General features: G+C 68.0%; 55 protein-coding genes and 2 tRNA genes (2 of these 57 running past the window's edge). 41 read left to right on the top strand and 16 right to left on the bottom strand.

Features of this window, described 5'->3' with window-relative positions:
• The 5 genes from A5773_RS19710 to mnmA all read left to right on the top strand — a co-directional run.
• Positions 1 to 788, top strand: the 3' portion of a protein-coding gene (locus tag A5773_RS19710; RefSeq protein ID WP_066952435.1) for a GAF domain-containing protein. 919 nt of this gene lie to the left of the window's left edge; the window shows 788 of its 1,707 coding nt (coding positions 920–1,707); its start codon lies beyond the left edge, outside the window; the stop codon is at positions 786 to 788.
• A 160-nt stretch (positions 789 to 948) separates the two neighbouring features.
• The gene (locus A5773_RS19705) at positions 949 to 1,809 is read left to right on the top strand and encodes a GNAT family N-acetyltransferase (protein ID WP_066952436.1); all 861 of its coding nucleotides are present in this window, start codon (positions 949 to 951) and stop codon (positions 1,807 to 1,809) included.
• Positions 1,806 to 2,654: a 1-acyl-sn-glycerol-3-phosphate acyltransferase gene (locus A5773_RS19700; protein ID WP_066952438.1), complete on the top strand. Its 849-nt coding sequence runs from the start codon at positions 1,806 to 1,808 to the stop codon at positions 2,652 to 2,654. The genes A5773_RS19705 and A5773_RS19700 overlap by 4 nt, the downstream gene beginning before the upstream one ends.
• 53 nt (positions 2,655 to 2,707) lie before the next feature.
• Positions 2,708 to 3,886 carry a cysteine desulfurase family protein gene (locus A5773_RS19695; protein ID WP_067792245.1) on the top strand — a complete coding sequence of 393 codons (1,179 nt, stop codon included), beginning with the start codon at positions 2,708 to 2,710 and terminating at the stop codon, positions 3,884 to 3,886.
• Positions 3,887 to 4,963, top strand: coding sequence for a tRNA 2-thiouridine(34) synthase MnmA (mnmA, locus tag A5773_RS19690; protein WP_067266065.1), 1,077 nt, complete (start codon positions 3,887 to 3,889; stop codon positions 4,961 to 4,963).
• Here mnmA and A5773_RS19685 read toward each other — a convergent pair.
• Complete coding sequence (locus A5773_RS19685; RefSeq protein ID WP_067266069.1) at positions 4,960 to 5,595, bottom strand: sensor domain-containing protein; 636 nt, start codon at positions 5,593 to 5,595, stop codon at positions 4,960 to 4,962. The two genes, mnmA and A5773_RS19685, sit on opposite strands and share 4 nt — an antisense overlap.
• A gap of 106 nt (positions 5,596 to 5,701) precedes the next feature.
• On the opposite strand from A5773_RS19685, the gene A5773_RS19680 reads away from it, so the two are divergent.
• The 9 genes from A5773_RS19680 to A5773_RS19640 all read left to right on the top strand — a co-directional run bounded on the left by A5773_RS19680 (position 5,702) and on the right by A5773_RS19640 (position 16,405).
• Entirely contained in the window at positions 5,702 to 6,715 is a 1,014-nt protein-coding gene (locus A5773_RS19680; protein ID WP_067792242.1) for a methionine synthase, read from the top strand.
• Between the two features lie 67 nt (positions 6,716 to 6,782).
• Complete coding sequence (locus tag A5773_RS19675) at positions 6,783 to 7,265, top strand: SRPBCC family protein (protein ID WP_066952447.1); 483 nt, start codon at positions 6,783 to 6,785, stop codon at positions 7,263 to 7,265.
• A complete protein-coding gene (locus A5773_RS19670) occupies positions 7,262 to 7,585 on the top strand; it encodes a helix-turn-helix transcriptional regulator (RefSeq protein ID WP_066952449.1) in 324 nt (107 codons plus the stop codon). The genes A5773_RS19675 and A5773_RS19670 overlap by 4 nt, the downstream gene beginning before the upstream one ends.
• A 36-nt stretch (positions 7,586 to 7,621) precedes the next feature.
• Entirely contained in the window at positions 7,622 to 9,703 is a 2,082-nt protein-coding gene (gene ligA / locus A5773_RS19665) for an NAD-dependent DNA ligase LigA (protein ID WP_067266075.1), read from the top strand.
• 4 nt (positions 9,704 to 9,707) lie between these two features.
• Positions 9,708 to 10,823, top strand: a complete 1,116-nt coding sequence (locus A5773_RS19660) for a cystathionine gamma-lyase (RefSeq protein WP_067266079.1) — start codon at positions 9,708 to 9,710, stop codon at positions 10,821 to 10,823.
• A 39-nt stretch (positions 10,824 to 10,862) separates the two neighbouring features.
• Complete coding sequence (locus A5773_RS19655; RefSeq protein WP_066952455.1) at positions 10,863 to 11,459, top strand: TetR/AcrR family transcriptional regulator; 597 nt, start codon at positions 10,863 to 10,865, stop codon at positions 11,457 to 11,459.
• 158 nt (positions 11,460 to 11,617) lie between these two features.
• A complete protein-coding gene (locus A5773_RS19650) occupies positions 11,618 to 12,064 on the top strand; it encodes an MmpS family transport accessory protein (RefSeq protein WP_197505510.1) in 447 nt (148 codons plus the stop codon).
• Positions 12,065 to 12,071: 7 nt separating this feature from the next.
• Positions 12,072 to 14,981: an RND family transporter gene (locus tag A5773_RS19645; protein ID WP_066952457.1), complete on the top strand. Its 2,910-nt coding sequence runs from the start codon at positions 12,072 to 12,074 to the stop codon at positions 14,979 to 14,981.
• 179 nt (positions 14,982 to 15,160) lie between these two features.
• Positions 15,161 to 16,405 carry a glycosyltransferase gene (locus tag A5773_RS19640; RefSeq protein WP_067792239.1) on the top strand — a complete coding sequence of 415 codons (1,245 nt, stop codon included), beginning with the start codon at positions 15,161 to 15,163 and terminating at the stop codon, positions 16,403 to 16,405.
• 7 nt (positions 16,406 to 16,412) lie between these two features.
• On the opposite strand, the gene A5773_RS19635 is transcribed toward A5773_RS19640, so the two are convergent.
• A complete protein-coding gene (locus A5773_RS19635; RefSeq protein WP_156659460.1) occupies positions 16,413 to 17,069 on the bottom strand; it encodes an amino acid-binding protein in 657 nt (218 codons plus the stop codon).
• 96 nt (positions 17,070 to 17,165) lie between these two features.
• Here A5773_RS19635 and gatC point away from each other — a divergent pair, with 96 nt between their 5' ends.
• The 5 genes from gatC to gatB all read left to right on the top strand — a co-directional run bounded on the left by gatC (position 17,166) and on the right by gatB (position 23,052).
• A complete protein-coding gene (gene gatC / locus A5773_RS19630; protein WP_066952464.1) occupies positions 17,166 to 17,465 on the top strand; it encodes an Asp-tRNA(Asn)/Glu-tRNA(Gln) amidotransferase subunit GatC in 300 nt (99 codons plus the stop codon).
• Complete coding sequence (gene gatA / locus A5773_RS19625; protein ID WP_067266087.1) at positions 17,462 to 18,943, top strand: Asp-tRNA(Asn)/Glu-tRNA(Gln) amidotransferase subunit GatA; 1,482 nt, start codon at positions 17,462 to 17,464, stop codon at positions 18,941 to 18,943. Before gatC ends, gatA begins: the two co-directional genes overlap by 4 nt.
• Positions 18,944 to 18,986: 43 nt before the next feature.
• Positions 18,987 to 20,018 carry an ATP-dependent 6-phosphofructokinase gene (locus A5773_RS19620; protein ID WP_066952469.1) on the top strand — a complete coding sequence of 344 codons (1,032 nt, stop codon included), beginning with the start codon at positions 18,987 to 18,989 and terminating at the stop codon, positions 20,016 to 20,018.
• A gap of 135 nt (positions 20,019 to 20,153) precedes the next feature.
• Entirely contained in the window at positions 20,154 to 21,329 is a 1,176-nt protein-coding gene (locus tag A5773_RS19615) for a MinD/ParA family protein (RefSeq protein WP_232001901.1), read from the top strand.
• 211 nt (positions 21,330 to 21,540) lie between these two features.
• Positions 21,541 to 23,052: an Asp-tRNA(Asn)/Glu-tRNA(Gln) amidotransferase subunit GatB gene (gatB, locus tag A5773_RS19610; RefSeq protein WP_066952471.1), complete on the top strand. Its 1,512-nt coding sequence runs from the start codon at positions 21,541 to 21,543 to the stop codon at positions 23,050 to 23,052.
• A gap of 21 nt (positions 23,053 to 23,073) precedes the next feature.
• Here the strand turns inward: gatB and A5773_RS19605 are convergent, their stop codons facing one another.
• Positions 23,074 to 24,195 carry a sorbosone dehydrogenase family protein gene (locus A5773_RS19605; RefSeq protein WP_066952473.1) on the bottom strand — a complete coding sequence of 374 codons (1,122 nt, stop codon included), beginning with the start codon at positions 24,193 to 24,195 and terminating at the stop codon, positions 23,074 to 23,076.
• Between the two features lie 260 nt (positions 24,196 to 24,455).
• Here A5773_RS19605 and A5773_RS19600 point away from each other — a divergent pair, with 260 nt between their 5' ends.
• Complete coding sequence (locus A5773_RS19600) at positions 24,456 to 25,313, top strand: DoxX family protein (protein ID WP_066952475.1); 858 nt, start codon at positions 24,456 to 24,458, stop codon at positions 25,311 to 25,313.
• A 4-nt stretch (positions 25,314 to 25,317) separates the two neighbouring features.
• Here A5773_RS19600 and A5773_RS19595 read toward each other — a convergent pair whose 3' ends face one another.
• Complete coding sequence (locus A5773_RS19595) at positions 25,318 to 25,677, bottom strand: PH domain-containing protein (protein ID WP_197505523.1); 360 nt, start codon at positions 25,675 to 25,677, stop codon at positions 25,318 to 25,320.
• Positions 25,678 to 25,987: 310 nt separating this feature from the next.
• Here A5773_RS19595 and A5773_RS19590 point away from each other — a divergent pair, with 310 nt between their 5' ends.
• Genes A5773_RS19590 through ilvC form a run of 3 tightly spaced genes read left to right on the top strand, consistent with a single transcriptional unit; the run spans position 25,988 to position 29,391 of the window.
• Entirely contained in the window at positions 25,988 to 27,856 is a 1,869-nt protein-coding gene (locus A5773_RS19590) for an acetolactate synthase large subunit (RefSeq protein ID WP_067266095.1), read from the top strand.
• Positions 27,856 to 28,356, top strand: coding sequence for an acetolactate synthase small subunit (ilvN, locus tag A5773_RS19585; protein ID WP_066952481.1), 501 nt, complete (start codon positions 27,856 to 27,858; stop codon positions 28,354 to 28,356). The genes A5773_RS19590 and ilvN overlap by 1 nt, the downstream gene beginning before the upstream one ends.
• 33 nt (positions 28,357 to 28,389) lie before the next feature.
• A complete protein-coding gene (gene ilvC / locus A5773_RS19580) occupies positions 28,390 to 29,391 on the top strand; it encodes a ketol-acid reductoisomerase (RefSeq protein WP_082939807.1) in 1,002 nt (333 codons plus the stop codon).
• Between the two features lie 39 nt (positions 29,392 to 29,430).
• On the opposite strand, the gene wrbA is transcribed toward ilvC, so the two are convergent.
• Positions 29,431 to 30,048 carry an NAD(P)H:quinone oxidoreductase gene (wrbA, locus tag A5773_RS19575; protein WP_067792235.1) on the bottom strand — a complete coding sequence of 206 codons (618 nt, stop codon included), beginning with the start codon at positions 30,046 to 30,048 and terminating at the stop codon, positions 29,431 to 29,433.
• Positions 30,049 to 30,157: 109 nt separating this feature from the next.
• Here wrbA and serA point away from each other — a divergent pair, with 109 nt between their 5' ends.
• Together serA and A5773_RS19565 are read left to right on the top strand one after the other, a co-directional pair.
• The gene (gene serA, locus A5773_RS19570; protein WP_066952487.1) at positions 30,158 to 31,744 is read left to right on the top strand and encodes a phosphoglycerate dehydrogenase; all 1,587 of its coding nucleotides are present in this window, start codon (positions 30,158 to 30,160) and stop codon (positions 31,742 to 31,744) included.
• Complete coding sequence (locus A5773_RS19565) at positions 31,741 to 32,751, top strand: 3-isopropylmalate dehydrogenase (RefSeq protein WP_067792231.1); 1,011 nt, start codon at positions 31,741 to 31,743, stop codon at positions 32,749 to 32,751. Before serA ends, A5773_RS19565 begins: the two co-directional genes overlap by 4 nt.
• Here the strand turns inward: A5773_RS19565 and A5773_RS19560 are convergent.
• The gene (locus tag A5773_RS19560) at positions 32,651 to 33,955 is read right to left on the bottom strand and encodes an MFS transporter (protein ID WP_066952491.1); all 1,305 of its coding nucleotides are present in this window, start codon (positions 33,953 to 33,955) and stop codon (positions 32,651 to 32,653) included. The two genes, A5773_RS19565 and A5773_RS19560, sit on opposite strands and share 101 nt — an antisense overlap.
• A gap of 95 nt (positions 33,956 to 34,050) precedes the next feature.
• Between A5773_RS19560 and A5773_RS19555 the strand changes: the two genes are divergently transcribed.
• The 4 genes from A5773_RS19555 (at position 34,051) to A5773_RS19540 (ending at position 36,691) form a co-directional block, all read left to right on the top strand.
• Positions 34,051 to 34,848: a fumarylacetoacetate hydrolase family protein gene (locus A5773_RS19555; protein WP_066952493.1), complete on the top strand. Its 798-nt coding sequence runs from the start codon at positions 34,051 to 34,053 to the stop codon at positions 34,846 to 34,848.
• On the top strand, positions 34,845 to 36,326 hold the full coding sequence (gene gltX, locus A5773_RS19550) for a glutamate--tRNA ligase (protein WP_082948309.1): 1,482 nt from the start codon (positions 34,845 to 34,847) through the stop codon (positions 36,324 to 36,326). Before A5773_RS19555 ends, gltX begins: the two co-directional genes overlap by 4 nt.
• A gap of 147 nt (positions 36,327 to 36,473) precedes the next feature.
• A tRNA-Gln gene (locus tag A5773_RS19545) sits at positions 36,474 to 36,545 on the top strand.
• 73 nt (positions 36,546 to 36,618) lie between these two features.
• Positions 36,619 to 36,691 (top strand) — tRNA-Glu (locus A5773_RS19540).
• A 7-nt stretch (positions 36,692 to 36,698) separates the two neighbouring features.
• Here A5773_RS19540 and A5773_RS19535 read toward each other — a convergent pair.
• The gene (locus A5773_RS19535; RefSeq protein WP_067266114.1) at positions 36,699 to 37,211 is read right to left on the bottom strand and encodes a pyridoxamine 5'-phosphate oxidase family protein; all 513 of its coding nucleotides are present in this window, start codon (positions 37,209 to 37,211) and stop codon (positions 36,699 to 36,701) included.
• A 68-nt stretch (positions 37,212 to 37,279) separates the two neighbouring features.
• Positions 37,280 to 37,981: an IclR family transcriptional regulator gene (locus tag A5773_RS19530; protein ID WP_067266117.1), complete on the bottom strand. Its 702-nt coding sequence runs from the start codon at positions 37,979 to 37,981 to the stop codon at positions 37,280 to 37,282.
• A gap of 87 nt (positions 37,982 to 38,068) precedes the next feature.
• Here A5773_RS19530 and leuC point away from each other — a divergent pair, with 87 nt between their 5' ends.
• From leuC to A5773_RS19515, 3 genes are all read left to right on the top strand, one after another.
• On the top strand, positions 38,069 to 39,484 hold the full coding sequence (leuC, locus tag A5773_RS19525; protein WP_066952688.1) for a 3-isopropylmalate dehydratase large subunit: 1,416 nt from the start codon (positions 38,069 to 38,071) through the stop codon (positions 39,482 to 39,484).
• Between the two features lie 24 nt (positions 39,485 to 39,508).
• Complete coding sequence (leuD, locus tag A5773_RS19520; RefSeq protein ID WP_066952690.1) at positions 39,509 to 40,105, top strand: 3-isopropylmalate dehydratase small subunit; 597 nt, start codon at positions 39,509 to 39,511, stop codon at positions 40,103 to 40,105.
• Between the two features lie 212 nt (positions 40,106 to 40,317).
• Entirely contained in the window at positions 40,318 to 40,950 is a 633-nt protein-coding gene (locus A5773_RS19515) for an HU family DNA-binding protein (RefSeq protein WP_066952501.1), read from the top strand.
• Positions 40,951 to 41,019: 69 nt separating this feature from the next.
• On the opposite strand, the gene A5773_RS19510 is transcribed toward A5773_RS19515, so the two are convergent.
• From A5773_RS19510 to cofC, 3 genes are all read right to left on the bottom strand, one after another.
• Positions 41,020 to 41,961: a bifunctional NUDIX hydrolase/histidine phosphatase family protein gene (locus A5773_RS19510; protein WP_066952503.1), complete on the bottom strand. Its 942-nt coding sequence runs from the start codon at positions 41,959 to 41,961 to the stop codon at positions 41,020 to 41,022.
• An 85-nt stretch (positions 41,962 to 42,046) separates the two neighbouring features.
• The gene (locus A5773_RS19505; RefSeq protein ID WP_067792228.1) at positions 42,047 to 44,236 is read right to left on the bottom strand and encodes an RNA degradosome polyphosphate kinase; all 2,190 of its coding nucleotides are present in this window, start codon (positions 44,234 to 44,236) and stop codon (positions 42,047 to 42,049) included.
• Between the two features lie 89 nt (positions 44,237 to 44,325).
• Complete coding sequence (cofC, locus tag A5773_RS19500; protein ID WP_067266125.1) at positions 44,326 to 44,979, bottom strand: 2-phospho-L-lactate guanylyltransferase; 654 nt, start codon at positions 44,977 to 44,979, stop codon at positions 44,326 to 44,328.
• Between the two features lie 111 nt (positions 44,980 to 45,090).
• On the opposite strand from cofC, the gene A5773_RS19495 reads away from it, so the two are divergent.
• Positions 45,091 to 46,110, top strand: a complete 1,020-nt coding sequence (locus tag A5773_RS19495) for an NAD(P)H-dependent glycerol-3-phosphate dehydrogenase (RefSeq protein WP_066952508.1) — start codon at positions 45,091 to 45,093, stop codon at positions 46,108 to 46,110.
• A gap of 80 nt (positions 46,111 to 46,190) precedes the next feature.
• Positions 46,191 to 47,303: a D-alanine--D-alanine ligase family protein gene (locus tag A5773_RS19490; RefSeq protein WP_067266127.1), complete on the top strand. Its 1,113-nt coding sequence runs from the start codon at positions 46,191 to 46,193 to the stop codon at positions 47,301 to 47,303.
• 216 nt (positions 47,304 to 47,519) lie between these two features.
• Here the strand turns inward: A5773_RS19490 and A5773_RS19485 are convergent, their stop codons facing one another.
• Positions 47,520 to 48,095: a DUF3515 domain-containing protein gene (locus tag A5773_RS19485; RefSeq protein ID WP_067266129.1), complete on the bottom strand. Its 576-nt coding sequence runs from the start codon at positions 48,093 to 48,095 to the stop codon at positions 47,520 to 47,522.
• A gap of 143 nt (positions 48,096 to 48,238) precedes the next feature.
• Between A5773_RS19485 and A5773_RS19480 the strand changes: the two genes are divergently transcribed.
• The 4 genes from A5773_RS19480 to A5773_RS19465 all read left to right on the top strand — a co-directional run bounded on the left by A5773_RS19480 (position 48,239) and on the right by A5773_RS19465 (position 51,615).
• The gene (locus tag A5773_RS19480) at positions 48,239 to 49,201 is read left to right on the top strand and encodes a thiamine-phosphate kinase (RefSeq protein ID WP_067792225.1); all 963 of its coding nucleotides are present in this window, start codon (positions 48,239 to 48,241) and stop codon (positions 49,199 to 49,201) included.
• A 9-nt stretch (positions 49,202 to 49,210) separates the two neighbouring features.
• Positions 49,211 to 49,924: a uracil-DNA glycosylase gene (locus A5773_RS19475; RefSeq protein WP_066952516.1), complete on the top strand. Its 714-nt coding sequence runs from the start codon at positions 49,211 to 49,213 to the stop codon at positions 49,922 to 49,924.
• 5 nt (positions 49,925 to 49,929) lie between these two features.
• Positions 49,930 to 50,856 (top strand): NADP-dependent oxidoreductase, encoded by a 927-nt coding sequence (locus A5773_RS19470; protein WP_067792222.1) that lies wholly within the window; start codon positions 49,930 to 49,932, stop codon positions 50,854 to 50,856.
• Positions 50,857 to 50,964: 108 nt separating this feature from the next.
• Complete coding sequence (locus tag A5773_RS19465) at positions 50,965 to 51,615, top strand: nitroreductase (RefSeq protein ID WP_067792219.1); 651 nt, start codon at positions 50,965 to 50,967, stop codon at positions 51,613 to 51,615.
• 1 nt (position 51,616) lies between these two features.
• Here A5773_RS19465 and A5773_RS19460 read toward each other — a convergent pair whose 3' ends face one another.
• From A5773_RS19460 to A5773_RS19450, 3 genes are read right to left on the bottom strand one after another with little or no spacing between them, the layout of a single operon-like run.
• Positions 51,617 to 52,447, bottom strand: a complete 831-nt coding sequence (locus A5773_RS19460) for an oxidoreductase (RefSeq protein WP_067792216.1) — start codon at positions 52,445 to 52,447, stop codon at positions 51,617 to 51,619.
• A 2-nt stretch (positions 52,448 to 52,449) separates the two neighbouring features.
• Positions 52,450 to 53,694, bottom strand: coding sequence for a DUF1214 domain-containing protein (locus tag A5773_RS19455; protein WP_067792213.1), 1,245 nt, complete (start codon positions 53,692 to 53,694; stop codon positions 52,450 to 52,452).
• A 48-nt stretch (positions 53,695 to 53,742) separates the two neighbouring features.
• Positions 53,743 to 54,186 carry a nuclear transport factor 2 family protein gene (locus A5773_RS19450; protein ID WP_066952528.1) on the bottom strand — a complete coding sequence of 148 codons (444 nt, stop codon included), beginning with the start codon at positions 54,184 to 54,186 and terminating at the stop codon, positions 53,743 to 53,745.
• Between the two features lie 96 nt (positions 54,187 to 54,282).
• Between A5773_RS19450 and A5773_RS19445 the strand changes: the two genes are divergently transcribed.
• Both A5773_RS19445 and A5773_RS19440 read left to right on the top strand, forming a co-directional pair.
• A complete protein-coding gene (locus A5773_RS19445) occupies positions 54,283 to 55,173 on the top strand; it encodes an SDR family NAD(P)-dependent oxidoreductase (RefSeq protein ID WP_067792257.1) in 891 nt (296 codons plus the stop codon).
• Between the two features lie 2 nt (positions 55,174 to 55,175).
• A complete protein-coding gene (locus tag A5773_RS19440; RefSeq protein ID WP_066952530.1) occupies positions 55,176 to 55,997 on the top strand; it encodes a mycofactocin-coupled SDR family oxidoreductase in 822 nt (273 codons plus the stop codon).
• Positions 55,998 to 56,004: 7 nt separating this feature from the next.
• Here the strand turns inward: A5773_RS19440 and rpmB are convergent, their stop codons facing one another.
• Positions 56,005 to 56,199 carry a 50S ribosomal protein L28 gene (gene rpmB / locus A5773_RS19435; RefSeq protein WP_046185726.1) on the bottom strand — a complete coding sequence of 65 codons (195 nt, stop codon included), beginning with the start codon at positions 56,197 to 56,199 and terminating at the stop codon, positions 56,005 to 56,007.
• Positions 56,200 to 56,459: 260 nt separating this feature from the next.
• Here rpmB and A5773_RS19430 point away from each other — a divergent pair, with 260 nt between their 5' ends.
• Positions 56,460 to 56,950 carry the beginning of a DAK2 domain-containing protein gene (locus tag A5773_RS19430; RefSeq protein ID WP_066952693.1) on the top strand. Its footprint extends 1,195 nt past the window's final position, so 491 of the gene's 1,686 nt are visible here — the first part of the coding sequence; it begins with the start codon at positions 56,460 to 56,462; the stop codon falls past the right edge of the window.

Genomic DNA, 56,950 nt, shown 5'->3' with positions numbered 1-56,950 from the left:
ACGTCGGCGAGCGACCCGCGATCTTGGTGCCGCTTCGATCCGACCAGCAGACGCTGGGCGTGATCGTGGTGGCGCGCAACACCGACGCGGCTCCCTTCGACGAAGAGCATCTCGACCTCGTTCGCGACTTCGCCGATCACGCCGCGATCGTCCTCACGCTGGCCACCGAACGACGCAACGCGAGGGACTTGAGCGTGTTGGTCGACCGGGAACGCATCGCCCGAGATCTGCACGACCAGGTCATCAGTCGCGTCTTCGCCGTAGGCATGGAACTGCAGGGAGTCGTCGGCCGCCTCCGCTCACCGCAACTCGCGGCGCGGGTGGCCCAATCCGTCGACGAGTTGCAGGCCGTCATCGGCGACATCCGGTGCACGGTCTTCGATCTGCAGCACCCGCCGGCGCGACGGCGCAGTTTCGCCGAGCGCGTCCAGGACGCGTTCGGGCGCCTCACCGACGAAGTTAACGAGGGAACGACGCTGCGCATGGCGGGGACGATGACCGCGGTGAGCGACGAACTCGCCGAACACGCCGAAGCCGTCGTCAGCGAAGCGCTCAGCAATGCGGTGCGCCACTCGCGCGCCGCGACCATCGCCGTCGAGGTCACCGTCACCGATGAGTTGCTCATCGAGATCACCGACGACGGGCGCGGCGCCGCCTTGGATCACTCCTACGGTGGCCTGGACGAGATCGCCCGCCACGCCAAAGACCTTGGCGGCGATTGCGCGATCACCAGTCCTGCCGGGGGCGGCACCCGGGTGCGCTGGAGCGCGCCGCTGCAGAATCCCTGACCCCGGATGCGGTCGGTGACGGCCGGCTAGACATTGTTTTCCCAGCCGTTGACCAGCTGTTTCCTTGCCCCCGTTTCCGCCACAGTTCGTCATCTGACGTGCACCGACATGTCACAGCCCCGATGCCGACTAGCTCATCGGCTCGGCCACGTTGTGTGTCATGAGCATCGCTTCTGTCCTCATACCCAGTGACAAACCGGAACGCCCGGCGGCCGGCCCGCCCGCCGGGCCCCGCTACTCGCTCTTGCTGTCCACCGACGCCAGCATGATCGAGGCGGCGCAGCGGCTCCGGTACGACGTCTTTTCCAGCACCCCCGGCTTCGCGCTGCCGACGAACAACCACGACCGACGCGACGTCGACAGGTTCGACGAGCACTGCGACCACCTCCTGGTCCGCGACGACAGCACCGGCGAACTGGTGGGCTGCTACCGCATGCTGGCGCCCGCGGGCGCTATCGCGGCCGGGGGCCTCTACACCGCTACGGAGTTCGATATCCGTGCTTTCGACCCGCTCCGGCCGTCGCTGGTGGAGATGGGACGCGCGGTGGTGCGCGAGGGCCACCGCAACGGCGGCGTCGTGCTGCTGATGTGGGCGGGCATCCTGGCCTACCTGGACCGCTACGGCTACGACTACGTGACCGGCTGCGTGTCGGTGCCGGTCTGCGGTGATTCCGACGATCCGGAGAATCGGGCCCCGGGCCGTCAGCTGCGCGGCGTCCGCGACTTCATCCTGAGCCGGCACGCCGCACCGGCGCAGTACCGGGTGCGTCCGCACCGCCCGGTGATCGTCGACGGGACGGCCCTCGACGACATCCCGGCGCCCGCGCGCCCGTCGGTCCCGGCGCTGATGCGCGGTTACCTGCGGCTGGGTGCCCAGGTGTGTGGCGAGCCCGCGCACGACCCCGACTTCGGGGTGGGTGATTTCTGCGTCCTACTCGACAAGGGGCGCGCCGATACCCGATATCTGAAACGCCTCCGGTCCGTATCGGCGGCCTCGCAAATGGCCGGCGGCGACCGATGAACGCTTCCGCGGCCGGCGCGCACTCCTGGCTCCCGCGCGCAACGTGTGACGCCGGTTGTGTGCGTCTCGGCGAGGTGGCGGCCTCGCGGCCGCTGTTGGTCGCGCTGCGGGTGACGCTTCGCCTCATGCTGGCGCTAGTGCTGGCGCCGGGGGTGGCGCTGCTGGCGATGCCCCTGCCCGGGCGGACGCGGGTGCAGCGCATCTACTGCCGGATGGTGTTGCGCTGCTTCGGCATCCGGATCACGGTCACCGGCAGCCCGATTCGCAACCTGAGCGGGGTATTGGTGGTCAGCCCGCACATGTCCTGGCTCGACGTCTTCGCCATCGGCTCGGTGTTGCCCGGGTCGTTCGTCGCGCGGGCCGACATGTTCACCGGGCCCGCCACCGGGATCGTGGCCCGCATCCTGAAAATCATCCCGATCGAGCGGTCCAGTCTGCGCCGGCTGCCCGCGGTGGTGGACACCGTCGCCCGCCGGCTGAGCGGCGGCCAGACGGTCGTGTGCTTCCCGGAGGGCACCACCTGGTGTGGTCGGGACGGCGGGGCTTTCTATCCCGCGATGTTCCAGGCCGCGATCGACGCCGGCCGTCCGGTGCAGCCGCTTCGACTCACCTACCACCACGCCGACGGCAGCGTCTCGACCGTGCCGGCCTTCGTCGGCGACGAGACCCTCGTGGGGTCCATCCGCCGGCTGCTGACCGTGCGACGGACGCTGGCGCGGGTGCACGTCGAATCTCTGCAGCTCCCGGGGACCGATCGGCGAGCCCTGGCGCGCCGCTGCCAGTCGGTGGTGGGCGCGCGAGCGACCCGGCCCGCCGGGCACGGGCCCGTGCTGGTGGCCTCCTAACAGAGTAGTGGGCTCCGGAGGCCCTCGGACCTGCCGGTATCGTGGGTCGCGTCATGGTCTACCTGGATCACGCGGCCACCACGCCGATGCACCCCGCCGCCGTCGAGGCGATGACGGCGGTGCTCGGCACTGTCGGCAACGCCTCCTCGCTGCACACCAGCGGCCGGACGGCGCGGCGGCGCATCGAGGAATCCCGCGAGCTGATCGCCGACCGGCTGGGCGCGCGTCCGTCCGAGGTCATCTTCACCGCGGGCGGGACCGAAAGCGACAACCTGGCGGTCAAGGGCATCTACTGGGCCCGCCGCGACGCCGAACCAAGCCGTCGGCGCATCATCACCAGCGAGGTGGAACACCACGCCGTCCTGGACTCGGTGAACTGGCTCGTCGAACACGAAGGCGCCGAGGTGACCTGGCTGCCGACCGGTGCCGACGGATCGGTGTCGGCGACCGCGCTGCGTGAGGCGCTGCGCAGCCATGACGACGTCGCGCTGGTGTCGGTGATGTGGGCCAACAACGAGGTCGGCACCGTCATGCCGGCCGCCGAGCTCGCCGCGGCCGCGGCCGAATTCGGGGTTCCGATGCACAGCGACGCCGTACAGGCGGTGGGGCAGCTGCCGGTGGCCTTCGCCGCCAGCGGGCTCTCGGCGATGAGCGTGGCCGCGCATAAATTCGGCGGTCCTCCGGGCGTGGGTGCGCTGCTGCTGCGCCGCGACGTGGCATGTGTCCCGCTGGCGCACGGGGGCGGACAGGAGCGAGACATTCGCTCCGGCACCGCCGATGTCGCCGGCGCGGTCGGCATGGCGGCCGCGGCCCGCATCGCGGTGGACAGCCTCGAAACGAATAGCGCGCGGCTGCGGGCGTTGCGCGATCGCCTGATCGACGGGGTGCTGACCGGCATCGAGGACGTCGGCCTCAACGGTGCCCGCGACCCGCTGCGGTTGCCCGGCAACGCGCACTTCACCTTCCGCGGTTGTGAAGGCGACGCGCTGTTGATGCTGTTGGACGCCAACGGAATCGAGTGTTCGACCGGGTCTGCGTGCACCGCCGGCGTCGCGCAGCCGTCGCACGTGTTGCTCGCGATGGGGGCCGACCCGACAAGTGCCCGCGGGTCCCTGCGACTTTCGTTGGGGCACACCAGCGTTGATTCCGATGTCGATGCGGTGTTACAGGTGCTGCCCGCGGCGGTGGACCGCGCCCGCCGGGCCGCACTGGCCGCCGCGGGGGCTCCTTAAGTGAAGGTACTCGCCGCGATGAGCGGTGGCGTCGACTCGTCGGTCGCCGCCGCCCGCATGGTCGACGCCGGGCACGACGTGGTCGGCGTGCACCTGGCGCTGTCGACCGCGCCCGGCACGTTGCGCACCGGCTCGCGCGGGTGCTGCTCCAAAGAAGACGCCTCGGACGCGAGCCGCGTCGCTGATGTCCTCGGAATCCCTTTCTACGTCTGGGATTTCGCCGAGAGATTTCAGGCGGACGTGATCGACGACTTCGTCTCGTCGTACGCGCGCGGCGAAACGCCCAACCCGTGTGTGCGGTGCAACCAGCGGATCAAGTTCTCGGCGCTGTCGGCGAAAGCCCTCGCGCTCGGCTTCGACACGGTGGCCACCGGCCACTACGCCAGGCTGTCCGGCGGGCGGCTGCGCCGCGCGGTCGACAGCGACAAGGACCAGTCCTACGTGCTGGCCGTGCTGACCGCCGAGCAGCTGCGCCACGCCACGTTCCCGATCGGCGACACCCCCAAGGCGCAGATCCGTGCCGAGGCCGCCCGTCGCGGCCTCGCGGTCGCGGAAAAGCCGGACAGCCACGACATCTGCTTCATCCCGTCCGGGAACACCCGGGCATTCCTGGGCGAGCGCATCGCGGTCCGCCGCGGCACCGTCGTCGGCGCCGACGGCGCTGTGCTCGCCGAGCACGATGGGGTGCACGGCTTCACCATCGGCCAGCGCAAAGGCCTGGGCATCGCCGGGCCGGGGCCCGACGGCCGCCCGCGCTACGTGACGGCCATCGACGCCGACACCGCGACCGTGCGGGTGGGGGAGGCGGCCGACCTCGACGTGCGTGAATTGCGCGGGCGTGAGCCGGTCTTCACCGCGGGACGGCCGCCGTCTGGTCCCCTCGAGTGCGTGGTGCAGGTGCGGGCGCACGGTGAGACTGTAAGTGCCGTAGCGGAATTGGTCGGCGACGAGCTGGTCGTGCGGTTGCGCGCCCCCCTTCGCGGAGTCGCGTGCGGTCAGACGCTGGTGCTGTACCGCCCCGACCCGGGCGGTGACGAGGTGCTCGGCAGCGCCATCATCGCCGCCACCGCGCGCTAGTTCGGCACGTTCGCGACGATGTTGGTCATCACGATGTCGGACACCGATTGCGCAAAGCCGCAGAACGTGACCTCCAGAATGGCCACCGAACGCAGCCGGTAGTCGCGGCCGCAGCCACCGGGCCGCAGGTGCAGCGAACCGGCGTCGGCCTTCCAGTCGCCGACGTACTGCTGGCCCGACGAGTCGTTCGCGCAGTCCCCGACCGTGGTCACCAACGCGCCGAACGCGCGCTGTGCGGTGTCGACGTCCCGGTAGGCCGCGGCCCCTTCAGAAATCAGCGCGCCGTCGGGCGGGTCCTGGAAGGTCGTCTTGTGGAACTCTTCGACCTCGGGCCCGAACGTCGCCGTCTCGGCGTAGATGAATCGGCATTCGTGCGGCGTGGTGTCGGCGAGCGCGTCGATGTCAACCAGGCTGGTGCCGTCCATGGAGGGGATGATCGTGAGGTGCTCGCCGGCGCCGGTGATCGCGCGCATCCGCGACTGGTCCAGCAGGACCGTGTCGACATTGACGCCGTGCACGGCCCTGTGTGGGGCACCGAATCCGGCCACCGCCGCGCCGTCCACCACCCGGGTGCACGCGGCAGCCAGCGCCACTGCCCCGCACCACAGCAGCGGGCGTGCCAATCTCGCCATCCGCGACACGTTTCGCACCCTTCCGGCGTCGAACCTACCCGTGCGGCCGCGCGGCAGACACCCCTGGCCATGGGCGTCCGAGGTGGCGTCGAATACGGTTGGGCGGGTGAGTGTTTTCGCGATCGGCAGTGGCATCGGGTCGTGGCCCGGCATCAAGCCCCGGGAGGCCGCCGAGGTCGTCGTCGGGGAGCTGGCCGGCGGGCTGCCCCACATCGTCGAGCTGCCCGCCCGCGGAGTCGGCGCCGACATGCTCGGCCGGGCCGGCGCGCTGCTGATCGATGTGGCCATCGACATCGTGCCGCGCGGCTATCGCGTTGCCGCTCGGCCGGGGGCGGTCGTCCGCCGCGCGGTGAGTTTCCTCGACGAGGACATGGACGCGCTGGAAGAGGCCTGGGAGTTAGCCGGCCTGGGCGGTGGCGACCGCGTGGTCAAGGTGCAGGCTCCCGGGCCGATCACGCTGGCCGCGGAGCTAGAGCTGACCAATGGCCACCGGGCGATCACCGACCCCGGCGCCGTGCGCGATCTGGCGGCGTCGCTGGCCGAAGGCGTCGCCGCCCACCGCGCGGCGCTGGCCCGCCGCCTCGAAACACCGGTGGTGGTGCAGTTCGACGAGCCGGCGCTGCCGCGGGCATTGGGCGGGCGGCTGGGCGGTGTGACGGCGCTGAGCCCGGTGGCGCCGCTCGACGAAGCGGTGGCCGCCGCCCTGCTCGACACTTGTGTCGCCACGGTCGGAGGCGAGGTGCTATTGCACAGTTGCGCTCCGGAACTGCCGTGGAAGATGTTGCAGGACAGCAGCTTTAATGCGGTATCGGTGGACGCCAGCACATTGGGCGCGGCGGATCTCGACGGTATCGCCGCCTTCGTCGAATCGGGCCGCACGGTGATGTTGGGAGTGGTTGCCGGCAACGCACCGCCACGTCGGCCGTCGACCGAGGAGGTGGCCGCCGCGCTGGTTGCGGTGACGGATCGGCTCGGCTTCGCTCGTTCGGCGTTGCGCGACCGCATCGGCGTCACCCCGGCGTGTGGCCTGGCCGGTGCGACGCCCGAGTGGGCCCGTTTGGCGATCGAGCTGGCCCGCAAGGCGGCCGAGGCGTTCGCCGAGGACCCCGACGCCATCTGATAGGCAACCAAAAAGTTGCGCTTTTTCTGGTCGCGTGATGGACTAATAGGCAACCAGGAGGTTGCGTATGAGGATCGAGAAGAGCGTCGTGCTGCACGCACCGTTGGATCGGGTATGGCGGGCCATCAGCGACGCCGACGAGTTCGGCCGCTGGTTCGGCGTCCGCTTCGACGGGCCCTTCGTCGCCGGGACTTCGGTCGGCGCGGTGATCAGCCCGACAACGGTCGACGACGAGGTCGCCAAACGTCAGGAGCCGCACGCCGGGGTGAAAAGCACCTGGCACATCGTCGCGGTCGAGCCGCAGCGGCGGTTCGCCTATCGCTGGCATCCCTTCGCCGTCGACCCGGACGTCGACTACGAGCAAGAGCCGACCACGCTGGTCGAGTTCACCTTGTCGGAGGCTGCCGATGGCGTGCTGCTCACCATCACCGAATCCGGATTCGAGGACATTCCCGAAGCGCGCCGCCCGTCCTCGTTCGAGGCCAACGCCCAGGGGTGGGCTATCCAGGCGGGACTGGTGCGCAGGTATCTGGAAGAAGCCCGCGAATGAGTGGTCGCGTCGCCGTGGGCGCGCCGCTCTTCGACGCACTCGGTGATCCGAACCGGCTGCGCATCATCGTGCGGCTCTGCGATCTGGGCCCGAGCTCGACATCGCAGCTCACCGGCGTCATCCCGGTCACCCGGCAGGCTGCCAGCAAACACCTGCAGCTGCTGGAGTCGGCGGGTTTGGTGACCAGCAGCAAGCGGGGGCGCGAGCGGGTGTGGGCGGTGCGGACGGCCCCCTTGGCCCAGGCCAGTGACTACCTCACCGCGTTGTCGCGCCGGTGGGATGCGGCGGTGGACCGGTTACGGGCCTACGTGGAGGACTGAGTCGGGAGTGTCGGCGTTCTCGGATAGCCTGCGAGGGTGAGCTCACCAGAAGCTGATTCGGTGGCGCCCGAGGTCCGGCGACAGTGGCAGGAACTGGCCGATGAAGTCCGCGAACACCAGTTCCGCTACTACATCAAGGACGCGCCGATCGTCTCCGACGCCGAATTCGACAAGATGTTCAACGACCTTGTCGCGCTGGAGGACCGTTACCCGGAGCTGCGGGTTCCGGATTCGCCGACGCAGCTGGTCGGCGGGGCGGGCTTTGCCACCGACTTCACCGAGGCCGCGCACCTCGAGCGCATGTTGAGCCTCGACGACGTGTTCGACCGCGACGAGCTGGTCGCCTGGAGCAACCGCGTCGAGAATGAGATCGGCCGTGAGCCGCACTACTTGTGCGAACTCAAGATCGACGGGGTGGCGTTGTCGCTGGTGTACCGCGACGGCCGGCTGGAACGGGCCGCCACGCGCGGCGACGGCCGGGTCGGTGAGGACGTGACGCTCAATGCGCGCACCATCGACGACGTGCCCGAACGGCTTACCGCCGGTGCCGATTTGCCGCTTCCCGCCGTGCTCGAGGTACGTGGCGAGGTCTTCTTCATGCTCGCCGATTTCGAGGCGCTCAACGCCAGCCTGGTCGAGGACGGCAAGGCGCCGTTCGCCAATCCGCGTAACAGCGCGGCCGGTTCGCTGCGGCAAAAGAACCCAGCGGTGACCGCGCGGCGCAAGCTGCGAATGATCTGTCACGGCATCGGCCGCACCGACGGGTTCGCGCCCAAGACGCTGCACGAGGCCTACACCGCGCTGAAAACCTGGGGCCTGCCGGTGGCCGAAGAGACCGCGCGCGTGCGTGGCCTCGCAGCCGTGGAGGATCGGATCGGGTATTGGGGTGAGCACCGCTATGACATCGACCACGAAATCGACGGCGTGGTGGTCAAAGTCGATGACTTTGCGCTGCAGCGCCGGCTTGGAACGACGTCGCGGGCGCCGCGCTGGGCGGTGGCGTACAAGTATCCGCCCCAGGAGGCACAGACCAAGCTGCTCGACATCCGGGTGAACGTCGGACGCACCGGGCGCGTCACGCCATTCGCGTTCATGACGCCGGTGAAGGTGGCCGGATCGACCGTGGGGCTGGCCACCCTGCACAACGCCGCCGAGGTCAAGCGCAAGGGGGTGCTGATCGGCGACACAGTGATGATCCGCAAGGCGGGCGACGTGATCCCGGAGGTGCTCGGCCCGGTCGTCGACCTCCGGGACGGGTCCGAGCGCGAGTTCGTCATGCCGACAACGTGTCCCGAATGCGGAACCACGCTGGCGCCCGCCAAGGAGGGCGACGCCGACATCCGCTGCCCCAATGCCCGGTCCTGCCCGGCGCAGCTGCGCGAGCGCGTCTTTCACGTCGCGGGCAGGGGAGCGTTCGACATCGAGGGGCTGGGCTACGAGGCGGCCATCGCGCTGCTGAAGGCCGGGGTGATCGCCGACGAGGGCGACCTGTTCACCCTCACCGAGGAAGACCTGTTGCGCACCGAGCTTTTCCGGACCAAGGCCGGCGCGTTGTCCGCCAACGGCAGGCGGCTGCTCGACAACCTCGACAAGGCCAAATCGGTGGCGCTGTGGCGTGTCCTGGTGGCGCTGTCGATCCGGCATGTCGGGCCGACGGCCGCGCGCGCGCTGGCCACCGAGTTCGGTGATTTGGACGCGATCATGGCGGCGTCCACCGAGCGGCTGGCCGCGGTCGAGGGTGTCGGACCGACGATCGCCGCCGCGCTCACCGAGTGGTTCACCGTCGACTGGCACCGCGCGATCGTCGACAAGTGGCGGGCCGCCGGTGTGCGGATGGCCGACGAACGCGACGCCACCGTGCCCCGCACGCTGGAAGGGCTGACGATTGTCGTCACCGGTTCGCTCGCCGGTTTCTCGCGCGACGACGCCAAGGAAGCGATCATCGCGCGCGGGGGGAAGGCCGCCGGTTCGGTGTCGAAGAAGACCGACTTCGTCGTCGCCGGGGATGCGCCGGGATCCAAGTACGACAAGGCGATCGAGCTGGGCGTGGCGGTCCTCGACGAGGACGGCTTCCGAAAACTGTTGGCCGAGGGCCCGCCGGAAACACCGGCGGACTAGGCCGATGAGCGGTCGCTACGGCGATTCCACCCGCAGCCTCAAAGCGGCCAGCCCACAGGCGATCTCGGGGCAACCGGTGGCGCCGCAGGCGGTGCTGGCCGCCGCCTACCACCTGTCCGGCGACGAAACCGGTGCGTTGGACAGCTACGGCCGCAGCTCGAATCCCACCTGGCGGCAAGCGGAGTCGGCGCTCGCCGAGCTGGAAGGGGCGACCGGTGCGCTGGTGTTCGGCTCGGGTATGGCGGCCATCGGCGCCGTGCTGCGGGCGCTGGCGACGCCGGGATCGGCTCTGGTGGTGCCCGCCGACGGCTACTACCAAGTGCGCCGCTTGGCCAGGGAAGACCTGGTGCCCGCGGGTGTGACCGTCATCGAGGCGTCGAGCCCGCAGATGTATGACGCTGCCGCGGCCGCCGACGTGGTGCTGGCCGAAACTCCCACCAACCCGGCGTTGGATGTGATCGATCTGCACCGGTTGGCCACCGTCTGCCGTGGCCGCGGTGCACGCTTGATCGTCGACAACACCGCCGCCACCCCGTTGGGTCAGCAGCCGCTGTCGCTGGGGGCGGACGCGGTGGTGGCCAGCGCCACCAAGGCGTTGTCCGGTCACAGCGACCTGGTGGCCGGCTACGTGGCCACCAACGATCCCGAGTTGCTCGCAGGCGCGGAGCGCCAACGACTGCTCGCCGGTGCGATTCTGGGCGGGTTCGAGGCTTGGCTGCTGTTGCGCAGCCTGGCAAGTGCCGGTCTGCGCTTCGAGCGTCAATGCCAGAACGCCCGGGCGGTGGCGACGATGTTGGCCCGCCACCCTGCGGTCCGTGCGGTCCGCTACCCGGGGTTGGCCGAGGACCCGGCGCATCGCGTGGCCATGGCGCAGATGCGCCGGTTCGGCGGTCTGGTCTCGGCCGAATTGGCCGACGCCGCCGCGGTCCACACCCTCATCGACAACAGCGAGCTGCTCATCGCGTCCACCAGCTTTGGTGGCCTCCACACCTCGGTGGACCGCCGCGCACGCTGGGGCGATCATGTCCCCGAGGGGTTCGCGCGCATCTCGCTGGGCATCGAGGACACCGACGATTTGGTCGCCGACATCGAGCAGGCGCTCAACACCATCCGGTCATAAAGTGGCCCGCATCGCCGAAGCGGTCCTATCGTGGGCGCTATGACGCAGACGGTCGAGGAGTGCACGCAGGCATCGCCGTGGTCACCCCGCGAGGCCGAGATACTGGCCGTGACCCTGCGGCTCCTGCAGGAACACGGCTATGACCAACTGACCGTCGAAGCCGTGGCCGGTGCCGCCCACGCCAGCAAGGCCACGGTGTACCGGCGGTGGCCTTCGAAGGCGGAATTGGTCCTGGCCGCCTTCATCGAAGGCGTCCGCCAGGTCGCGCTTCCGCCGAACACCGGCACTTTGCGAGGCGATCTGTTGAGCCTGGGGGAGACGTGCGGTCAGCACGGCGCCGAGCACGCCAGCACCATTCGCGCGGTGATGGTCGAGGTGTCGCGGCACCCGGCGCTCAACGACGCTTTGCAGGAGCAATTCCTCAAGCAGCGCAAGGCGCTGATTCAGCATGTGCTGCATCAGGCCGTCGACCGCGGTGAGATCAGCGAGGAAGTCATCACCGACGAACTCTGGGACCTGCTGCCGGGCTACCTCATCTTCCGGTCCATCATCCCCGGCCGGCCACCCACCCGCCGCACCGTGCAAGCGCTCGTCGACGGGTTCCTCATCCCGGGTCTGACCAGAACCACCGCGTAACGGCGGGTTAATCCGCCGAGACGGAATGTGTACGCTCGCGTCTCTTGTACAGTACGGTCCCGTACCGTACTGTCATACCTGTCGATCACGCCCGGCCCGCCGGCTGCCGCCGTCGGTTCGGGGGTGACGGTGTCGCCCGATGATCGAAAGGTGAACGGGTGAAGGGGATTTCGTTGGCAGCCCTCGTCAAGCGCGGGTGGATGGTGATGGTTGCGGTGCTGGTCGTCGTGCTCGCAGGCTTCGCCATCTATCGCCTGCACGGAATCTTCGGCTCCCAGAGCAGCACCTCGGCCGACAGCGGTCTGGCCAACGAGATCGTCCCGTTCAACCCCAAGCAGGTGGTGCTCGAGGTCTTTGGCAGGCCCGGCGCAACCGCGACCATCAACTACCTTGATGTCAACGCCCAGCCGCAGCAAGTCAAGGACGCCCCGTTGCCGTGGTCGTTCACGATCACCACGACGGAGCCCGCGGTCATCGGCAACGTCGTGGCGCAGGGCAACGGAGACAGTCTTGGCTGCCGCATCACCGTCAACGGGGAAGTGAAAGACCAACGCACCGTTGACAAAGCCGACGCCTACACTTTCTGCCTCGACAAGTCTGGATGAATTCCCGATGAGCAACCACGAACAGTCGCGGGCCCGCGTCCCGCGCACCATCCGCCGGCTCGCATTGCCCATCCTGCTGTTCTGGGTGGCGCTGGCCGCGATCACCAACATCGCGGTGCCGCAGTTGGAAGAGGTTGGCAAGACGCACAATGTGGCGCTGAACTCGCCCGACGCCCCGTCGCTCAAGGCCATCAAGCGCATCGGTGAAAAGTTTCACGAGTTCGACACCGACAGCTCGGCCATGATCGTGCTGGAAGGCGACAAGCCGCTCGGCGCGGACGCGCACCGTTTCTACGACGAGATGATCCGCCGGCTCGAGCAGGACAAAAAGCACGTCGAGCATGTCCAGGACTACTGGGGCGACACCCTGACCGCGGCGGGGTCGCAGAGCAGCGACGGCAAGGCCGCTTACGTTCAGGTGAACCTCGCGGGCAATCAGGGCTCGGCGTTGGCGAACGAGGGCGTCGGGGCGCTGCGCGACATCGTCGAGCGCATGAAGCCGCCGCCCGGCGTCAAGGCCTACGTGACCGGCGCGGCGCCACTGATCTCCGACCAGTTCGACGTCGGCAGCAAGGGAACCGCGAAGGTCACCATGATCACCGTCGGCGTGATCGCCCTGATGCTGTTTTTCGTCTACCGTTCGGTGCTCACCACGCTGCTGGTGCTCGCCACGGTCCTGATCGAGATGTCGGCCGCGCGGGGCCTGGTCGCGTTTCTCGGGAACGCCGGCGTCATCGGGTTGTCGACGTATGCGACGAATCTGTTGACGCTCTTAGTGATTGCCGCGGGCACCGACTACGCGATATTTTTCGTGGGCCGCTACCAGGAAGCGCGCGGAACCGGTGAAGACCGCGAAAGAGCTTTCTACACCATGTATCACGGCACGACCCATATCGTGCTGGGATCGGGGCTGACCGTCGCCGGCGCGGTCGCCTGTCTGGGCTTCACCCGGCTGCCCTACTTCCAGAGTTTGGGTATTCCGGCCGCGCTGGGCATCCTCGTCGCACTGTGCGCCGCGCTCACCCTGGGGCCTGCGATCCTCACCCTGGGCGCCAGGGTGGGCATCTTCGACCCCAAGCGCGCGGTCAGAACTCGCGGCTGGCGGCGGATCGGCACCGCCATCGTGCGCTGGCCCGGTGCCGTTCTCGCCGCGGCCTGCGCGCTGGCCCTGGTCGGTCTGATCGCCTTGCCCGGATACAAGACCAGTTACGACACTCGTCCCTACATGCCCGCCAGCGCGCCGGCCAATGTGGGCTACACCGCCGCCGAGAAGCATTTCTCGCGGGCCCGGCTCGAGCCCGAATTGCTCATGGTCGAGACCGACCACGACATGCGTAACCCGGAAAGCATGCTCGTCCTGGACAAGGTGGCCAAGGCGGTATTTCACGTTCCCGGCGTCGCGCAGGTGCAGACCATCACCCGTCCGTTGGGCACCCCACTGGTCCACAGCTCGCTCGCGTTCGTGGTCAGCAATTCCAGCGCGGCGCAGCAGGAAAACCTGACCTATCAACGAGATCGGGCCGAGGATGCGCTCAAGCAGGCCAATGAACTGAACAAAACCATCAACATCCTCAGGCAGCAGTACGAGCTGCAGCAGCAGTTGGCCAACACCACCCACGACGAAACTCAAAGCTTTCACGACACTCTCGGCACAATTCAGGATCTGCGCGACAAGATCGCCAACTTCGACGATTTCTTCCGGCCGGTGCGGAGTTACTTCTACTGGGAAAGGCATTGCTTCGACATTCCGATCTGCTTTGCTTTCCGATCACTCTTCGACGCGCTCGACGGCATTGACCAACTCACCGAAAAGTTCGAAGGCCTCACGGCTTCGCTCGACAAACTCGACGCGCTGCAGCCGAAACTGGTGGCGCTCATACCTCCGCAGATCGACAGCCAGCAGACCAACCGCGATCTGACGTTGGCCAATTACGCGACGCTGTCCGGCATTTACGCGCAGACCGCGGCCGCGATCGACAATGCGACGGCGTTGGGGCGGGCCTTCGACGCCGCCAAGAACGACGACACCTTCTACCTGCCGCCCGACGTTTTCAACAACCCCGATTTCAAGCGCGGGCTGAAACTGTTCCTGTCACCCGACGGTAAGGCCGCGCGCATGATCGTCACGCATGAAGGCGATCCCGCGACGCCCGAGGGCATTTCGCACATCGATCCGATGGCCAAGGCCGCGCGCGAGGCCCTGAAGGGCACGCCGATGGCGGGCGCGGGGATCTATCTCGGTGGGACCGCCTCGACGTACAAGGACATCCAGGATGGCGCCAAGTACGACCTGATGATCGTGGCGTTCGCCGCGCTGAGTCTCATCCTGTTGATCATGATGATCATCACGCGCAGTCTGATCGCCGCGCTCGTCATCGTGGGCACCGTCGCCCTGTCGCTGGGCGCCTCGTTCGGGTTGTCGGTTCTGGTGTGGCAGTACCTCTTCGGCATCCAGTTGTATTGGGTCGTGCTCGCGCTTGCCGTGATCCTGCTGCTGGCGGTCGGATCCGACTACAACCTGCTGTTGATCTCGCGGTTCAAGGAAGAAATTCATGCCGGCCTGAACACCGGCATCATCCGCGCGATGGCCGGCTCCGGGTCGGTGGTCACCTCGGCGGGCATCGTCTTCGCCGTGACCATGTGTGCGTTCGTGTTCAGCGGTTTTCAGGTTCTCGGTCAGATCGGCACGACGATCGGTCTCGGCTTGCTGTTCGACACGCTGATCGTGCGCTCGTTCATGACGCCCTCTGTTGCAAAAATTCTCGGGCGGTGGTTCTGGTGGCCGCAGCGGGTGCGGCCGCGCCCGGCGAGCACCATGCTGCGGCCTTACGGTTCGCGGCCGGCGGTCCGGCAGCTGCTGCTGTGGGACGACGACGATCATGCGGTGCTGGCGGGATCGAACTCGCAGGCGCACTGATTTAGCCCGGTCGCAACCGCCGCGCCGCCACACCCCGCGCGGGGCGCCGGGCCGGTCAGTAGGATGCGTCCGACGACCGCTTGGTCTCCCTCGTGGCAGAGCGGGCGGGGCGATCGTAGGTTGCCGACCAAATCCGATGGGCAACCGTCACCCGACTCAACTCTTCGCGAGGTTCTCCCATGCATGTCGCACTGTTCACCGATCTCCACCCCGACGGCCTGGGGGGGACGCAGGTTTCGGTGGCCACCCAGCGTCGTGCGCTCGAGCAGTGTGGGCACCGGGTCACGGTCTTCACGGCACCGATGCCCGGCGCGGTCGATCCCGACCCCTGCGTCGTCGAATTGAAGCCGGTGCCCGTCATCGACCCGATCATGCGCAAATTGGGCAGGCATGAGGACTTTGTTCTGGTGTGGCCCTCCAAGGCGAATCGCGCGATCATCGACGAGGCGTTCGGCAGCCGGGGACCCATCGATATCGTGCACACCCAGGGTGACTTGGGTGTGGCGATAGCCGGGGTGGAAGCCGCTCGCCGCCACGGCATTCCGGTGGTTCAGACCAAACACACTCGCTACGACACGTATTTCGAGCAAGCCACCCCGGCCCCGCTGTTCCTGGCGATATTGGTCAGTCAGGTGCAGAAGCGGTACCTCGCGCAGGAATTCCACCTGACCCCCGAAAAGGAAAGTGCGGCTTCGCGACTGGCGTGGCGGTTCATGGTGGCGAACGCACAAGCCGTGGACCACCAGATCACACCGACGCGGCATTTCGCGCGGTCGCTGGCCAAACGCGGGGTGACCCGTCCAATATCGGCGATTTCCAACGGCTTTGACGATGACGTCGTCGACCGGGCCCGGACGGCCGTGGTCGGCGCCTTGTCGGACGACGAGCCGCTCCGACTCGTGTGGTGTGGGCGCCTATCGTCGGAGAAGCGGGCTCTCGAAGCGATCGAGGCCGTCGCCCAGGTCAACAACTGCACACTCGACATCTACGGCCAGGGTCACCTCGAGGCGTCGATGAGGAAACTCATCCACTCGGCCGGACTCTCTGACCGAATCCGCCTGCACGGCCGGGTCGACCGCGAAGCCTGCCTGGTCGCGATGGGATCGAGCGATGCGCTGCTGTTCACGTCCTATGATTTCGACACCCAGGGGCTCGTCCTCCTGGAAGCGGTGGCCATGTCGTCGCCCGTCATCTACTGCGACCCCGCGCTGAGCGAAACCGTTCCGGAAGGCGGGGGCATCCTCGCCGCTGACCCGTCCCCGTCCGCACTGGCGGCGGCGATTCGTGCGCTCGCCTCGGACCGCGACCGATTGCGGGAAATGTCCGGCGTCGCCAATGAACACCGCGACAGCGGCCGTCAATCCGTGCAAACGGAGAAGATCATCGCCATCTACAACAGCCTGCTGGACCCGGTGCCCGCATAGCCGGCGTTCAGCGCAGCATGGTGGCGACGATCCCGGCCAGATAGCCCAGGCGAGCCACCTCCGACGGCCGGAATTCCGGGCCCGGGCGGCCGAGCACGACGGCCGTATGCGGATCGCCCAGCGGGGCGGCGACCATCGTGGTGTCCATGTCGCGCCACGACTGTGGCACCCACTCGCCCGTGCTGTCCAGCGTCGCGGCCCGTTCGATGGGCAGCCACGGGGCGGAATCCGCCGGCGTCTCCGGTGTGCCCGGGCTGAAGGCCAGGCGCTGCAGCTTATCGCCCGTGCCGCGCAGCACGGTGCACCAACTGACGCGCAGCACCCTGGGCGCCTCGTTGGCCAGCACCTGTAGCCGCGACGCCTTGTCGCCCGCGGCCGCGACGTGGTCGAGCAGCTCGAGCTCGCGATGGGCTTCCAACAACCCGGTGTGCGGGCGCACGCTCTCCACCCGGACGCCGGAAAGCGACTCCGCGGCGGTGATCAGCGTGTCCGGCATCGCCCCCAGCGGCAACTCGATCACCAGGTCGTCGATGGCATAGCCCGAGCTGCGCTCGACCACGTCGAGCGACAGGATGTCGGCGCCCACCGAACCGAGCGCCACGGCCAGCGAGCCGAGGCTGCCCGGGCGGTCGACCAACTCGATGCGCAACAGATACGACGGCACGGCCAACACTGTTACACAGCGATGCGTGGACTGCATTTTCGCGCAGAACCAACGGGCCTGAACCCGCCCGCACACTCGCGGCTAGGCTTTCCTGTCGTGTCTCAGATCTCCCGCGACGAGGTGGCGCACCTGGCCCGGCTGTCCCGGTTGGCGCTGACCGATAGCGAGCTCGACAGCTTCGCCGGCCAGCTCGACGCCATCCTGACCCATGTCAGCCAGGTGCAGGCGGTCGACGTCACCGGCGTCGAAGCGACCGGCAATCCGCTCAAGGACGTCAACGTCACCCGCCCGGACGAGCCGACCCCCTGCCTGACCCAGCAGGAGGCGCTGGCCGAGGCGCCCGAGGCCGCCGATGGCCGCTTCGCCGTGCCGCAGATCCTGGGAGACAGCGAGTGAACGACGTCATCCGCGCCGACGCCGCGACCCTGGCCGCCCGGATCGCCGCCAAGGAACTGTCGTCGGTCGAGGTCACCCAGGCGTGCCTGGACCAGATCGCCGCGACCGACGACCGGTATCGCGCCTTCCTGCACGTGGCCGCCGACGAGGCGCTTTCCGCGGCGGCCGTGGTCGACGCGGCGGTGGCCGCGGGGGAGCGCCTGCCGTCGCCGCTGGCCGGGGTGCCGCTGGCGCTCAAGGACGTCTTCACCACCGTCGACATGCCCACCACCTGCGGCTCCAAGATCCTCGAAGGCTGGCGGTCCCCCTACGACGCCACCGTCACCATGCGGTTGCGTGCCGCCGGCATCCCGATCCTCGGCAAGACCAACATGGACGAATTCGCGATGGGCTCGTCGACGGAGAACTCCGCCTACGGGCCCACCCGCAACCCGTGGAACCTCGACCGGGTGCCCGGCGGGTCCGGCGGAGGCAGCGCGGCGGCGTTGGCCGCATTCCAGGCGCCGCTGGCCATCGGATCCGACACCGGCGGCTCGATTCGGCAACCGGCGGCGCTGACGGCGACGGTCGGCGTCAAACCCACCTACGGCACGGTGTCGCGCTACGGGTTGGTGGCGTGCGCGTCCTCGTTGGATCAGGGCGGCCCGTGCGCGCGCACGGTGCTGGACACCGCACTGCTGCACCAGGTGATCGCCGGGCACGACCCCCGCGATTCCACGTCCGTCGACGCCGCGGTGCCCGATGTCGTCGGGGGCGCCAAGGCGGGTGCGGCCGGTGACCTCAAGGGCGTGCGCGTCGGGATCGTGAAGCAGCTGCGCGGCGACGGCTACCAGCCGGGAGTGCTGGCCTCCTTCGAGGCGGCCGTCGGTCAGCTGACCGAACTGGGCGCCGAGGTGAGCGAAGTCGACTGCCCGCACTTCGAATACGCGCTGGCCGCCTACTACCTGATCTTGCCGTCGGAGGTGTCGAGCAACCTGGCCCGCTTCGACGCGATGCGCTACGGCCTGCGCGTCGGTGACGACGGGACGCACAGCGCCGAGGAAGTGATGGCGCTGACCCGGGCCGCCGGTTTCGGACCGGAAGTCAAGCGGCGCATCATGATCGGCACCTACGCGCTGTCGGCCGGTTACTACGACGCCTATTACAACCAGGCGCAGAAGGTGCGCACGCTGATCGCCCGCGACCTCGACAAGGCGTACGAGTCCGTCGACGTGGTCGTGTCGCCCGCGACCCCGACCACCGCCTTCGCGCTCGGCGAGAAGGTCGACGATCCGCTGGCGATGTACCTGTTCGACCTGTGCACGCTGCCGCTGAATCTGGCCGGGCACTGCGGCATGTCGGTGCCGTCGGGGTTGTCGCCCGACGACGGCCTGCCCGTCGGGCTGCAGATCATGGCGCCGGCGCTGGCCGATGACCGCCTGTACCGGGTGGGCGCCGCCTACGAGGCCGCCCGCGGCCCGCTGCCGTCCGCCATCTGACCTTTCGTCGCCGTGCGAGTGTCGGGCAGGGCAAGATGAGGGCATGCGGATCGGAGTTCTCACCGGGGGCGGTGACTGCCCGGGGCTGAATGCCGTCATTCGGGCGGTGGTGCGCACCTGCGACGCCCGGTACGGCTCGTCGGTGGTCGGCTTCCAGGACGGGTGGCGCGGGTTGCTGGAAAACCGGCGCATTCAACTGCAGAACGACGATCGCAATGACCGGCTGTTGGCCAAGGGCGGCACGATGCTGGGGACCGCCCGGGTGCATCCCGACAAGTTGCGGGCCGGGCTCGACCAGATCAAGCAGACGCTGGACGACAACGGCATCGACGTCCTCATCCCGATCGGCGGCGAGGGCACCCTGACCGCCGCCCACTGGCTGTCCGACGAGAACGTGCCCGTCGTCGGGGTGCCGAAGACCATCGACAACGACATCGATTGCACCGATGTCACTTTCGGCCACGACACCGCGCTGACGGTGGCCACCGAAGCCATCGACCGCCTGCACAGCACCGCCGAATCCCACCAGCGGGTGATGCTGGTGGAGGTGATGGGCAGGCACGCCGGCTGGATCGCGCTGAACGCCGGGCTGGCTTCCGGCGCGCACATGACGCTGATTCCCGAACAGCCCTTCGACGTCGAGGAGGTGTGCCGGCTGGTCAAACGCCGCTTCCAGCGCGGGGATGCGCACTTCATCTGCGTCGTCGCCGAGGGTGCCAAACCCGTCCCCGGCTCGATCTCGTTGCGCGAAGGCGGAATTGACGAGTTCGGCCACGAGAAGTTCACCGGCGTCGCGGCCCAGCTGGGCGCCGAAGTGGAGAAGCGGATCAATAAGGACGTCCGGGTGACCGTGTTGGGCCATGTTCAGCGCGGCGGGACGCCCACGGCCTACGACCGGGTATTGGCCACCAGGTTCGGCGTCAACGCCGCCGACGCCGCGCACGCGGGCGAATACGGCCAGATGGTGTCGCTTCGGGGGCAGGACATCGGCCGGGTGGCGCTGGCCGACGCGGTCCGCCAGCTCAAACTGGTGCCGGAAAGTCGCTACGACGACGCCGCCGCCTTCTTCGGGTGATCCCGGCCGGTTCGGCGAACGTTGGGTGGCTTCGAGCTGACGCCGGCCTGAATTTGCCCGGCGATGGACCAGCTTAGGACCCGTCGGCGCAAATTGGTGGTTTCCGGACTGGTCCTCAGGGGTTATACCGGGGATGTGAGCAACCGCGGTTCGGTTCGCGGAGTCGTTCAGCATCCCGCGGCGTCGGCGGGGCCCCCGGCCCCGCCGCTCAATCCGCCGCAACCACCTCGGCGCGTCGACGGCGATCCGGCGGCGGCCACGGTGCCGCAGGCCCATCGCTCCGATCCGTCCATCCGCCGTCCGCCGTTCCAGGCGCCCCCGCCCGCGCGCGTCCCCGCGCCGCCGCGGCCGGCGCGACTTCCGGGCGGGACGGCGCTGGACGGACTCGACCAGCGGGGACACGAGGGCTCCGCGCGGTTCAACTGGCGCAAGGTGGTCCATCGCCTGACCGGCGTTGATCTGGGCCCCGGCAAGGACTCGCAGTACAAAGAGGACCTGCGGAACCGCATTCGCGCGGTCGTGGGCGGCGCATTTCCCATCGCCGTCCTCAACCTCAAAGGCGGCGTCGGCAAGACCTCGGTGGTGGAGGCGCTGGGGTCCACGTTCGTCGATGTGCGCCACGACCGGATCATCGCCGTCGACATCGACGCCGGGGATTTGGTGGAGCGGCATGGCCGTCCTAACTCCCTGAACATGGCCGACCTGCTCGCCGACGGGGCGATCACGAATTATGCGGATGTCCGGGCGCACACCTACATGAACAATTTCGGCCTGGAAGTGCTCGGATTGCCCGACTATGCGCACACCGACTGGCGGCTCGAGCGTCACCATGTGGTGAAAGCGTTTTCGCTGCTGCGAAATCACTATTCGGTGGTGCTGGTGGACTGCGCCAAGGCCCTCAATTCCGGTGTGATGGACGCGGTCCTGCCCGAGGCGCGGGCGCTGGTCGTGGTGACCAGCACTTCGATCGATGCGATACGCAAGACGGCGACCACGCTGGATTGGTTGGGCAACAACGGATATCAAGCGCTGGTGCGGTCGACGATACTGGCGATCAACCACGTCGAGCCGGCCAAGGTAGAGCTGCTGGCCGCCAAGGAACTCGAGCGATTGTCCGCACGCGTCGCCGCGACGGTGGTGCTGCCGTTCGATCGCCACATACACGAGGGCAAACAGATCGAGCTGGATCGGCTGAGCAAGGAAAGCCGGCGCAGTTACCTGGAGATGGCGGCCGTGCTGGCCGACATGTTCCCCGGCAGGGGTGAGGAGCGCAATCGGTTCCCGGTGCCGCGCTCGCCGCACTGGCCCTGAGTTCGCCCGGTCCCCCGCAAGCGGGAGGTGCCCCCACCGCCGCGCTCGCGGTCTTCGCCCGGCTCCGCCGCGCTCGCGGTCACCACTACGCCTGATGGTGGTGACCCGCTTCGCCCGGCTCCGCCGCGCTCGCGGTCACCACTACGCCTGATGGTGGTGACCCGCTTCGCCCGGCTCCGCCGCGCTCGCGGTCACCACTACGATCGACGGCATGAGTGTTGCTGCCAGCGCCGATCTCATGGACTACGACGACGTCATCGCGCGCTTCGACCCGGTACTCGGCCTCGAGGTGCACGTCGAGCTGTCGACCGTCACCAAGATGTTCTGCGGCTGCTCCACCGCTTTCGGCGCCGAACCCAACACCCAGGTATGTCCTGTATGCCTCGGCCTGCCCGGATCGCTGCCGGTACTCAACCGCACGGCGGTGGAATCGGCCATCCGGATCGGGCTGGCGCTGAACTGCGAGATCGTGCCCTGGTGCCGCTTCGCGCGGAAGAACTACTTCTACCCGGACATGCCGAAGAACTACCAGATCTCCCAGTACGACGAGCCGATCGCCATCAACGGCTACCTCGAAGCGCCGTTGGACGACGGCACCACCTGGCGGGTCGAGATCGAGCGCGCGCACATGGAGGAAGACACCGGCAAGCTGACCCACCTGGGCAGTGAGACCGGCCGGATCCACGGCGCCACCACGTCGCTGCTCGACTACAACCGTGCCGGGGTGCCGCTGATCGAGATCGTGACCAAGCCCATCGTCGGTACCGGTGCCCGGGCGCCGCAGATCGCCCGTGCCTATGTCACGGCGTTGCGAGACCTGTTGCGGGCCTTGGGCGTATCCGATGTTCGGATGGACCAGGGTTCGATGCGTTGCGATTCCAACGTGTCGCTGATGCCGACCGGAACGACCGAGTTCGGGACGCGCACCGAGACCAAGAACGTCAACTCGCTGAAAAGCGTTGAGGTGGCGGTGCGTTACGAGATGCAACGGCAGGCCGCCGTCCTCGCATCCGGCGGCCGGATCATCCAGGAGACGAGGCACTTTCACGAGGCGGGGTACACCAGCCCGGGCCGCGCCAAGGAGACGGCCCAGGACTACCGCTACTTCCCCGAGCCCGACCTGGAACCGGTCGCGCCCAGCCGCGAGTTGGTCGAGCGGCTACGCCAGACGATCCCGGAGCTCCCGTGGCTGAGCCGCAAGAGGATTCAGCAGGAGTGGGGCGTTTCCGACGAGGTGATGCGCGATCTGGTCAACGCCGGCGCCGTGGAACTGGTCATCGAGACCGTCAAGCACGGCGCGGCCAGCGAGCAGGCGCGCGCCTGGTGGGGAAACTTCCTGGTGCAGAAGGCCAACGAAGCGAACATCGGCCTCGACGAACTGGCGATCACCCCAGCCCAGGTCGCCGCGGTGATCGCACTCGTCGACGAGGGCAAGCTGTCCAACAAGCTGGCCCGCCAGGTCGTGGAGGGGGTGTTGGCCGGCGAGGGCGAACCCGAGCAGGTGATGACATCCCGCGGCCTCGAGCTGGTGCGTGACGATTCGGTGACCCAGGCCGCGGTCGACGAGGCGCTGGCAGCCAATCCCGATGTGGCGGAAAAGATCCGCGGCGGCAAGGTGGCGGCGGCGGGGGCGATCGTCGGCGCGGTGATGAAAGCCACGCGGGGGCAGGCCGACGCGGCCCGGGTGCGCGAACTGGTGCTGGCCGCCTGCGGGCAGAGCTGACGAGAGCTCTCGCAGCGTCCGCTAGGTCTTGTCGTCGTTGTTGCGGGGGAATCCGCCGCCCTGCGGGAACAACGGGAACACCACGTCGTCGAGCTTCTCGGCATCCCCGGCGGTCTTGTTGACCGTTGCGCCCCAGACGTTTCCGTCCGGTGACATCCGCAGCGCCCACGCGTGGGCATGGGTGTCCTTGCGCACCACGTCGGGTTCGCCGGTGACCGCACCCGTCGCCGGCGCCAGCCGCACCGCCACCGTCAGTTTGGTGTTGATCAGGTTGACCAGCACGGTCCCGTCCATCGCCGCGCAGCCGGCCACGCCGGGTTTGTCCGGCCACGTCCACACCGTGGAGACCTCGGAAGCCTTGGTGATTCGCTGCAACCGATCCGCCGTCGGCGTGCGGTCGGCCACGTACAACGAGCCGTCCACCGGATCGACGCACAAGCCGCCACCGGAGCCGACGCCCGACAGCGCCGTCGTGGGCGGCGCCTGACCGATGGTGGTCGGCTGCTCGATGCGAAGGACCTTGCCCGCCAGCGATTTCGGGTCAGATGCGGCGGCCGGATTACCGGCGTCACCCGTCAGCACCACCAACGTGGTGGGGCTGGTAAAGATCAGCGCGCCGGTATTGCCGGTCGCCCCCTTGGGGATCCCGGTGAGGATGTCCTTGGGGATGTCGCCATCGGCCACCCGGATCACCCGATTGTCCGTGGGCGTGCTGATGTAGGCGTACATCAGCCGGTCTTGCGCATAGGTCGGGGACAGCACGATGTCCATCAAGCCGCCGTCGCCGGACGGGTCGACCGGGATGACCATCTTCACCTTCGGCTCGGCGCTGACCGAGATCTCCTTGACGGCGCCGGTGGTGCGCTCGGCGACCAGCGCGGTTTTGCTGTCGGGCCCCATGATCAGTCCGCTGGTGCTCTCCAGGCAGCCCTGCATCACGCCGGGAGCCGGGCAAGCCTTGGGGAACGGCGTCGGCGGCAGCGGCGGCGGTGGGGGAGGCGTCGAGCTGGGTTGCGGCTTGAGTTCCGGGTTGGTGGTGAAAGGCTGCGACTGGGCGTCGTTGAACCGCGCGCAGCCGCTCGCGACCAGCACCACCGCGCAAAGCGCGGCAAACCCGCACCGAACCGAGTGCCGTAGTCGCATGACCGACAGGCTACGGATAGTGCGCCCGCCGCCGCCACATGCCTGGGGCTGCCCGCCCGGCGCCACACGATCCGACCACTTTTGGCGCCGGCCAACGGCCGCCCCAGGGGGCCGAAATGTGGGGTTTGGTGCCCGCTGGAGCCGCGAGCGGGCTAATTTCGGCCCAATCCGCGCCACTTTGGCGGGAAAACCATCGATTGCCTGGCGAAAGCGCCGCTCAAATCCCCAATTCAGCGCCAAATGCCCTTACCCTGTCACGCGTGACCAGTCAACCGAATGACGGACATTGGCAGCGGCCCGGCGAATCCCCGGAGCCAACCCCGGGACGCCCCGCGACGGCGCGTGTGGTTGACCCCGAAGATGATCTGACGCCCGTCGGTTACCCCGGCGACTTCAACCCCTCCACTGGAACCACCACCGTCATCCCCTACATGGGCGACCACGCCGGCGTGGGCCCCAGGGCGACGAGTTACAACTTGCTCGAACAGCAGGAACCCCTGCCCTACGTCCAGGGGCAATCCGCCCGGCACGCGGCCGCCGAACCGACCGAGATCGACGCGGACGAACACCACGACCGGCTGCACGACGTCGGTCGGCGCGGCACCCAGCATCTGGGTTTGCTGATACTGAGGGTCGGCCTCGGAGTCGTGTTGGCCGCCCACGGTCTGCAGAAGCTGTTCGGCTGGTGGGGCGGCTCCGGAGTCGGCGGGTTCAAGAACTCACTGTCCGACGTCGGCTACCAGCACGCCGACATCCTCGCCTACGTCAGCGCGGGCGGCGAGCTCGTCGCCGGTGTGCTGCTGGTGCTGGGGCTCTTCACCCCGCTGGCCGCGGCCGGTGCGCTGGCCTTTCTGATCAACGGCATGCTGGCCACCATCACGGCGCGCCCGCATCCGCACACCTTCACGTACTTCCTGCCGGACGGGCACGAATACCAGATCACCCTGATCGTCTTGGCCGTCGCGGTCATCCTGTGCGGGCCCGGACGTTACGGCCTCGACGCGCGGCGGGGCTGGGCCCATCGCCCGTTCATCGGGTCGTTCGTCGCGCTGCTGGTGGGCATCGCCGCCGGCATCGCGGTGTGGGTGCTGCTCAACGGGGTCAACCCGATCGCCTGACCCCTCACTGATAGGGGTTGGGCACGCGCCCGGAGCTGGCCTCGGTCAGCTGGGGCAGGGTCGCGAACGTCACGGCGGGCAACCGCAAATCCGCGCCGCTCTTGAGGTGCGCGCGTGCCCAGGAGCCCCGATGGAAGCGCAGCCCGTCGATGTCATCCCACTGCACCGTCTGGCTGCCCAGCAGCGTGCGGACCGTCACGCCCCGGTCGTCGGCGACGGTGCGTAGCCGGACGATCAGTGCCGACAGCAGCACGGGGATCACCAGCAGCGGCACGGACAGCGGCCACAGCATCACCGGTATCAGCAACCCCAGGGTCAAGAACCCGACGGCCAGGTGCGCGATGGGGGAGAGCTTGATCACCACGGGCGTGTGGGAAGACGAACCGGTAGCCACCCGACCATCATTTCACCCGGCACGGGACACCGGATCGCCGCGCGAGCGGACCGTAGCGGATTTGACGGCTGAGCTGTGCGAAGGCTACCGTCGGACGTTATGGATACCGCCGGACAGCCCGGGATGCTCGTAGTAATTAGTCGGCGCGTTGGTGCCTGACTAGCCTCTTCGGCATTTGAAGCTATCCAGACCAACGCGCAACCCTCGTGCAGCAGATGAGCTGTCGGGGGTTTTTTGTTGCCCCCAGCGAAACTCCCAGAGTGAATAAGGAACAAAGACAGTGAGCGCACCCACCAGGCAGCACGCCACACAGCCACAGCGTGCCGCCGACGTCGCCTCCGACGCGGCGGAAACCCCTGCCGCCGCCCCCACCAAAAAGCCGAAACGTGTTGGGCCCGAGAAACTTACCGGTGCCCAGTCGGTGATCCGGTCGCTGGAGGAGCTCGGCGTCGAGGTCATCTTCGGGATTCCCGGTGGTGCCGTATTGCCGGTTTACGACCCGCTGTTCGACTCGAAAAAGCTGCGCCACGTGCTGGTTCGCCACGAGCAGGGCGCCGGCCACGCCGCCAGCGGCTACGCGCACGCCACCGGCAAGGTCGGCGTCATGATGGCCACGTCGGGCCCCGGCGCCACCAATCTCGTCACGCCGCTGGCCGACGCCCAAATGGACTCGGTGCCCGTGGTCGCGATTACCGGCCAGGTCGGTCGCACCCTGATCGGCACCGATGCCTTCCAGGAAGCCGACATCTCGGGCATCACGATGCCGATCACCAAGCACAACTTCCTGGTCCGCTCGGGCGATGAGATCCCCCAGGTGATGGCCGAGGCCTTCCACATCGCCGCCTCGGGCCGTCCTGGCGCGGTGCTCGTCGACATCCCCAAAGACGTGCTGCAGGGGCAGTGCACGTTCAGCTGGCCGCCGCGCATGGACCTGCCCGGCTACAAGCCGAACACCAAGCCACACAACCGGCAGATCCGCGAGGCCGCCAAGCTGATCGCGGACGCCCGCAAGCCCGTGCTGTACGTCGGCGGTGGCGTCATCCGCGGCGAGGCGACCGAGCAGCTGCGCGAGCTGGCCGAGCTGACCGGCATCCCGGTGGTCACCACCCTGATGGCGCGCGGGGCGTTCCCCGACAGCCACCGACAGCACATGGGCATGCCCGGCATGCACGGCACGGTCGCCGCGGTGGCGGCGCTGCAGCGCAGCGACCTGCTGATCGCCCTGGGCACCCGCTTCGACGACCGGGTGACCGGCAAGCTCGACACCTTCGCGCCGGAGGCCAAGGTCATCCACGCCGACATCGACCCGGCCGAGATCGGCAAGAACCGCCATGCCGACGTGCCGATCGTCGGCGACGTCAAAGCGGTCATCACCGACCTGATCGCGATGCTGCGGCACTACGACATCCCCGGCAACGTCGACATGACGGAATGGTGGGCCTATCTGGACAGCGTTCAGTCCACCTACCCGCTGAGCTACGACCCGCAGAGCGACGGCAGCCTGGGCCCGGAATACGTCATCGAGAAGCTGGGTCAGATCGCCGGCCCGGACGCGGTGTATGTCGCCGGGGTGGGCCAGCACCAGATGTGGGCGGCGCAGTTCATCACGTACGAGAACCCGCGCACCTGGATCAACTCCGGTGGGCTGGGCACCATGGGGTTCGCCATTCCGGCGGCCATGGGGGCCAAGATGGCTCGCCCGGAGGCCGAGGTGTGGGCCATCGACGGCGACGGCTGCTTCCAGATGACCAACCAGGAGTTGGCGACCTGCGCCATCGAGGGCGTGCCGATCAAGGTGGCGCTGATCAACAACGGCAACCTGGGCATGGTGCGCCAGTGGCAGACGCTGTTCTACGAGGAGCGGTATTCGCAGACGGACCTGGCCACGCATTCGCATCGCATCCCGGACTTCGTCAAGCTGGCGGAGGCGTTGGGATGTGTCGGATTGCGTTGCGAGCGTGAGGAAGACGTCGAAGACGTGATCAATGCGGCTCGGGCGATCACCGACCGTCCCGTGGTGATCGACTTCATCGTCGGCGCGGACGCGCAGGTGTGGCCGATGGTGGCCGCCGGCACCAGCAACGACGAGATCCAGGCCGCCCGCGGCATTCGCCCGCTGTTCGACGACGAGAGCGAAGGGCACGCCTGATGCACACGCACACGCTGTCGGTGTTGGTGGAGGACAAACCCGGTGTGCTCGCCCGCGTGGCGGCGCTGTTCTCCCGGCGCGGTTTCAACATCGAGTCGCTGGCCGTCGGCGCCACCGAGCAGAAGGACATGTCGCGCATGACCATTGTGGTCAGCGCGGAGGAGACCCCGCTCGAGCAGATCACCAAGCAGCTGAACAAGCTGATCAACGTCATCAAGATCGTCGAGCTGGACGACGGGGCCGCGGTGTCACGGGAATTGGCGTTGATCAAGGTCCGCGCCGACGCGGGCAGCCGCAGTCAGGTGATCGAAGCGGTGAACCTGTTCCGCGCCAAGGTGATTGACGTATCGCCGGAGGCGCTGACCATCGAGGCGACCGGTGATCGCGGCAAGATCGAGGCGCTGCTGCGGGTGCTGGAACCGTTCGGCATCCGCGAGATAGTCCAATCGGGAGTGGTGTCGTTGTCCCGCGGTCCGCGCGGCATCGCCACGGCCAAGTAACACACAAGGAGATATTCAACAGTGGCACTAGAAATGTTCTACGACGACGACGCAGACCTGTCGATCATCCAGGGCCGCAAGGTCGGTGTGATCGGTTACGGCAGCCAGGGGCACGCGCACTCGCTGAGCCTGCGCGACTCCGGTGTGCAGGTGCGCGTCGGGCTCAAGGAGGGTTCGAAGTCGCGGGCCAAGGTCGAGGAGCAGGGCCTGGACGTCGACACGCCCGCCGAGGTGGCCAAGTGGGCCGACGTCATCATGCTGTTGGCGCCTGACACGGCGCAGGCGGACATCTTCAAGAACGACATCGAGCCCAACCTCAAGCCCGGTGACGCGCTGTTCTTCGGGCACGGCCTCAACATCCACTTCGGTCTGATCAAGCCGCCCGCCGACGTCACCGTCGCGATGGTGGCCCCGAAGGGGCCCGGTCACCTGGTGCGCCGCCAGTTCGTCGATGGCAAGGGCGTCCCCTGCCTGATCGCGGTCGACCAGGACCCGACCGGCAACGGCGAGGCGCTGGCGCTGTCCTACGCCAAGGCCATCGGCGGCACGCGGGCCGGCGTCATCAAGACCACCTTCAAGGACGAGACCGAAACCGACCTGTTCGGTGAGCAGGCCGTGTTGTGCGGCGGCACAGAGGAATTGGTGAAGACCGGTTTCGACGTCATGGTGGAGGCCGGCTACCCGCCGGAGATGGCGTACTTCGAGGTGCTGCACGAGCTGAAGCTGATCGTCGACCTGATGTATGAGGGCGGCATCGCCCGGATGAACTATTCGGTGTCCGACACCGCCGAGTTCGGCGGGTATCTGTCGGGCCCACGGGTCATCGACGCCGGCACCAAGGAGCGGATGCGAGAGATCTTGCGCGACATCCAGGACGGCACCTTCACCAAGAAGCTGGTCGCCAACGTCGAGGGCGGCAACAAGCAACTCGAGCAGCTGCGCAAGGAGAACGCCGAGCACCCCATCGAGGTGACCGGCAAGAAGCTGCGCGACCTGATGAGCTGGGTCGACCGGCCCATCACCGAGACGGCGTAGCCGCCAGCGTCGCGCCAGAGTGGCGCTCGGTCACCGCAGTCACTCTGGCGTGACGCTGGGCGACGCGAGCCGACCGGCGATTGCCACCACGCGCCGGGCCAGGTGATCCAGGGCGTTCTCGGTGGCCTCGTCGCATTTGTTGATGTTGTCGTGGGTGGAGACCAGGCTCACCCCATACGGATTGCCGTCGACGAACTTCAGCGGGTCGGTGTATCCAGGCGGGACGATGATGCCGCCGAAATGCATCAGCGTGATGTAGAGCGACAGCAGCGTGGTCTCCTGACCGCCGTGCACGGTGTTGGAAGACGTGAAAGCCGCGTACACCTTGTCCGCGAGTTTGCCCTCGGCCCACAGCCCGCCCAGCGAGTCCAGGAAATTGCGCAATTGCGCAGCGGGAGAGCCGAAGCGGGTCGGCGAACCGAAGATCACCGCGTCGGCCCAGACGATGTCCTCGCCGGTCGCGGCCGGAAGATCCTTGGTCGCTTGGTAATTCGCAGTCCAGGCCGGGTTCTGGGCAAACGACTCGGGGTCGCGGGTTTCGGCGACGTGACGCAGGCGGACTTCGGCGCCCGCCGACTCGGCCGCGGTGGCCACGCGTTGCGCCATCGCGCTGCCATGACCGGTGGCCGAGTAGTAGATGATCGCGAGTTTGGTCACGAGCGCATCCTAGGACCGCGATGACGCGCTCCCCAAGCGCGTGTCGGCGCAGGTGACGGCAGTGGTGAGCCCGTCGATGGCCGTCGAAGGCAGCCGTTAGGCTGGCCGGGTGAATCTGCCTGTTGTATTGATCGCCGACAAACTCGCCCAATCGACTGTCGCCGCCCTGGGAGACCAGGTCGAGGTGCGCTGGGTAGACGGGCCGGACCGGGAAAAGCTGCTGGCCGCGGTGGGCGAGGCCGACGCGCTGCTGGTGCGCTCGGCCACCACCGTCGACGCCGAGGTGCTGGCCGCCGCGCCCAAGCTGAAGATCGTCGCCCGCGCCGGGGTCGGGCTGGACAACGTCGACGTGCCCGCCGCGACTGAGCGCGGCGTGCTGGTGGTCAACGCCCCCACCTCCAACATCCACAGCGCCGCCGAGCACGCGTTGGCGCTGCTCTTGGCCGCTGCCCGGCAGATCCCGGCGGCCGACGCCTCGCTGCGCGAGCACGCCTGGAAGCGGTCATCGTTCAACGGCACCGAGATTTTCGGCAAGACGGTCGGGGTGGTGGGGCTGGGCCGGATCGGGCAGTTGGTCGCTCAACGGTTGACGGCCTTCGGCACCCACCTCGTCGCCTACGATCCGTACGTCTCGCCGGCCCGGGCCGCTCAGCTGGGCATCGAACTGCTGCCCCTCGACGACCTCCTCGGCCGCGCCGACTTCATCTCGGTGCACCTGCCGAAGACGCCCGAGACGGCGGGGCTGATCGGTAAGGAGGCGCTGGCGAAGACCAAGCCGGGCGTCATCATCGTCAACGCCGCCCGCGGCGGCCTGGTGGACGAGGCCGCGCTGGCCGAAGCGGTGAGCAGCGGACACGTCCGCGCGGCCGGTATCGACGTCTTCGCGAAGGAGCCGTGCACCGATAGCCCGCTGTTCGAGCTGCCGCAGGTGGTGGTCACGCCGCACCTGGGCGCGTCCACCTCCGAGGCCCAGGACCGGGCGGGCACCGACGTCGCCGCAAGCGTGAAGCTCGCGCTGGCCGGTGAATTCGTCCCCGACGCCGTCAACGTCGGCGGCGGCGCGGTCAACGAAGAGGTGGCGCCCTGGCTGGACCTGGTGCGCAAGCTCGGGGTGCTGGCCGCCTCGCTGTCCGACGGGCCGCCGGTTTCGGTTTCGGTCCAGGTACGCGGCGAGCTGGCCTCCGAAGACGTTGAGGTGCTGAAGCTTTCGGCTCTGCGCGGTCTGTTCTCGGCGGTGGTCGAGGGGCCGGTCACGTTCGTCAACGCACCGGCGCTGGCCGAAGAGCGCGGCGTCACCGCCGAACTCGCCAAGGCCTCGGAGAGCCCGAACCACCGCAGCGTCGTCGACGTGCGCGCAGTAGCCCCCGACGGCACCGCCGTCAACGTCGCCGGAACCCTGTCCGGCCCGCAGCTGGTGGAGAAGATCGTGCAGATCAACGGCCGCAACTTCGACCTGCGGGCACGGGGCACCAACCTGGTGATCAACTACGTCGACCAGCCCGGGGCGCTGGGCAAGATCGGCACCCTGCTCGGCTCGGCGGGCGTGAACATCCAAGCCGCGCAACTCTCCGAGGATGCCGAGGGCCCGGGTGCGACGATCCTGCTGCGGCTGGACCGCGACGTGCCGAGCGAGGTGCGGTCGGCGATCGGCGCGGCGGTGGGCGCCAACAAGCTTGAGGTGGTTGATCTGTCGTGAAACTCGCGGTTATCGGCGGCGACGGTATCGGGCCGGAAGTGACAGCCGAGGCGCTCAACGTCCTTGACGCGGTGTTGCCCGGTGTCGAGAAGACCGATTACAACCTGGGCGCCCGGCGTTTTCACGCCAGCGGTGAGTTGCTGCCGGAATCGGTGCTCGCCGAGCTGCGCCAGCACGACGCCATCCTGCTCGGGGCGATCGGCGATCCGTCTGTGCCCAGCGGTGTGCTGGAGCGGGGTCTGTTGCTGCGCCTGCGTTTTGAGCTGGACCATCACGTCAACCTGCGGCCGGGACGGCTGTATCCCGGTGTGAGCAGCCCGCTCGCCGGAAATCCGCACATCGATTTCGTGGTGGTGCGCGAGGGAACCGAGGGTCCCTACACCGGCACCGGCGGCGCGATCCGCACCGGAACGCCGCATGAGGTGGCCACCGAGGTGAGCCTGAACACCGCCTTCGGCGTGCGCCGTGTGGTGGCCGACGCCTTCGAACGGGCCCAGCGCCGCCGCAAGCACCTGACGCTGGTGCACAAGACCAATGTGCTGACCTTCGCGGGGAAGCTGTGGTCGCGGATCGTGGCCGAGGTCGGGGAGGGCTACCCCGACGTCGAGGTCGCTTACCAACACGTCGACGCCGCCACCATCTTCATGGTCACCGACCCCGGTCGCTTCGACGTGATCGTCACCGACAACCTGTTCGGTGACATCATCACCGACTTGGCGGCGGCGGTGTGCGGCGGAATTGGCTTGGCCGCCAGCGGAAATATCGACGCCACCCGGACCAACCCGTCGATGTTCGAGCCGGTACACGGCAGCGCGCCGGACATCGCCGGTAAGGGCATCGCCGACCCGACCGCGGCGATCATGTCGGTGGCGTTGCTGCTCGCCCATCTCGGCGAGGACGATGCGGCTAGGCGGGTGGATCGGGCTGTCGAGGCCTACCTGTCAACGCGTGGGAGCGAACGGCTCGCCACCACCGAAGTCGGCGAACGGATTGCCGCCGGGCTGTAGTTTCCAACCCGGGCGGGAGCAACCGCGTCGGCACCAACGGCACGGCGGCCACCGGAAACAGTCCGCACAATATCCACGCGTTCGGGTATTTCGCAGCGGTGATCAACGCACCGAACAGCGGCGGCGCGGCCGCCGCCAACACCCGCTGGGTGGTGTTCTGAATGCCGAGGGCGCGTCCGCTCCAGAACGGCCCGGCGAATTCGGTGATGGCCGTGGCCTCCAAACCGTTGTCCAGCACGGCAATCACCGAAATGGCGACCATCAAGGGCGCCTGCCAACTCGAATTCAGGAAGTCGGCCCAGGCCAGAAGGAAGAGGATGACGGCGGCGGCGCCCGCGATGATGCGGACCGGTCGCATGCGCGAGCCGACGCGGTCGGACCAGCGGCCCACCATGACGCGGCCGATCGCACCCAGCAGCTGCGAAAGGGTCACCAGACTGCCGGCGGCCGCGACCGACCAGTGCAGATTCTTGATCAGCCATACCAGCATGAACGTGACGGTCACCGTCTGCGGGACCATCATCAGGCCCGCCACCGTGTGAATTCGCCACAGCACCAAGGACCCTCGGTACGGGCTGGCGAGTTCGGAATCGGTGGCCTTCTCCCGGGGCTTGCGCGGCGGGTCGATGATGCCGACCGCACTCGCTGCCGCCCCGAACGCGCACGCCAAGGCCGTGAATCTGAGCCCCGCAGCCGGCCCGTGTTCGGCCAGCTCGGGAATCACCAGCGCCCCCAAGGCGATTCCCAGGGGCTGCGCGGTTTGGCGAAAGCCCATGGCCAGGCCGCGTTGGTGCGGCGGGAACCACGCCGACACCAGCCGCCCGCCGGCGGTATTGCAACTGGCCGCCGCCATGCCCCCGAGGAACAGATAGACGGCGATCAACACCATCGAATGCGCCGACGCCGCGGCGTAGGCGGCCACCGCGGTGAGCGCCGAACCCGCGGCCATCACTAGCCGCTCGCCCACGCGGTCGAGCACGTAGCCCCACAGCACCAGTGTCACCACCATGCCCCAGCTCGGCATGGAGGACAGCAGACCGGCTTCATCGAGCGGGATTCCGCGCGCCGTCTGGAGCGAGGGAATCAAAAACGCGACGCCGTTGATGAAGAGGAAGGAACTCGCCGTGGCCACCAGCGATACGACCATGATGGACCAGCGCCCGCGCGCGCCCAGCTCCCGCGTCGTGGCCGTCCCCGTTTGCATCCTTAATGCTTGCACACGCACCGAAAACCGCTGGTAATACTGGTGCGGGAGGTGCCCCCAACAGCTCGCTCGCGACCGTCACTAGGCTCAACGAAATGCGCCTTGGTCGAATCGCCAGCCCGGACGGTGTCGCCTTCGTCAGCATCGAGGGCGAACTCTCCGATCCCGCCGCCATGATCGCCCGCGAAATCGCCGAGCATCCCTTTGGCACGCCGAACTTCACCGGCCGATCATGGCCGCTGGCCGATGTGCGACTGCTGGCTCCGATATTGGCCAGCAAGGTGGTCTGCATCGGCAAGAACTACGCCGATCACATCGCCGAGATGACCGAGCTCACCGGCCCCGCGGCACCGGATCCCATCATCTTCCTCAAGCCCAATACGGCCATCGTCGGCCCGAACGTGCCGATCCGGTTGCCCGCCAACGCATCACCCGTGCACTTCGAGGGCGAGCTGGCCGCGGTCATCGGCCGGCCCTGCAAGGACGTCTCCGCCGCCGAGGCCGCCGACAGCATCCTGGGCTACACCATCGGAAACGACGTGTCGGCCCGCGACCAACAGAAAGCCGACGGCCAATGGACCCGGGCCAAGGGGCACGACACCTTCTGCCCGGTGGGTCCGTGGATCGTCACCGATGCCGATCCGGCTGATCTCGAAATCCGAACCGAGGTCAACGGCGAGGTGAAGCAACACAGCCGTACCTCGCTGATGATCCACGACGTCGGCGCCATCATCGAATGGATCTCGGCCGTGATGACCCTGCTGCCCGGCGACCTCATTCTCACCGGAACGCCGGCCGGGGTCGGTCCGATCGAGGACGGCGACACCGTCTCCATCACCATCGAGGGCATCGGTACCCTCACCAATCCCGTGGTCCGTAAGGGAAAGTCGTGACCCCCGAAACGAAAGTCCGCGTCAGGTTCTGTCCGTCGCCCACCGGCACCCCGCACGTCGGAATGGTCCGCACCGCGCTGTTCAACTGGGCCTACGCGCGGCACACGGGCGGCACCTTCGTCTTCCGCATCGAGGACACCGACGCCGAACGCGACAGCGAGGAAAGCTATCTGGCGCTGCTCGACGCGCTGCGCTGGCTGGGCCTCGACTGGGACGAGGGGCCCGAGGTCGGCGGGCCCTACGGTCCATACCGGCAGTCGCAGCGCAAAGAGATCTACCGCGACGTGGTGGGCAAGCTGCTGGAAGCGGGCGAGGCCTACTACGCCTTCTCGACACCGGAAGAAGTCGAGGCGCGCCACATCGCGGCGGGCCGCAACCCCAAATTGGGATACGACAATTTCGACCGGCAGCTCACCGATGCCCAGCGCGCCGCGTTCCTGGCGGAGGGCCGCAAGCCCGTGGTGCGGCTGCGGATGCCCGATGAGGACCTCGGCTGGCACGATCTCGTGCGCGGACCCACCAATTTCGCCGCGGGCAGCGTGCCGGACTTCGCGTTGACCCGCGCCAACGGAGATCCGTTGTACACCTTGGTCAACCCGTGCGACGACGCGCTGATGAAAATCACCCACGTGCTGCGGGGCGAGGACCTGCTGCCCTCGACGCCGCGGCAGCTCGCGCTGTACCAGTCGCTCATCCGAGTCGGCGTCGCCGAGCGCATCCCGGAGTTCGCGCACCTGCCAACGGTATTGGGGGAGGGGACCAAGAAACTCTCCAAGCGCGACCCGCAGTCGAATCTGTTCGCCCACCGCGACCGGGGTTTCATCCCCGAGGGGCTGCTGAATTATCTCGCGTTGCTCGGCTGGGCGATCGCCGACGACCATGACCTGTTCAGTCTCGACGAAATGGTCGCCGCGTTCGACGTCGTCGACGTCAATTCCAACCCGGCCCGTTTCGATCAGAAGAAGGCCGACGCGCTCAACGGCGAGCACATCCGCATGCTCAAGCCAGCGGATTTCGCGGGCCGGCTGCGCGACTACTTCGACGTCCACGGACATCGCATCGGATTGGATCCGGGTAATTACGAAGCGGCGTTCGCCACCGCCGCCGACCTGGTGCAGACACGCATCGTCGTGCTCGCCGACGCGTGGGAACTGCTCAGGTTCCTCAACGACGACGAATACGCCATCGACCCGAAGGCCGCCGCCAAGGAGCTCGGTCCGGACGCGGCCGCGGTGCTGGACGCCGCACTGGCGGCGCTGGACGGCATGACGGACTGGACCACGGCGCAGATCGAGGCCGCCCTCAAGGGCGCGCTCATCGAAAGCCTGGGCCTCAAACCGCGCAAGGCGTTCGGCCCGATCAGGGTGGCCGCCACGGGAACGACGGTGAGCCCGCCGTTGTTCGAATCGCTGGAGCTGCTCGGCCGTGACCGCAGCTTGCAGCGCCTACGCGCCGCACGCGAAACGGTCGCCGGATAGGCGAAGACCTCGCATGCGAATTGTGCCGGGAGTCTTTGGTAGTCTGCACTGCGGTTCACAAAGGCCGACAACTGTTGGCGGCAGCGGTCTTCCGAGCAGCTCGATAAGGCTCCGAATGACCGCTGACCAGCGGTTTTAGGCAGCCAATGGGGTATGGTGTAATTGGCAACACAGCTGATTCTGGTTCAGCCATTCTAGGTTCGAGTCCTGGTACCCCAGCAAAAATCTCGCCACCTCAAGCGATTAGGTGGGCCTCTGCGTGTGAGCTATGCTGACTCTCCGGATCGTGTCCGGCCCCGTCGTCTAGCGGCCTAGGACGCCGCCCTCTCACGGCGGTAGCGTGGGTTCGAATCCCATCGGGGCTACAAAAATTTATTGGCCGGTGCCCAGCACGGCCGGTGCCGTGGATCCACCCACCGGCATGGCCGGCAGGCCGAGTTTGCGGTGATCCCACGAGCGGGCGCGTTGGGCGACGATGCGCACGCAGACGCGCTTGTTCATCATCTGCTCGACGAACGGCTTCATCTCGTCGGTGTAGGGCCCGGTGTACCGCTCGAACACGCTGACCCCGACCCGGTGTGAGACGTCGGGGTCGTCGACGATCTCGGCGACGCCCTCGAAGGAAACTCCACGCAGGGTGTCGTAGGTATCGCCGTCCTCGATCAGGAAGCTCACCCGGGGATCGCGTTTGAGGTTGACGGCCTTCTGCGACTTGGCCTTGGTCTCCAGCCAGATTTCGCCGTCCACGACGGCGTACCACATTGCGGTCAGGTGCGGCTGGCCGTCGGGGCCGATGGTAGCCAGCGTCCCGGTGCGGCTCTTGACGACGAAGTCGGCGATTTCGTCCTCGGACATGACGATGCTCGCGCGCTGATTGGTTCCCATGGCGGCCAGTCTGTCAGGTCGCGAGCGGTCGAGTGTGCGCTGGTGGCAGAGGAAGCGCCCCACCACGTTCAGAGCCGGCGGGTGAGCGCTTCGGCCGCGGACAGCAGATCGGCAGCCCAGCGCGCACCGGGGCGCCGGCCGATGCGGTCGACGGGTCCCGACACCGAGATGGCGGCGATGACGGCACCGCGGCCGTCGCGCACGGGAACCGACACGCTCGCCACCCCGGGCTCGCGCTCGGCCACGCTTTGCGCCCAGCCGCGCCGCCGCACTTCGGCCAGGGTGCGCTCGGTGAATTTCGCCGCCGGTAGCACCGCTTTTTGCGTCGCCGCGTCGCTGTGGGCCAGCAGCACCTTGGCGCCCGAGCCCGCCGTCATCGGCAATCGCGCCCCGACGGGGACCGTATCGCGAAGGCCCGCAGCGGGTTCCAGGGCGGCCACGCAGACTCGTTCGGTGCCCTCGCGGCGGTACAGCTGCACGCTTTCGCCGGTGGCCTCGCGCAACAAGGGAAGCACCCCGGCGCTGGCGGCCAGCAGCGGATCGTTGACATGGGCGGCGAGCTCGGTGAGGGCCGGACCGAGTCCCCAGCGTCCTTCGTCGTCGCGGGCCAGCAGGCGATGGATCTCCAGCGCCGCTGCCAGCCGATACGCGGTGGCCCTGGGCAGTCCGGTTCTTTCGCACAGTTCGGCCAATCCGCACGGGGATTGGCCGATGGTGTGCAGGACGTCCACGGCTTTGTCGAGGACGCCGATGCCGCTATGCTGTCTCACAAGGAGATACTAGCGTCTCGCATTCTGAGATCACAGCCCATGGTCGATCCGCGAGCCGCAGATGAGGGAATCGAGGCGAATTTTCAGATGGGATCCGGCAAGCCGCGCACCCTGGCCGAAAAGGTCTGGGAAGACCACGTTGTGGATAAAGGGAGCGATGACGCGCCCGACCTGATCTACATCGATCTGCATCTGGTGCACGAGGTCACCAGCCCGCAGGCCTTCGACGGGCTGCGGCTGGCCGGCCGGCCGGTGCGTCGGCCCGATCTGACGCTAGCCACCGAGGATCACAACGTGCCCACCGTCGACATCGACAAGCCGATCGCCGACCCGGTGTCGCGCATCCAGGTCGAGACGTTGCGCCGCAACTGCGCCGAATTCGGCATTCGCCTTTATCCGATGGGCGATATCGAGCAGGGCATCGTGCATGTCGTCGGGCCGCAATTGGGGCTGACCCAACCGGGAATGACCGTTGTCTGTGGTGATAGTCACACGTCGACGCACGGCGCATTCGGCGCACTGGCAATGGGCATTGGCACATCGGAGGTCGAGCACGTGCTCGCCACCCAGACTTTGCCGCTGCGGCCGTTCAAAACGATGGCGGTCAATGTCGACGGCGAATTGCCCGCCGGTGTGACGGCCAAGGACATCATTCTTGCCTTGATCGCCAAGATCGGCACCGGCGGCGGGCAGGGGCACGTCATCGAATACCGCGGCAGCGCCATCGAATCGCTGTCGATGGAAGGCCGGATGACGATCTGCAACATGAGCATCGAGGCCGGTGCCCGAGCGGGCATGGTGGCCCCGGACGCCACCACCTTCGAATTCCTGCGCGACAAGCCGCACGCGCCGCAGGGGCCGCAATGGGACGCGGCGATGCGCTATTGGCAGGAGCTGCACACCGACCCCGGTGCCGTCTTCGACACCGAGGTGCACCTCGACGCAACATCGTTGAGCCCGTTCGTGACGTGGGGAACCAACCCTGGGCAGGGCGTGCCGCTGGCCGCGGCCGTTCCCGACCCGGAGCTGATGACCGGCGACGCCGAGCGGCAGGCCGCCGAGAAAGCCTTGGCTTACATGAACCTTCGGCCGGGCACTCCGATGCGCGATATCGCGGTCGACACCGTGTTCGTGGGCTCTTGTACCAACGGTCGTATCGAAGACCTGCGGGTGGTCGCCGACGTGCTGCGCGGTCGCAAGCTGGCGCCCGGGGTGCGGATGCTCGTGGTGCCCGGGTCCATGCGGGTGCGCGCGCAGGCCGAAGCCGAAGGGCTGGGCGAGGTTTTCACCGCAGCGGGCGCCGAATGGCGACAGGCGGGCTGCTCGATGTGCCTGGGAATGAACCCGGACCAGCTGGCGCCGGGGGAGCGGTGCGCGGCGACGTCCAACCGCAACTTCGAAGGGCGCCAGGGGAAAGGCGGCCGCACGCATCTGGTGTCGCCGGCCGTGGCCGCCGCGACGGCGGTTCGCGGCACATTGTCTGCCCCGGCCGATTTGACCTGACCCAATCGAGAAGAAGAGATGAGCATGGAAGCATTTCACTCCCACACCGGTATCGGTGTGCCGTTGCGGCGGTCCAATGTCGACACCGATCAGATCATTCCTGCGGTGTATTTGAAGCGGGTCACCCGAACCGGTTTCGAGGACGGGTTGTTCGCCAGCTGGCGCTCGGATCCCTCATTCATCCTCAACCTCAGCCCCTTTGACCGTGGGACCGTCCTGGTCGCCGGCCCGGATTTCGGGACGGGCTCGTCGCGCGAGCACGCGGTGTGGGCGCTCATGGACTACGGGTTCCGGGTGGTCATCTCGTCTCGATTCGGTGACATCTTCCGGGGCAACGCCGGCAAGGCGGGCCTCTTGGCGGCCGAAGTTTCTCAGGACGGCGTGGAACTCCTTTGGAAGCTCATCGAGCAGAGCCCGGGACTGGAAATCACTGCCAATCTTCAAGATCGAAATATCACCGCGGGAACGACGGTGTTGCCGTTCAAGATTGACGACCACACCGCCTGGCGACTGCTCGAAGGCCTCGACGATATAGCCCTTACGCTGCGGAAACTCGACAAAATCGAATCTTACGAGGCCACCTATCCGCGGTGGAAACCGCGCACTCTGCCCGCCTCCTGAACGGTCGAGAACGCCGGAATTTCTTCTCGCTCACCTAACTAAACCGGGCCGATTTCCAAGTCCCGCCACCGGTCAAGGGCGGCAACCGGATTGCGAAACCTCGGATTGTCCGACCCTGAAATTGCGCGTGGCTCTTGGAAATTTGCTGGGTGAGGGTTTACCGTGTGCACTAGTCGGTTCAAATCGAGGACCACTAGCGTCGGAGGGATTGGATGAATAAGGCAGAGCTCATAGATGTGCTCACTCAAAAATTGAACACCGACCGTCGGCAGGCAACCGCCGCCGTCGAGAACGTCGTCGACACCATTGTGCGTGCCGTGCACAAGGGCGACAGCGTCACCATTACCGGGTTCGGTGTTTTCGAGCAACGGCGCCGCGCGGCCCGGGTGGCCCGCAACCCGCGTACCGGCGAGACGGTGAAGGTGAAGCCGACCTCCGTCCCGGCGTTCCGTCCTGGTGCTCAATTCAAAGCGGTTGTCTCTGGCGCACAGCGTCTCCCGTCGGAAGGACCTGCAGTGAAGCGTGGTGTAGTGGCAAGCGGCGCGGCCAAGAAGACCGCCGCCAAGAAGGCTCCCGCCAAGAAGGCCGCGGCGAAGAAGGCTCCCGCCAAGAAGGCCGCGGCGAAGAAGGCTCCCGCCAAGAAGGCTCCGGCCAAGAAGGCCGCGACCAAGGCTCCGGCCAAGAAGACCGTGGCGAAGAAGGCTCCCGCCAAGAAGACCGCGGCGAAGAAGGTCGTGGCGAAGAAGGCTCCGGCCAAGAAGGCCGCGACCAAGGCTCCGGCCAAGAAGACCGCGGCGAAGAAGGCTCCCGCCAAGAAGGCCACCGCGCGTCGCGGTCGCCGTTAAGGCAACAGCCGAGTTCTCAACGCGAATACCCTTCGGGCCGCAGCGGTGCGCCCGAAGGGTATTCGTGTGTCAGGCCCGCACGTTGGCGGCCAGCGCGCCGCCGATGTGGTCGGCCGCCACCAGTCGGCCACCCGATAGTGAGAGCACCCAGGTGCTGCCTTTGTGGTTGCGCGACTTGTCGGGACGTATCCCGTCCCGTTCGCACCACCAGGAGATCAAGTCCGGGATCACCTTGCCCTGAGTGCAAATGACCGGTGTGCCTTGCTGCTCGGCGATCTCGAGCATTCGGTGCCGGCCACGTTTGGGGCTCTTGCCGTAGGCCTCCTCGGTGAGGGTCGGCTCGTTGTGCACCGTCACGCCCAATTCCTCGGCCAGCGGTTCCACCGTCTGGTGGCAGCGCAGGCGGTCGGCCGCGTACACGTCGGTGGCGCCGAAGGCCAGCAGCTGCGGAACCAGCGCCTCGGCCTGCGCGCGTCCCCGTTTGTCCAGCGGTCGCTGGGTGTCGTCGCCCTTGAACCGTGATTTCCGTCCCGCCGTGCCATGCCGCACCACCACCACCGAATGCGTGTCGGCGGGGTGTTTCATGAAGTGGCGCAACATCTTTCGGTCATGTGAATAACTGAGCTTCTTGAGCGCCTCGGGCATCGGCAGCCAGACCAGTTCGTCGACCTCGTTGCCGGGGATGAAGTCCCCGCCGGTGCTGCGCGCCGCCCAGTAGTAGACCTTCTTGACGCCCGCCTCGATCGGGTAACTCACCATGTCGAGCCGCCGGCCCAGGACCGCATGCTGCCCGGTCTCCTCGCACACTTCCCGCACCGCGGCGACGGGCGCCGTCTCGCCCGGGTCTACCTTGCCCTTCGGCAGTGACCAGTCGTCGTAGCGGGGGCGGTGGATCACCGCGAGCTCGAGGCCGGGGTTGGAGGAATCCGTCGGCCGCCACAAGACCGCGCCGGCGGCGTACACGATCCGGCTTCCCGGACGCCGAGCGGTGGATGAGCTCTTGGTCGGCAACTCAACTCCTGCAGGTCAATTCGGTCGGGACCGCGCACACGTTTGCGATGCGGCCGGAGAACAACCGTAAATCACCACGCAGGGGCTACGGACTGCGGTGTCGCTCCATCAACGACACTTGGTGATCGCGCACGGTGTGGCCGTCCTGCGGTGACGCGATCCACTGTCCGTCGGCCCCCAGCTCCCAGCACCGGGTGGACGGGTCCAGCGCGGACTCGAACAGGTCGTCCAGGTATGAGGTCAGCCGGGGATCTTTCACTTGAACCAGCGCCTCGACGCGCCGGTCGAGGTTGCGGTGCATCATGTCCGCGCTGCCGATCCAGAACTCGTTGATGCGATTGAAATGCATGATGCGGGAATGCTCCAGGAAGCGACCGAGAATCGAACGGACCGTGATGTTCTCCGAGAATCCTTCGGCGCCGGGGCGCAGCGCGCAGATGCCGCGCACCACCACCTCTACCCGCACGTCCGCCAGCGACGCACGGTACAGCGCGTCGATGACCTGCTCGTCGACGAGCGCATTCATCTTGAGCCGGATCCGCCCGCCGCCGTGCTCGCGGTGGGCGGCGATCTCACGCTCGACGCGTTCGATGATGCCGGTGCGAATGCTGTGCGGGGCGACCAGAAGGTTGCGGTAGGAGACCTTGCGGGAGTAGCCGGTCAGCGAATTGAACAGGTCCGTCAGGTCGGCCCCGATCTCGGGAGACGCGGTCAGCAGGCCGACGTCCTCGTACAGTCGCGCCGTCTTTCCGTTGTAGTTGCCGGTTCCGATGTGGCAGTAGCGCCGGATCGTCGAACCCTCGCGGCGGACCACCAGGCAGGTCTTGCAGTGCGTCTTGAGTCCGACGTACCCGTAAACGACGTGCACGCCCGCCTGTTCCAGCTCGCGCGCCCAGCGGATGTTGGCCTGCTCGTCGAAGCGCGCCTTGATCTCCACGAGCGCCACCACTTGCTTGCCGGCCTCGGCGGCGTTGATGAGCGCCCGAACGATGGGCGAATCGCCGGATGTGCGGTACAGCGTCTGCTTGATCGCCAGCACATTGGGGTCGGCGGCGGCCTGCTCGATGAATCGCTGCACGCTGGTGGAGAACGACTCATAAGGATGATGCAGCAGCACATCGCCTTCGCGCAGCGTGGCGAAGATGCTCCTGGGCGTCTCGCGGTCGACGAATGCGGGACTGGTTGCCGGAACGAACGCCGGGTCCTTGAGCGCCGGCCGGTCGAGGCTGTAGACCTGCCACAACGACGACAGATCGAGCAGGCCGGGCACCTCGATGACGTCGCCCGGGTTCACGTCGAGTTCGCGCAGCAGCAGTTCCAGCATGCTCTCGGTCATGTCGTTGGCGACCTCTAGTCGCACCGGCGACCCGAACCGCCTGCGCGCCAATTCCCGTTCCAGCGCTTGCAGCAGGTCCTCGTCGCGGTCCTCTTCGACCTCGTAGTCCGCGTTGCGGGTAATGCGGAAAGCGTGATGCTGGACGATCTCCATGCCGGGGAACAGCACCGGCAGGAAGGCCGCGATCAGCTCTTCCATTGGCAGGTAGCGAATTATGGTGGGGCCTTCGCTGTCCTCCGTATCGCGTGCGCCCAGCTCCACGAAGCGATTGACGTTGTTGGGCACCTTGACTCGCGCGAAATGTTGGCCGCCTTCCTCGGGCTGGCGCACCATGACCGCCAGGTTCAGGCTCAGCCCACTGACGAACGGGAAGGGGTGAGCGGGATCGACGGCGAGCGGCGTGAGAACGGGAAAGACTTGTTCGTGGAAATAGGTGGACAGTTCGTCGCGTTCACCCTGATCCAAATCGGCCCAGGTGACTATATGTATGCCTTCCCCGGCGAGCGCCGGTCGCACCGAATCGAGGAACACCCGCGCATGCCGGGTCGCGATCCGCTGCGTCTGTTCACCGATGAGGGCCAGTTGCTCGCGCGGCGTCAGGCCGTCGGCGGAGCGCACGGACAGCCCCATCTCGTCGCGACGCTTGAGGCCGGCGACCCGGACCATGTAGAACTCGTCGAGGTTGGAGGCGAAGATCGCCAGAAACTTGGCCCGCTCCAACAACGGCAACGAGTTGTCGGCGGCCAGCGACAGCACCCGGGCATTGAAGTCCAGCCAGCTCAGCTCCCGGTTGAGATAGCGGTCCTCCGGCAGGTCAGTGAGTGCGGCGTGCGTCGCGGCGGGCGGCGCTGCCACAGCCGAGTCGCCCTGATGCCACACGTTCTCTTCGGGGCGCGCCTCAGCTTCGATTTCAGTCACCCTGCGATCATTGCTCATCACGCGCCGATGCTGCTAGCGCTCGACGGACATCCATTCGCCGTTGGGTCGTCGTTAACCGCGTGGACAGGTACGCCGCGTCGACGGATGAGTCACTGCTGGGCGAGGGCACGAGCGGTCGCCGCACCCACCCCCAGCCGGCGCGCGGTGGCGAGGTCGTCGGGAGTGTCGACGTCACAGCGCAGGCCCGGCCACGCACCGGTCAGCTCTATCGCACCCGAACGTCGGTGTCGCGCCGACGAATCGGAACCGAACTGCGGATCGAGCGGAGCGCCGAAGGCGAAGAGCGCGGCGGTTCCCGTCGCCAGCCGGTCGGCGACGAAGCTGCGCCGGTGATGACGCGCGGCGGCGATCGCCTCGGCCAGCTCCTGCGTTTGAAGCGCCGGCAAATCGCCTTGCAGCACAACGACATTCGGGAAAAAACCGCCCACCGCCCGTTCCGCGGTGGCGATGGCGTTGTTGAGGGGGTCGCCGTGCCCCTCGGGCGTCGGGTCGTTGAGCACCTCGGCGCCCAGCTCGGTCGCCGCGGCGGCCGCTGCCTCGTCGGGCGTGATGACGGTGATCGAGCCCAGTGAACCGACGCGGCCCGCGGCGGTCAGGGTGTCTATCAACATGGCCAGCACCACGCCCTCCCGGGTGCGTGCCGAGAACACCGGGGCCAGCCTCGTCTTGGCCGCGGCCAACCGCTTGACCGCGACGATCAGGGCAACGTCTCTACCCGCATCGTCGGCTCGTGTGCCGCTCATGAGATCTCATCCTGCCAGCGACCGCTGAAGGCGGACGCCCTAGCTCGCGTGACGGCCGCTGATCTAGGGTGTAGCGGCTGCAACACGGGAGACGACAGACGGGGATAGCGGATGACCGGTTCGAAGGGCGCCGTCGCGGTCATGGGTGCCGGGGCGTGGGGCACCGCGCTGGCCAAGGTGCTCGTCGAGGCCGGCGAACCCGACGCGGAGGTCATGCTGTGGGCCCGTCGGTCCGAGGTCGCCGACCGGATCAACGCCTCCCGCTCCAACCCCGACTATCTGCCCGGCGCGACACTGCCGGCGAACGTCCGCGCGACCACCGACGCCGCCGAGGCGCTGGGCTTTGCCTCGACGGTGCTGCTGGCGGTTCCCGCGCAGACGATGCGGGCCAACCTCGAGGCGTGGGCGCCGTTGATACCCGACGGCGCCACCCTGGTCAGCCTGGCCAAGGGCATCGAGCTGGGCACGCTGATGCGGATGAGTCAGGTCATCGTTTCGGTGACGGGTGTCGATCCCGCTCAGGTCGCGGTCGTCTCGGGGCCCAACCTGGCCAGCGAGATCGCCGAATGTCAGCCCGCCGCCACCGTCGTCGCGTGCAGCGACTCCGGGCGCGCGGTCGCCCTGCAGCGCATGCTGAACACCGGGTATTTCCGCCCGTACACCAACAGCGATGTCGTCGGCACCGAGGTCGGCGGGGCGTGCAAGAACGTCATCGCGCTCGCGTGCGGCATGGCGGCCGGGGTCGGACTCGGGGAGAACACCGCGGCGGCGATCATCACCCGCGGTCTGGCGGAGATCATGCGGCTGGGCATCGCGCTCGGCGCCAAGGGCACCACCCTGGCCGGGCTGGCCGGGGTGGGTGACCTGGTCGCGACGTGCACGTCGCCGTATTCGCGCAACCGGTCCTTCGGTGAACGCCTGGGTCGCGGCGGGACGATGGAATCGGCGATGCAGGCCAGGGAAGGGCACGTCGTGGAGGGCGTGACATCGAGCGAGTCGGTGCTGGCACTGGCGTCCAGTTACGACGTCGAGATGCCGCTCACCGACGCCGTGCACCGGGTCTGCCACAAGGGGCTGTTGGTGGACGAGGCGATGGCCCTGCTGCTGGGCCGCAGGACCAAGCCCGAGTGACTGCCGCGCGGCGACCGAAACCCCAGCTAGCGGCCCGCCGCCCGGCCCGCGTGCCGCACAACCGGTAGCCTCTCCAGGTTGTGAGTGCCAGCGGAAGCCGCGTTCGCGTCGCCGTCGTCTTCGGCGGGCGCAGCAACGAGCACGCCATCTCGTGCGTGTCCGCGGGCAGCATCCTGCGCAATCTCGACCCCGAGCGGTTCGAGGTGGTCGCGATCGGCATCACCCCGCAAGGGTCGTGGGTGCTCACCGACGGCGACCCGGATGCGCTGGCCATCAGCGACCGGCAGTTGCCGGAGGTGACCGCGCAGTCGGGCACCGAACTGGCCCTGCCGGCGGATCCGCGGCGCAGCGGCCAACTGGTCTCCCTCTCGTCCGGGGCCGGCGAGGTCCTGGCGTCGGTCGACGTGGTGTTCCCGGTGCTGCACGGTCCGTACGGAGAAGACGGCACGATCCAGGGCCTGCTGGAGTTGGCCGGCGTGCCCTATGTCGGCGCCGGCGTGCTGGCCAGCGCGGCGGGCATGGACAAGGAGTTCACCAAGAAGCTGTTCGTCGCCGAAGGCCTGCCGGTCGGCCCGTACGCGGTGCTACGCCCGTCGCGGTCGACCCTGCGACCCGATGAGTGCGAGCGGCTGGGTCTGCCGGTGTTCGTCAAACCCGCCCGGGGTGGCTCCTCGATCGGCGTCACCCGGGTAGCGCGCTGGGAGGACCTCGCCGCCGCTGTCGCGGTGGCGCGTCGGCACGACCCGAAAGTGATCGTGGAGGCGGCGATCACCGGTCGCGAGCTGGAGTGCGGCGTGCTCGAAATGCCCGATGGCACAATAGAAGCCAGCACATTGGGCGAGATCCGGGTGGCCGGGGTGCGGGGACGTGAGGATTCGTTTTACGACTTCGCCACCAAATATCTGGATGACGCAGCGGAATTGGACGTGCCCGCCAAGGTTGACGACGATATCGCCGACACCATCCGGCATTTGGCGATCCGGGCCTTCAACGCCATCGACTGTCAGGGGTTGGCCCGGGTCGACTTCTTCCTCACCGATGACGGGCCGGTGCTCAACGAAATCAACACGATGCCCGGGTTCACCACGATTTCGATGTACCCGAGGATGTGGGCTGCCAGCGGCGTGGACTACCCGACCCTGCTGGCGACCATGGTCGAAACGGCGTTGGCCCGGGGCGTGGGCCTGCGCTAGTGGCGATCGCGAGCGCGGCGTAGCCGGGCGATGCGGGTCGCCACCATCGGACTAGTGGTGATCGCGAGCGCGGCGTAGCCGGGCGATGCGGGTCGCCACCATCGGACTAGTGGCGATCGCGAGCGCGGCGTAGGCGGGCGATGCGGGTCGCCACCATCGGACTAGTGGCGATCGCGAGCGCGGCGTAGGCGGGCGATGCGGGTCGCCACCGTCGGACTAGCCCGCCGCCGGCCCCGGGTTGATGGGCACCGCCGCGATGGTGCGGTCGACCACCTCGGAGAGTTGCTGGATCGGCGTCGGGCCCGATCCCGACGGCAACGTGAGCGCCACATACACCGGCCGGTCCACGGTGTACCAGGTCGACCTGCCCGCGTCACCGGCGGATTGCTGTTCGGGGCGCACCGCGAACCACTGCACGCGGTCGACGACCTGAATCGGAGATCCCACGACGAACTCCGCTGGCCGGTCGAGTCCGCAGCGCAGCACGACCGGCTCGCCGTCCGGGCCGGCCCGCCACGCGGCGGCCCCATGGGGCGCCGGTTGGGCGAGGGGCGCGCGCTGATAGTCGCCGAGCCGCTGCGGCAGCGCCCCGGCCAATGCCCGGCAGGCGGGGCTGTCGGCCTGCGGCGCCGGTGCGGCGGGCACGGCGACCGGTTGCGGCGGCGCCTCACGATTCGCCGCGATCACCAGGATCACGCCGATCGCCACGACGGCCACCGCGACCGCCGCAATGATCGCCGCGGGCGGTGGCCCCGTGTCGACGGCGGGGCCGGTATCGGGGTCGGTCGTCACCGCCGCGCACCTCCTATCTCTGGCACAGCGGTGCAGGGTTCTACACTGGCGCGGGCCGCTCGCGCGGGCAGTAAATTAACTTACCGCAGGTCGGCGACCCGTCAGAGGCCCACGCAGGGGACGACAGCGCCGGAGGAGGTGGCGTGCGCGACGACGCATCGGAGCCCACACTGCAGCAGCTCGGGGAGTTCGCCGTCATCGATCGTTTGGTGCGCGGCCGCCGGCAGCCGGCCGCGGTGGCCGTCGGGCCGGGCGACGACGCGGCGGTGGTACAAGCCAGGGACGGCCGCATCGCTGTGTCGACCGACATGCTCGTGCAGGATCGGCATTTTCGGCTGGACTGGTCGACCCCCCGCGACGTCGGCCGCAAGGCCATCGCCCAGAACGCCGCGGACATCGAGGCGATGGGAGCGCGGCCGACGGCCTTCGTGGTCGCGTTCGGCGCGCCCGGTGACACTCGGGCGGCCGACGTCGACGGACTGGTCGGCGGCATGTGGGACGAGGCGCAGCGTATCGGCGCGGGCATCGCCGGCGGCGATCTCGTCAGCTGCCCGCAATGGGTGATCTCCGTGACGGTGCTGGGTGACCTCGATGGCCGCGCGCCGGTGCTGCGGTCCGGGGCGAAAGCGGGCTCGGTGATCGCGGTCGCCGGTGAACTCGGCCGTTCGGCGGCTGGACTTTCGTTATTGGGCAAGGGGATCGAGGGATTCGATCCGCTGCGCCATCGACATCTGGTTCCCCAGCCGCCCTACGGGCAGGGCGTGGCGGCGGCCGCCGGAGGAGCGCAAGCGATGATCGATGTCTCCGACGGCCTGGTCGCCGACCTGCGGCACGTCGCCGAGGCGTCGGCGGTGGCGATGGACTTGTCCACGGCGGCACTGACCGCCGACCACGACTCGCTGACCGCTGCGGCCGCCGCCGCGGGCGCCGACCCATGGTCGTGGGTGCTCGGCGGCGGCGAAGACCACGCCCTGGTGGCCTGTTTCCCCGGCCCCGCGCCCGCCGGATGGCGGATCATCGGACGGGTTCTCGAGGGGAAGGCCGAAGTCCTTGTCGACGGGCAACAGTGGACCGGCTACGCCGGCTGGCAGTCATATGACCGTTAGGGTGGCGCGATGAGCCTTGATGCTTCGAAAGGACCGGTGACGACGGCGCGGCCCCTGAGCGAACTCGTCGAGCAGGGTTGGGCGACCGCGCTGCAACCGGTGGCCGATCAGGTCGCCGCGATGGGCCAATTCTTGCGGGCCGAGATCGCGGCCGGGCGCAGGTACTTACCGGCCGGGCCGAATGTGTTGCGCGCGTTCACCTTTCCCTTCGACAGCGTCCGGGTGTTGATCGTCGGGCAAGACCCGTACCCGACGCCGGGGCACGCGGTGGGCCTGAGTTTTTCGGTGGCCCCGGACGTGCGCCCGTTGCCACGCAGCCTGGCCAACATCTTCGACGAGTACGCCGCCGACCTCGGGCATCCGCAGCCCTCGTCCGGCGACCTGACGCCGTGGGCCGAGCGGGGGGTGATGCTGCTGAACAGGGTGCTCACCGTGCGCCCGAGCAACCCCGCCTCGCACCGGGGGAAGGGCTGGGAGGCGGTGACCGAATGCGCGATCCGTGCGCTGGCGGCGCGCTCGCAGCCGATGGTGGCGATCCTCTGGGGCCGCGACGCCTCGACGCTGAAACCGATTCTGGCCGAGGACAATTGTGTGGCGATCGAGTCGCCACACCCGTCGCCGCTGTCGGCATCTCGGGGATTCTTCGGGTCGCGTCCGTTCAGCCGCGCCAACGAACTGCTCACGGGCATGGGCGCCGATCCCATCGATTGGCGACTGCCTTGACCGAGATGAGGGCTTTGCGGGCGCACCACCGGGGCGGCCCGGAGCAGCTGGTGGTCGAGCCGGCGCCCGTGCCGGCCCCGGCCGCGGGCGAAGTCTTGCTGGCCGTCCACGCCGCCGCCATCACGTTCGATGAGCTGACGTGGGACGAGACCTGGACCCGAGACGGTGTCAGCCGCACGCCGGTGATCCCGTCGCACGAAGTCTCGGGCGTCGTCCGCGAGGCCGCCGCGGGCGTGACGGACTTCGCGCCCGGGGACGAGGTCTACGGCCTGGTCCCGTTCGACCGCGACGGCGCCGCAGCCGAATTCGTCTGCGTCCCCGCGGCCGACCTGGCCGCCAAGCCGTCGACGGTGTCGCACGTCGTCGCCGCCGCGCTGCCGCTGGCCGGCCTGACCGCCCTGCAGGCGTTGGTCGACCACGCGGGCGTGCGCCCGGGTGAGGCCGTGCTGGTGCACGGCGGCGCGGGTGGTGTGGGCGCCTTGACGGTTCAGCTCGCCGCGACGCTGGGCGCGCGCGTCACCGCGACCGTGCGCAGCGACGCCGGTGACCTCGTCCGTGGATTCGGTGCCGTCCGGGTGATCGACGTCCGCACCGAGACAGTCGAAGACGCCGTCTACGACGTCGTGATCGACACCGTCGGCGGTGAGACGCTGGACCGATCGTTTCCGGCGCTCCGCCCGGGTGGGCGGCTGGTCACCCTGTCGGCGCCGCCGCCGGCGGGCGTAGCCGATGAATACGGCGTCAGGGCAACCTTTTTCATCGTCACGCCGAATCGGGATCAGCTGGTCGAGCTAGCGGCGCTGGTTGACCGGGGACAATTGCGGGTGGAGATCGCCGAGACGTTCCCGCTCGAGCAGGGCCGCGAGGCTTTCGAGAGCGGCGGCCGCCCGGGCCGGCGGCCCGGCAAGACGGTCATCGTCGTTCGGGACTAGGGCCTTCTCGGCGATCACGCTGGCGTGACGCTCGGCGACGACCGTCACGCTGGGTGACCCTTGGAAGCGGGAGGCGCTCGTCCGCTCGGCGCCTGACACCATGAAGCTATGTACGACCTCGAAGACACCATTCGGCTGCGGCATTCGACGCGGCTCTTCCTGCCGGACCCGGTACCGCGCCACCTGGTGCAGGAATCGCTGGAGCTGGCGATGCGCGCGCCGTCGAATTCGAACGTGCAGCCATGGCACCTGGTGTTCGTATCCGGTGCGGCCCGGGACCGGTTGGTCGCCGCCATGCTGGAAAAGGCGCGCGCCGAACCGCCCCGCGTCCCGCAACTGCCCGCCGCGTTCGCTCATTTCCGGAGTGACACCGGCGCACACGTTTACGGTTCGATGGGCATCGCCCGCCATGACAGCGAGGCCCGGCGCATCGCCGTCCTGCGCAACTGGGAGTTCTTCCGCGCACCGCTGGGCGGCATCGTGTGCATGCACCGCGACCTCGGTTACGCCGACAGCATGGGCGTCGGCATGTTCCTGCAGACGCTGCTGCTGGCGTTGACCGCACGCGGATTGGGCACCTGCGTGCAGGTGGCCATCGCCGGTTATCCCGACGTCGTGCGCGAGCAGCTCGATATCCCGCCGGAGATGAACATCCTGTGCGGCCTGTCGATCGGTTATTCCGATCCCGATTTTGCCGCCAACAACCTGCACATCGGGCGAGACCCCGTGGACCGGCACGCCGTGTTCCTCGACGAGTGACTTAGGAGCTCTCGAAGTTGACGTCCTTGGTGACGGCTTTCCACTGTTCGATCGACGACGACAGCGCGGCGATCTTGTCGCGCATGGCCTTGAGTACGTCGCGGCCCAGCAGCAGCCGCAGCGGTGGCTCGTCGAGCGTGGTCACCATCAGCACGGCGTCGGCAACCTTTTTGGGGTCACCAGGGAGATGATCGGCGAACTGCTTGATCAGGTCCTTGCGGGCCGCCACGTCGACGTAATCGGCTATCGGGGTGCCCGACTCCTTCATCGACCGCGTCGCCCAGTCGGTGCGGAAGGCGCCCGGCTCGATGGCGGTCACCTTGATCCCGAGCGGCCGCACCTCGGTGGCCAGCGCCTCGGTGATCGCTTCGAGCGCGAATTTCGTCGACGAGTAATACGCGTTGGGCGGGTTGGCGACCAGGCCGGTCATCGACGACATGTTGATGATGTGACCGGATCCGCGGGCCCGCATGGCCGGCAGCACCGCCTTGATCATGTTGACCGCACCGAAGTAGTTGACCTCGAACAGCTTTCGAACCTCGGCGTCCTCGCCCTCCTCCACTGCGGACAGGTAGCCATGACCGGCGTTGTTGACCAGGACGTCGATGCCGCCGAACGCTGCATCGGCCGCCGACACCGCCGCTGCGATCTGGTCGGCGTCGGTCACGTCGAGCGCGACGGCCAGCGCCCGGTCGCCGAACTCGTCGACGAAGTCGCGTACCGAGTCGGTCCGCCGCGCGGTCACCACCGCGCTGTGGCCCGCTTCCAGTGCGGCGCGCGCGATCTCGCGCCCGAAGCCGGTGGAGCATCCGGTGATCAGCCAGCGCGACATCGCTAGATCGGCCCTTCCGGTAGTCGGCGCAGATACGCGGTTCGCCGAGCCGCGAGTTGGGCGGCCCGTTGCTGCGAGCCCACCCGCGGCAAGTGCGGCACCTCGGCGTCGAGCCGGTCCAGCTTGACCACCCGCCCGCGGGCGCCGAGGTCTTCGCGGGGACCCGCCTCACCGAATTCCGCCATGCGCAGGGTCAAGATCCCCTCGCGCAGGCCGTCGGAGTCGATCCAGTTGGCCGCCCCGGGATCGGCCGGCGCGATCACGTAGGTGTAGCTGCCGTCCTCGTTGGCGACCGATTGCGCCTTGTTGAGGCTGCCGGTGCGGTCGAGGATGTCCAGCGTGGTGCCCCAGATGTTGCTCAGCGGCACCGTGAAGTATTCGGCGCCACCGTCGTTGAGGTCCACCACGAACGCCTCGTCGGGTGCGAGATCGAAACGCCCCATGACGTAGACCTGGTTGCGCATCGCGCCGACCTTGTCGGCCGACCACGCCAGGTTGAAATGGTTGGCCGGCATTTTGTACACGCCGTGGCTGAGCTTGCCGGTGAAGTTGGCGAAGTAGTCCATCATCGCCGCGGTGGCCTCGGCCTGCTCGTCGAGCGTGCGTGCCGGTGTCGTGGGCGGCCCCCCGAGCCGTTGCACCTCAAGATGATTGGGGTCGTCGCGGCTCCAGTCCAGCAGCACGTCGCGGATGTAGAACTCGTGTGCCGCGGGTGTGGTCCGCACGTGGTTGGGCCGCCCGCCGGCGGGGTCGGCGTCCACGGTGATGGTGAAGCTTCCGTCGGAGTCGACCTGCATTGTCCGGCCGTTGAGCACGTCGACGGTGCCCATGTTCGCATCCCACAACGTGAAGTAGTTCTCGGTCATCCGGTGTTCGCCCACCCGGCCGTGGATTTCGTAGCGTTCGTCACCGGAGATCGGGATCACCCGGTACACGCTGTCCGGATTGTCGATGCCCCAACGTGACCCGGGGATGGGCCGGCCGTCGACGGGATGCGCCAGCCGGGTGATGCAGCTGACCTTCGGCCTCAGCTTGTCCTGATTGGACGACCACACCGCCGCCGAGAACATCACCTCGGCGAACGCGTCGTCGAACCGCTCCCGCATCGCGTCGGACGCCTTGTCGCGGCCCAGCCAGGTATCGGCCACCGTCCGATAGGCGGCCTTGACGGTCGGGTGCTCGATCAGGTCAAGGGCGGCCAGTTCCTGTTCGTGCTGGGATGTCGTCGCGACGGGGTCGTCATGCATGCGCTGTTCCTCCGATGTACTGCTCAAAACGCTTGGCACACAACGCGATCAGAACTTCAAATGCTGGCTGACGTCGCCGACCTGATCGATGAACATGGTGCGGCTGTCGAACCGCCAGGCGCCGTCCACCCGCGCAAACGTGTCCTTGTAGTGCCCGGTCACGATCACCTGCAGCGGCAGGTCGGGGGTGGCCTGCGTGACGCAGTAGTAGGAAGTGCTGCGGGCGGTCCCTTCGGCCTCGTCGATGTGCAGCTGCACGTTGGTCGTGTTGTGCTTGGTCTTCGGGGTGCCGTCGGAGTAGATGCGCGTGGCCATCTCATACATCTCGCGCACCCGGGCGGCCCCGGCGAACACCGTCTCCGGTGGACCGTCCTCCACGCCGCAGATGCGGCCGTGTTCGAACAGCCGGGCCACTCCGTCCAGGTCGCCGCGGTCGAGAAGCTCGGCGTAGGTGTAGATGAGGTTGGTGATTTCGGTTGCGCTGTCACTCATGTGGAACCACCTTTGGACCCATCTCCTCCGCTTCCGCGAACAATGGTGGCAGAACCGGTCCAATTTACATAGAACCGACCATTACTCTTGATCGCCGTGACGTTACCTTGGACGCCGAGCCGACTCGGCAATCTGACCGGCAAGCGAATCGTCGTGACCGGAGCGACCAACGGGGTCGGGCTGGGCACCGCACGTGCCCTGGCCAAAGCCGGCGCGCACGTGATCCTGGCGGTGCGCAACATCGAACTGGGCGAGCAACGCGCTGCCGAGATGGGTGGCTCGACGTCGGTGGCCAGGGTCGACCTCGCCGACCTGTCGTCGGTGCGCGCCTTCGCGAAGTCGGTCGACGACGACATCGACATCCTGGTCAACAACGCCGGCGCGCTGACCGAGCGCCGCACCGACACGGTCGACGGATTCGAGATGACGCTGGGCACCAACCTGCTCGGGCCGTTCGCCCTGACCAACCTGCTGCTGCCCAAGGTGCGCACGCAGATCATCAACGTCGGCTCCGACGCACACCGGTCGGCGACGCTGCGTATGGACGACCTGCACCTGCGCCGGCACAAGTGGACCCGGCTGGGCGCCTACGCACAGTCCAAGCTCGCGGTCATGCTGTGGGGCTTGGAGCTGGACCGCCGGTTGCGCGCCGCCGGGTCGCCGATCGTCACCCAGCTCACCCACCCGGGCTGGGTGGCCTCGAACCTGTCGCAGCTCGGCGACTCGCCGGTGCTGGCGGCGGCCCACAAAGTGGTCAAGGTGGTGGCCGACCGGCTGGCCAACGGCATCGACGAGGGGGCGGCACCCACGCTGTACTGCATCAGCGAACCGGTGCCCCCGGGCAGCTACGTCGGGGTCAGCGGCAGGTTCGGCCTGCGCGGCGGGCCGGTGCTGATCGGACGGTCACCGGTCGCCTGCGACTATGACACGGCCGCTCGCCTGGTGGCCTTCGCCGAAGAACAAACCGGCACGAAGCTGGAGGTATAGCCATGGGTGAACTCGACAACAAGGTCGCCGTTATCACCGGTGCGGCGCGCGGCCAGGGTCGCAGTCACGCCGTCGCCCTGGCCGAACAGGGCGCCGACATCATCGCGGTGGACATCTGCGCCGACATCGACGCGATTCCCTACCCGCTGGGGACCAAATCGGATCTCGACGAGACCGCGCGGCTGGTCGAAGCCGCGGGCCGCAAGGTGGTGCCCGTCGTCGCCGACGTCCGCGACCTGCCCCAACTGGAGGCCGCGGTGCAAAGCGGAATCGACGAGCTAGGGGAGGTGGACATCGTCATCGCCAACGCCGGGGTGGTGGCGATCGGTGACCCGGAAGCCCATTCCGAACCGGTGTTCACCTCGATCGTGGACACCAACCTCAAGGGGGTGTGGCACACGTTGTTGGCGACGGTCCCGTCGATCATCCGCAAGGGCCAGGGGGGGTCGATCGTCCTGGTCAGCTCGTCGCAGGGGCTGACCGGCCGGGGCGGCGACGGCAGTGCGGCGATGTTCGCCTACGCCGCGTCCAAGCACGGGGTGGTCGGGTTGATGCGGTCAGCGGCCAACGCCTATGCGCAACACAAGATTCGGGTCAACTCTGTCCACCCGAGCGGCGTCATGACGCCGATGATCCTCAACGACTTCGTCGTCAACCGGATGCTGGAGAACCCGAACCCGGCCGTCTCCCAGATGCTGCTGCCCGACGTGCCGTTGGTCGAGCCGCAGGACGTGACGGAAGCGGTGCTGTGGCTGGTCGGTCCCCGTGCCCGCTACGTGACGGGCGTGTCGATACCCGTGGACGCCGGGCACATCGTGATGTAGCGGCGGACTAGCCCCGGACGACCTTGCCGGCCTTGATGCAGGACGTGCAGACGTTCAGGCGCTGCTTGTTGCCGCCCGGCCGGGTGACGACGTGCACGGTCTGAACGTTGGGGTCCCACCGACGGCTGGTGCGGCGGTGGGAGTGCGACACCGACTTACCGAAGCCGGGGCCTTTCCCGCAGATGTCGCACACAGCGGCCATGGTTCAAGCTCCTCAAATCTCGGGGGTCCGGCTCGGCGGTCTGACACGCGGCCGGGACAGCCCGGGCTGACCGGGCCCAACCAGGATAGGCGATTGTCCTGGCAACCACCAAAACGATCGACGCCGCTGTCGCCCCGTCTGGCTAGGCTCAATGGGTCGGATCGCCCCGCCGGCGGGTGGTGGTCACGGGCAGCCGTCGCCCGGGCCGCCGAGCTACGCTGGCGCCCACCGGGAGCTGGGTGTGGAGGAGGTGGGTAACACTGGGAGCGTCGGAGCGTCTGCTGGACGCCATCACCTTGCGGGACTGGGCGCACACCGCCGTCAGCGACCTGATCACCCACATCGATGAGATCAACCGGCTCAATGTCTTTCCGGTTGCCGATTCCGACACCGGCGCGAACATGCTGTTCACCATGCGCTCGGCGCTGGCCGAGGCCAACGCGGGCGTCAATTCCGAGGGCGGCTCGGCCTGCGTCGCCCGGACGGCCGCGGCGATGTCGGCCGGTGCGCTGAACGGCGCCCGCGGCAATTCCGGCGTGATCTTGTCCCAAATCCTGCGGGGCATCGCCGACGTCACCGCCCTCGCGGCCACCGATTCCGGCGGTGAGCTGCCCCACATGGACGCGGCCATCCTCGAGGCGTCGTTGCGCCGCGGCGTGGACCTGGTCATCACCTCGATGGGCGGGGACGAGATCCCGGGGACCATCGTCTCGGTGCTGCGGGCCGCGGCCGACGCCGTCGGGGAGTGCGC

It is taken from the genome of Mycobacterium sp. 852014-52450_SCH5900713 (assembly GCF_001667075.1).
In the GTDB taxonomy this organism is placed as follows: domain Bacteria; phylum Actinomycetota; class Actinomycetes; order Mycobacteriales; family Mycobacteriaceae; genus Mycobacterium.
This window is presented reverse-complemented; position numbering and strand designations above follow the sequence as displayed.

Coding starts and splice junctions, on each gene's coding strand:
- A5773_RS19705 (WP_066952436.1), top strand. CDS start 949: ATGAGCATCGCTTCTGTCCTCATACCCAGTGACAAACCGGAACGCCCG.
- A5773_RS19700 (WP_066952438.1), top strand. CDS start 1,806: ATGAACGCTTCCGCGGCCGGCGCGCACTCCTGGCTCCCGCGCGCAACG.
- A5773_RS19695 (WP_067792245.1), top strand. CDS start 2,708: ATGGTCTACCTGGATCACGCGGCCACCACGCCGATGCACCCCGCCGCC.
- A5773_RS19685 (WP_067266069.1), bottom strand. CDS start 5,595: ATGGCGAGATTGGCACGCCCGCTGCTGTGGTGCGGGGCAGTGGCGCTG.
- A5773_RS19675 (WP_066952447.1), top strand. CDS start 6,783: ATGAGGATCGAGAAGAGCGTCGTGCTGCACGCACCGTTGGATCGGGTA.
- A5773_RS19670 (WP_066952449.1), top strand. CDS start 7,262: ATGAGTGGTCGCGTCGCCGTGGGCGCGCCGCTCTTCGACGCACTCGGT.
- A5773_RS19660 (WP_067266079.1), top strand. CDS start 9,708: ATGAGCGGTCGCTACGGCGATTCCACCCGCAGCCTCAAAGCGGCCAGC.
- A5773_RS19655 (WP_066952455.1), top strand. CDS start 10,863: ATGACGCAGACGGTCGAGGAGTGCACGCAGGCATCGCCGTGGTCACCC.
- A5773_RS19645 (WP_066952457.1), top strand. CDS start 12,072: ATGAGCAACCACGAACAGTCGCGGGCCCGCGTCCCGCGCACCATCCGC.
- A5773_RS19640 (WP_067792239.1), top strand. CDS start 15,161: ATGCATGTCGCACTGTTCACCGATCTCCACCCCGACGGCCTGGGGGGG.
- A5773_RS19620 (WP_066952469.1), top strand. CDS start 18,987: ATGCGGATCGGAGTTCTCACCGGGGGCGGTGACTGCCCGGGGCTGAAT.
- gatB (WP_066952471.1), top strand. CDS start 21,541: ATGAGTGTTGCTGCCAGCGCCGATCTCATGGACTACGACGACGTCATC.
- A5773_RS19605 (WP_066952473.1), bottom strand. CDS start 24,195: ATGCGACTACGGCACTCGGTTCGGTGCGGGTTTGCCGCGCTTTGCGCG.
- ilvN (WP_066952481.1), top strand. CDS start 27,856: ATGCACACGCACACGCTGTCGGTGTTGGTGGAGGACAAACCCGGTGTG.
- ilvC (WP_082939807.1), top strand. CDS start 28,390: ATGTTCTACGACGACGACGCAGACCTGTCGATCATCCAGGGCCGCAAG.
- A5773_RS19560 (WP_066952491.1), bottom strand. CDS start 33,955: ATGCAAACGGGGACGGCCACGACGCGGGAGCTGGGCGCGCGCGGGCGC.
- A5773_RS19555 (WP_066952493.1), top strand. CDS start 34,051: ATGCGCCTTGGTCGAATCGCCAGCCCGGACGGTGTCGCCTTCGTCAGC.
- A5773_RS19535 (WP_067266114.1), bottom strand. CDS start 37,211: ATGGGAACCAATCAGCGCGCGAGCATCGTCATGTCCGAGGACGAAATC.
- leuC (WP_066952688.1), top strand. CDS start 38,069: ATGGGATCCGGCAAGCCGCGCACCCTGGCCGAAAAGGTCTGGGAAGAC.
- leuD (WP_066952690.1), top strand. CDS start 39,509: ATGGAAGCATTTCACTCCCACACCGGTATCGGTGTGCCGTTGCGGCGG.
- A5773_RS19515 (WP_066952501.1), top strand. CDS start 40,318: ATGAATAAGGCAGAGCTCATAGATGTGCTCACTCAAAAATTGAACACC.
- cofC (WP_067266125.1), bottom strand. CDS start 44,979: ATGAGCGGCACACGAGCCGACGATGCGGGTAGAGACGTTGCCCTGATC.
- A5773_RS19495 (WP_066952508.1), top strand. CDS start 45,091: ATGACCGGTTCGAAGGGCGCCGTCGCGGTCATGGGTGCCGGGGCGTGG.
- A5773_RS19475 (WP_066952516.1), top strand. CDS start 49,211: ATGAGCCTTGATGCTTCGAAAGGACCGGTGACGACGGCGCGGCCCCTG.
- A5773_RS19470 (WP_067792222.1), top strand. CDS start 49,930: ATGAGGGCTTTGCGGGCGCACCACCGGGGCGGCCCGGAGCAGCTGGTG.
- A5773_RS19465 (WP_067792219.1), top strand. CDS start 50,965: ATGTACGACCTCGAAGACACCATTCGGCTGCGGCATTCGACGCGGCTC.
- A5773_RS19460 (WP_067792216.1), bottom strand. CDS start 52,447: ATGTCGCGCTGGCTGATCACCGGATGCTCCACCGGCTTCGGGCGCGAG.
- A5773_RS19455 (WP_067792213.1), bottom strand. CDS start 53,694: ATGCATGACGACCCCGTCGCGACGACATCCCAGCACGAACAGGAACTG.
- A5773_RS19450 (WP_066952528.1), bottom strand. CDS start 54,186: ATGAGTGACAGCGCAACCGAAATCACCAACCTCATCTACACCTACGCC.
- A5773_RS19440 (WP_066952530.1), top strand. CDS start 55,176: ATGGGTGAACTCGACAACAAGGTCGCCGTTATCACCGGTGCGGCGCGC.
- rpmB (WP_046185726.1), bottom strand. CDS start 56,199: ATGGCCGCTGTGTGCGACATCTGCGGGAAAGGCCCCGGCTTCGGTAAG.